This is a genomic window from Kitasatospora sp. NPDC094016, from assembly GCF_040304045.1.
GTDB lineage: Bacteria > Actinomycetota > Actinomycetes > Streptomycetales > Streptomycetaceae > Kitasatospora.
In genome coordinates this window covers 57282-114952 of record NZ_JBEOUK010000014.1, presented here as the reverse complement: position 1 = coordinate 114952, position 57671 = coordinate 57282, and the positions used below count along the sequence as shown (strand labels likewise).

44 protein-coding genes and 1 tRNA gene (2 of these 45 cut by a window edge) are annotated in these 57671 nt (G+C 73.0%); 28 read left to right on the top strand and 17 right to left on the bottom strand.

Annotation, left to right across the window (positions count from 1 at the left end):
* The 3 genes in view from ABT015_RS16055 to ABT015_RS16045 are tightly spaced (at most 41 nt apart) and all read right to left on the bottom strand, a layout consistent with a single transcriptional unit that may run on beyond the window.
* Nucleotides 1–686: the 5' portion of an amino acid ABC transporter ATP-binding protein gene (locus ABT015_RS16055; RefSeq protein WP_502897329.1), read on the bottom strand. The gene continues 67 nt to the left of window position 1, outside the view; 686 of the gene's 753 nt are visible here — the first part of the coding sequence; the start codon lies at nt 684–686; the stop codon falls past the left edge of the window.
* Nucleotides 687–727: 41 nt separating this feature from the next.
* On the bottom strand, nt 728–1702 hold the full coding sequence (locus tag ABT015_RS16050) for an amino acid ABC transporter permease (RefSeq protein WP_350879646.1): 975 nt from the start codon (nt 1700–1702) through the stop codon (nt 728–730).
* A 37-nt stretch (nt 1703–1739) separates the two neighbouring features.
* Entirely contained in the window at nt 1740–2672 is a 933-nt protein-coding gene (locus ABT015_RS16045; protein ID WP_350879645.1) for an ABC transporter substrate-binding protein, read from the bottom strand.
* Between the two features lie 1007 nt (nt 2673–3679).
* On the opposite strand from ABT015_RS16045, the gene ABT015_RS16040 reads away from it, so the two are divergent.
* Both ABT015_RS16040 and ABT015_RS16035 read left to right on the top strand, forming a co-directional pair.
* Nucleotides 3680–4873: an NAD(P)-dependent malic enzyme gene (locus ABT015_RS16040; RefSeq protein ID WP_350879644.1), complete on the top strand. Its 1194-nt coding sequence runs from the start codon at nt 3680–3682 to the stop codon at nt 4871–4873.
* A 125-nt stretch (nt 4874–4998) separates the two neighbouring features.
* Nucleotides 4999–5961 carry a zinc-binding dehydrogenase gene (locus ABT015_RS16035; protein WP_350879643.1) on the top strand — a complete coding sequence of 321 codons (963 nt, stop codon included), beginning with the start codon at nt 4999–5001 and terminating at the stop codon, nt 5959–5961.
* Nucleotides 5962–6113: 152 nt separating this feature from the next.
* On the opposite strand, the gene ABT015_RS16030 is transcribed toward ABT015_RS16035, so the two are convergent.
* From ABT015_RS16030 to ABT015_RS16005, 6 genes are all read right to left on the bottom strand, one after another.
* Nucleotides 6114–7145 carry a PadR family transcriptional regulator gene (locus ABT015_RS16030; RefSeq protein WP_350879642.1) on the bottom strand — a complete coding sequence of 344 codons (1032 nt, stop codon included), beginning with the start codon at nt 7143–7145 and terminating at the stop codon, nt 6114–6116.
* A 1-nt stretch (nt 7146) separates the two neighbouring features.
* Complete coding sequence (locus ABT015_RS16025) at nt 7147–8055, bottom strand: DUF4097 family beta strand repeat-containing protein (RefSeq protein ID WP_350879641.1); 909 nt, start codon at nt 8053–8055, stop codon at nt 7147–7149.
* 214 nt (nt 8056–8269) lie between these two features.
* Nucleotides 8270–8449, bottom strand: coding sequence for a DUF6104 family protein (locus tag ABT015_RS16020; RefSeq protein WP_063347844.1), 180 nt, complete (start codon nt 8447–8449; stop codon nt 8270–8272).
* 126 nt (nt 8450–8575) lie between these two features.
* Nucleotides 8576–12337 (bottom strand): multifunctional oxoglutarate decarboxylase/oxoglutarate dehydrogenase thiamine pyrophosphate-binding subunit/dihydrolipoyllysine-residue succinyltransferase subunit, encoded by a 3762-nt coding sequence (locus tag ABT015_RS16015; protein ID WP_350879640.1) that lies wholly within the window; start codon nt 12335–12337, stop codon nt 8576–8578.
* A 282-nt stretch (nt 12338–12619) separates the two neighbouring features.
* Entirely contained in the window at nt 12620–13750 is a 1131-nt protein-coding gene (locus tag ABT015_RS16010) for a sensor histidine kinase (RefSeq protein ID WP_063347842.1), read from the bottom strand.
* Between the two features lie 92 nt (nt 13751–13842).
* Nucleotides 13843–14580 (bottom strand): response regulator transcription factor, encoded by a 738-nt coding sequence (locus ABT015_RS16005; protein WP_063351140.1) that lies wholly within the window; start codon nt 14578–14580, stop codon nt 13843–13845.
* Between the two features lie 563 nt (nt 14581–15143).
* Between ABT015_RS16005 and ABT015_RS16000 the strand changes: the two genes are divergently transcribed.
* The 4 genes from ABT015_RS16000 (at nt 15144) to ABT015_RS15985 (ending at nt 20377) form a co-directional block, all read left to right on the top strand.
* Nucleotides 15144–15941 carry a rhomboid-like protein gene (locus tag ABT015_RS16000; protein ID WP_350879639.1) on the top strand — a complete coding sequence of 266 codons (798 nt, stop codon included), beginning with the start codon at nt 15144–15146 and terminating at the stop codon, nt 15939–15941.
* 167 nt (nt 15942–16108) lie between these two features.
* Nucleotides 16109–18505: an endopeptidase La gene (gene lon, locus ABT015_RS15995; RefSeq protein WP_350879638.1), complete on the top strand. Its 2397-nt coding sequence runs from the start codon at nt 16109–16111 to the stop codon at nt 18503–18505.
* A gap of 90 nt (nt 18506–18595) precedes the next feature.
* Nucleotides 18596–19138 (top strand): GtrA family protein, encoded by a 543-nt coding sequence (locus ABT015_RS15990; RefSeq protein ID WP_350879637.1) that lies wholly within the window; start codon nt 18596–18598, stop codon nt 19136–19138.
* Nucleotides 19139–19156: 18 nt separating this feature from the next.
* Complete coding sequence (locus ABT015_RS15985; protein WP_350879636.1) at nt 19157–20377, top strand: ROK family protein; 1221 nt, start codon at nt 19157–19159, stop codon at nt 20375–20377.
* Nucleotides 20378–20447: 70 nt separating this feature from the next.
* Here the strand turns inward: ABT015_RS15985 and ABT015_RS15980 are convergent, their stop codons facing one another.
* Nucleotides 20448–21500 (bottom strand): ABC transporter permease, encoded by a 1053-nt coding sequence (locus tag ABT015_RS15980; protein WP_350879635.1) that lies wholly within the window; start codon nt 21498–21500, stop codon nt 20448–20450.
* A 112-nt stretch (nt 21501–21612) separates the two neighbouring features.
* On the opposite strand from ABT015_RS15980, the gene ABT015_RS15975 reads away from it, so the two are divergent.
* Together ABT015_RS15975 and ABT015_RS15970 are read left to right on the top strand one after the other, a co-directional pair.
* Entirely contained in the window at nt 21613–22062 is a 450-nt protein-coding gene (locus ABT015_RS15975; protein ID WP_350879634.1) for a MarR family winged helix-turn-helix transcriptional regulator, read from the top strand.
* A gap of 249 nt (nt 22063–22311) precedes the next feature.
* Nucleotides 22312–23808 carry an MDR family MFS transporter gene (locus tag ABT015_RS15970; protein WP_502897328.1) on the top strand — a complete coding sequence of 499 codons (1497 nt, stop codon included), beginning with the start codon at nt 22312–22314 and terminating at the stop codon, nt 23806–23808.
* A gap of 101 nt (nt 23809–23909) precedes the next feature.
* Here the strand turns inward: ABT015_RS15970 and ABT015_RS15965 are convergent, their stop codons facing one another.
* Together ABT015_RS15965 and ABT015_RS15960 are read right to left on the bottom strand one after the other, a co-directional pair.
* Nucleotides 23910–24158 carry a hypothetical protein gene (locus tag ABT015_RS15965; RefSeq protein ID WP_063347835.1) on the bottom strand — a complete coding sequence of 83 codons (249 nt, stop codon included), beginning with the start codon at nt 24156–24158 and terminating at the stop codon, nt 23910–23912.
* Nucleotides 24159–24184: 26 nt separating this feature from the next.
* Complete coding sequence (locus ABT015_RS15960; protein ID WP_350879632.1) at nt 24185–25369, bottom strand: inorganic phosphate transporter; 1185 nt, start codon at nt 25367–25369, stop codon at nt 24185–24187.
* Between the two features lie 333 nt (nt 25370–25702).
* On the opposite strand from ABT015_RS15960, the gene ABT015_RS15955 reads away from it, so the two are divergent.
* Nucleotides 25703–27316, top strand: a complete 1614-nt coding sequence (locus ABT015_RS15955; RefSeq protein WP_350879631.1) for a C40 family peptidase — start codon at nt 25703–25705, stop codon at nt 27314–27316.
* A gap of 53 nt (nt 27317–27369) precedes the next feature.
* Here the strand turns inward: ABT015_RS15955 and ABT015_RS15950 are convergent, their stop codons facing one another.
* The 3 genes from ABT015_RS15950 to ABT015_RS15940 form a co-directional block, all read right to left on the bottom strand.
* Nucleotides 27370–29655 carry an FdhF/YdeP family oxidoreductase gene (locus ABT015_RS15950; protein ID WP_350879630.1) on the bottom strand — a complete coding sequence of 762 codons (2286 nt, stop codon included), beginning with the start codon at nt 29653–29655 and terminating at the stop codon, nt 27370–27372.
* A gap of 176 nt (nt 29656–29831) precedes the next feature.
* On the bottom strand, nt 29832–31883 hold the full coding sequence (locus ABT015_RS15945) for an FAD/NAD(P)-binding protein (RefSeq protein ID WP_350879629.1): 2052 nt from the start codon (nt 31881–31883) through the stop codon (nt 29832–29834).
* The gene (locus ABT015_RS15940; RefSeq protein ID WP_350879628.1) at nt 31880–32863 is read right to left on the bottom strand and encodes an amino acid ABC transporter permease; all 984 of its coding nucleotides are present in this window, start codon (nt 32861–32863) and stop codon (nt 31880–31882) included. Before ABT015_RS15940 ends, ABT015_RS15945 begins: the two co-directional genes overlap by 4 nt.
* Nucleotides 32864–33522: 659 nt before the next feature.
* Between ABT015_RS15940 and ABT015_RS15935 the strand changes: the two genes are divergently transcribed.
* From ABT015_RS15935 to ABT015_RS15900, 8 genes are all read left to right on the top strand, one after another.
* Complete coding sequence (locus tag ABT015_RS15935) at nt 33523–34680, top strand: LLM class flavin-dependent oxidoreductase (protein WP_350879627.1); 1158 nt, start codon at nt 33523–33525, stop codon at nt 34678–34680.
* Nucleotides 34677–35225, top strand: a complete 549-nt coding sequence (locus ABT015_RS15930; RefSeq protein WP_502897326.1) for a GNAT family N-acetyltransferase — start codon at nt 34677–34679, stop codon at nt 35223–35225. The genes ABT015_RS15935 and ABT015_RS15930 overlap by 4 nt, the downstream gene beginning before the upstream one ends.
* A gap of 10 nt (nt 35226–35235) precedes the next feature.
* Nucleotides 35236–36186 (top strand): ABC transporter substrate-binding protein, encoded by a 951-nt coding sequence (locus tag ABT015_RS15925; RefSeq protein ID WP_350879626.1) that lies wholly within the window; start codon nt 35236–35238, stop codon nt 36184–36186.
* Between the two features lie 28 nt (nt 36187–36214).
* Nucleotides 36215–37327, top strand: a complete 1113-nt coding sequence (locus ABT015_RS15920) for an amino acid ABC transporter permease (protein WP_350879625.1) — start codon at nt 36215–36217, stop codon at nt 37325–37327.
* Nucleotides 37324–38115: an amino acid ABC transporter ATP-binding protein gene (locus tag ABT015_RS15915; RefSeq protein WP_350879624.1), complete on the top strand. Its 792-nt coding sequence runs from the start codon at nt 37324–37326 to the stop codon at nt 38113–38115. Before ABT015_RS15920 ends, ABT015_RS15915 begins: the two co-directional genes overlap by 4 nt.
* Nucleotides 38116–38222: 107 nt before the next feature.
* Entirely contained in the window at nt 38223–39206 is a 984-nt protein-coding gene (locus tag ABT015_RS15910; protein ID WP_350879623.1) for an ABC transporter substrate-binding protein, read from the top strand.
* Nucleotides 39207–39299: 93 nt separating this feature from the next.
* A complete protein-coding gene (locus ABT015_RS15905) occupies nt 39300–40508 on the top strand; it encodes a serine/threonine-protein kinase (RefSeq protein WP_350879622.1) in 1209 nt (402 codons plus the stop codon).
* Between the two features lie 208 nt (nt 40509–40716).
* Entirely contained in the window at nt 40717–41568 is an 852-nt protein-coding gene (locus ABT015_RS15900; protein ID WP_350879621.1) for a fumarylacetoacetate hydrolase family protein, read from the top strand.
* A 51-nt stretch (nt 41569–41619) separates the two neighbouring features.
* On the opposite strand, the gene ABT015_RS15895 is transcribed toward ABT015_RS15900, so the two are convergent.
* Nucleotides 41620–42375, bottom strand: a complete 756-nt coding sequence (locus tag ABT015_RS15895; RefSeq protein WP_350879620.1) for a TetR/AcrR family transcriptional regulator — start codon at nt 42373–42375, stop codon at nt 41620–41622.
* Nucleotides 42376–42536: 161 nt separating this feature from the next.
* On the opposite strand from ABT015_RS15895, the gene ABT015_RS15890 reads away from it, so the two are divergent.
* From ABT015_RS15890 to ABT015_RS15875, 4 genes are all read left to right on the top strand, one after another.
* Nucleotides 42537–44243 (top strand): DUF885 domain-containing protein, encoded by a 1707-nt coding sequence (locus ABT015_RS15890; protein WP_350879619.1) that lies wholly within the window; start codon nt 42537–42539, stop codon nt 44241–44243.
* A 179-nt stretch (nt 44244–44422) separates the two neighbouring features.
* The gene (locus tag ABT015_RS15885; protein ID WP_350879618.1) at nt 44423–45949 is read left to right on the top strand and encodes an MFS transporter; all 1527 of its coding nucleotides are present in this window, start codon (nt 44423–44425) and stop codon (nt 45947–45949) included.
* Between the two features lie 80 nt (nt 45950–46029).
* On the top strand, nt 46030–46947 hold the full coding sequence (locus ABT015_RS15880) for a carbohydrate kinase family protein (protein WP_502897324.1): 918 nt from the start codon (nt 46030–46032) through the stop codon (nt 46945–46947).
* 116 nt (nt 46948–47063) lie between these two features.
* The gene (locus ABT015_RS15875; protein WP_350879617.1) at nt 47064–48104 is read left to right on the top strand and encodes a trypsin-like serine peptidase; all 1041 of its coding nucleotides are present in this window, start codon (nt 47064–47066) and stop codon (nt 48102–48104) included.
* Nucleotides 48105–48213: 109 nt separating this feature from the next.
* Here the strand turns inward: ABT015_RS15875 and ABT015_RS15870 are convergent.
* Nucleotides 48214–48285: transfer RNA gene (locus ABT015_RS15870), tRNA-Arg, on the bottom strand.
* 196 nt (nt 48286–48481) lie between these two features.
* Between ABT015_RS15870 and ABT015_RS15865 the strand changes: the two genes are divergently transcribed.
* The 7 genes from ABT015_RS15865 to rho form a co-directional block, all read left to right on the top strand.
* On the top strand, nt 48482–48901 hold the full coding sequence (locus ABT015_RS15865; RefSeq protein ID WP_350879712.1) for a response regulator: 420 nt from the start codon (nt 48482–48484) through the stop codon (nt 48899–48901).
* An 84-nt stretch (nt 48902–48985) separates the two neighbouring features.
* On the top strand, nt 48986–50647 hold the full coding sequence (gene argS, locus ABT015_RS15860; RefSeq protein WP_350879616.1) for an arginine--tRNA ligase: 1662 nt from the start codon (nt 48986–48988) through the stop codon (nt 50645–50647).
* A gap of 87 nt (nt 50648–50734) precedes the next feature.
* On the top strand, nt 50735–52126 hold the full coding sequence (gene lysA / locus ABT015_RS15855; protein WP_350879615.1) for a diaminopimelate decarboxylase: 1392 nt from the start codon (nt 50735–50737) through the stop codon (nt 52124–52126).
* 138 nt (nt 52127–52264) lie between these two features.
* On the top strand, nt 52265–53557 hold the full coding sequence (locus ABT015_RS15850; RefSeq protein ID WP_350879614.1) for a homoserine dehydrogenase: 1293 nt from the start codon (nt 52265–52267) through the stop codon (nt 53555–53557).
* Nucleotides 53558–53566: 9 nt separating this feature from the next.
* Nucleotides 53567–54664: a threonine synthase gene (gene thrC / locus ABT015_RS15845; protein ID WP_350879613.1), complete on the top strand. Its 1098-nt coding sequence runs from the start codon at nt 53567–53569 to the stop codon at nt 54662–54664.
* A gap of 369 nt (nt 54665–55033) precedes the next feature.
* Nucleotides 55034–55972, top strand: a complete 939-nt coding sequence (gene thrB, locus ABT015_RS15840) for a homoserine kinase (RefSeq protein ID WP_350879612.1) — start codon at nt 55034–55036, stop codon at nt 55970–55972.
* A 597-nt stretch (nt 55973–56569) separates the two neighbouring features.
* Nucleotides 56570–57671: the 5' portion of a transcription termination factor Rho gene (rho, locus tag ABT015_RS15835; protein ID WP_350879611.1), read on the top strand. Its footprint extends 1010 nt past the window's final position; only the first 1102 of its 2112 coding nucleotides appear in the window; its start codon is at nt 56570–56572; its stop codon lies beyond the right edge, outside the window.

Here is a 57671-nt window from a genome sequence, read left to right as displayed (position 1 = left end):
TTGCCGGACTCGACCACCACGCCGCCGTCCATGAACACCAGCGCGTCGCCGACCTCGCGGGCGAAGCCCATCTCGTGGGTGACGACCACCATGGTCATGCCCTCCTCGGCGAGGCCGCGCATGACGTCGAGGACGTCGCCGACCAGTTCGGGGTCGAGCGCCGAGGTGGGCTCGTCGAACAGCATCAGCTTGGGCTTCATGGCCAGCGCCCGGGCGATCGCGACGCGCTGCTGCTGGCCGCCGGAGAGCTGGGAGGGGTAGTTCTTCGCCTTGTCGGCGAGGCCGACCCGCTCCAGCAGGACCATCGCCCGCTCCCGGGCGGCGGCCTTGCTCTCGCCCTTGACCTGGACCGGGGCCTCCATGACGTTCTCGACGGCCGTCATGTGCGGGAACAGGTTGAAGCGCTGGAAGACCATGCCGATGTCGCGCCGCTTGACGGCGACCTCGCGGTCCTTGAGCTCGTAGAGCTTGTCGCCCTTCTGCTGGTAGCCGACCAGTTCGCCGTCCACCCAGAGGCGTCCGCCGTTGATCTTCTCCAGGTGGTTGATGCACCGCAGGAAGGTCGACTTGCCGGAGCCGGAGGGGCCGATCAGGCAGAACACCTCGCCCTGCTTGACCTCCAGGTCGATGCCCTTGAGCACGTGCACGGAGCCGTAGGACTTGTGGACGCCCTCGGCGCGCACCATCGGCTGTCCGGTGGCGGCGGCCGGGGTCCTGCTCAGGTCGGTCATACGTGACCACCTCCCTCGAGCCCCGGGACGACGTCGGCGCCGGTCTTCGGGGCGGGCTTCCCGGCGAACAGGCCCCGCAGCCGCTGCAACGGGGTGGGCGGGAGGGTCCGGTTGGAGCCGCGGGCGTAGTAGCGCTCGATGTAGTACTGGCCGATGGTCAGCAGCGAGGTGAAGAACAGGTACCAGAGGCTGACGACGATCAGCAGCGGGATGTTCTGGTAGTTCCGGGAGTAGATGACCTGACCGGCCCGGAAGATCTCCTCCAGGGAGATCACGCTGACCAGCGAGGTGGTCTTGAGCATCGAGATGGTCTCGTTGCCGGTCGGCGGGATGATCACCCGCATGGCCTGGGGCAGGACGATCCGGCGCATGGTCTGGAACCGGCTCATGCCGAGCGCGTGGGCGGCCTCGGTCTGGCCCTCGTCCACCGACTGGATGCCGCCGCGGACGATCTCCGCCATGTAGGCGGCCTCGTTGAGGCCGAGGCCCAGCAGGGCGGCGACGAAGGTCGGGATCAGGACGTTGGTGTCCGCGGACCAGAACTCCGGCCCCCACGGGACGCCGATCGACAGCTTGGCCCAGATCAGGCCGAGGAAGTTCCAGAACACCAGCTGCACCAGCACCGGGGTGCCGCGGAAGACCCAGATGTACATCCAGGCGGTGCCGGAGAGCAGGGGGTTCGGGGACAGGCGCATCACGGCGAGGACGATGCCGCCGATCACGCCCATCAGCATGGAGAGGACGGTCAGTTCCAGCGTGACGACCATGCCGTGCACGATGCTGTCGTGGAACAGGTACTGCCCGACGATGTCCCACTTGAAAGCGGGGTTGGTGAAGAGGGCGCTCAGCAGCATCGCCGCGAGCAGGGCGATGACGACGGCGCCCACCCAGCGTCCGGGGTGGCGGACCGGGACGGCCTTGATGGTCTCAGGCCGTCCCTCCTCCGCCTTCCCCTTGTCCAGAGAGTTCACGGTGTGGCCTCGGGGGAGAGATGGAGCAGGCGGACGGTCAGTTCACGGCGCCGTTGACGGTCGACTTGTCGAGGGCGCCGGACTCGACGCCCCACTTGGTGAGGATCTGCTTGTAGGTGCCGTCGTCGATCAGCGACTGGACGGCGCCCTGGATCGCGGGGGTGAGCTTGGAGCCCTTGGCGACGGCGACGCCGTAGGGGGCCACGCCGTAGGTGGAGCCGAGCTTCTCCAGCTGGCCGCCGGCCTGCTTGATCGCGTAGTCGACGACCTGGGAGTCGGCCATCATCGCCTGGTCGCGGCCGGAGACGACGGCGTTGGTGACGTCCGTCTGGAGGTCGAACTTGTCGCCGTCGTTCTGGATGCCCGGCTTCCCGGCCTTGGCGCAGTCCGGGTTGCGGGTGTCCTTGATCTCGTCGGCCTGGGTGGTGCCGGTCTGGACGGCGACCTTCTTGCCGCACAGGTCGGCGGGGTCGACCTTGTCGGGGTTGCCCTTCTTGACCGCGATGGCGCTGCCGGAGTTGAAGTAGGTCACCATGTCGACGATCTGCTCGCGCTCCTTGTTGTCCGTGAAGGACGACATGCCGAGCTGGAACTTGTTCGACTGGATGCCGGGGATGATCGCGGTGAAGCCGGAGTCCTGGACGTCGGCCTTCAGGCCGAGCTTGGCCGCGATGGCGTTGGCCAGGTCCACGTCCATGCCGATGACCTTGCCGCTGTCGTCCTTGAACTCGTCCGGCGCGTACGAGGCGTCCGCGCCGACCACGAGCTTGCCGGAGGACTTGACGTCGGCGGGGACGAGGGCGGCGAGCTTGTCGTCGGCCTTGACCGCGTTGACGGTCGTGGAGGCGTTGGGCGCGCCGCTGCCACCGTCGCTCTTGCTGCTGCTGCTGCAGCCGGTCAGGACGAGGGTGACGGAGGCGGCGACCGCGCCGGCCGCGAGAAGCCGGGTGCGCTGGGTACGCGGGGTCATGAGGGGGATCTCCTCCTGAGGGAGAGGGCGGGCGGAGCGCGCCGCGGGGGGCGGCACACCGGGCTGGCAGGGCCGTGCGGCGCTGTACGGGTGTATTTCGCTGTACGTCGTCGTACGTGCAGGGCCGGGTGGTGCGATGCCTGCGCGGCGGGGCCGCCCAGGTTGCTACGGGGTACTGCTTCCGCCACCCTCCGCCGAGGTGGACGTCGAGCGAACCGCCTCGACCAGTGGCCGGCTCGATCCGAGATGGGGGGAATCCTGCCATCTGTGGACGGTCAGATGGCCCTCATCCAGATCAAAATCGGATAACGAGGGCCCGGGCTGTCCGCTATTCGGACTTATTCCGTGTTCCTGTCACCCCGTGCATAAGTATGCAGATCCCCCCGCCCGGTCCCCGGAGGCCCGCCGCCCGGTTCGGACGCCGCCGTCGACCGCGGTGCGGGGACGTCCGGGCGCCACGGTGACGCGCGGGTGTACGCGAAACGGCGGACGCGAGATCCGGCCATCCCGCCCTGCCGGGCCGGGCGGCGGGTGTGTCAGAATTCGGTACCGGGTGACCCCCGAACGCTCGAACCAGACCGCCGAGTCCCGACAGGCTCGGGGTGTCCGGGAACGGAAGTCATCACGTGGCTCCGTATCCGGGACGCCGACTCCCCAGCGCGTCTGCGTTCACTCCTGCGGGTGCGCGTGCCGCCATCACCGTTGCCGCCGCCGGAGCCCGGCGCTTCCGACGCCGGGCCCCAGTGACGCGACAGCTCGGCGATGAACTGCACGTGACGAGGACGAAAAGGCATAGGTGCGATGCCTTGGTCCGTCCTACGCTCGGCCCGGAAGCACTACGCGGACCAACAAGACCCATAAAACCCTCATCCGAGGGCGCCGCCCGACGGCAGCGCCCCGACCCAGCCCCCCGGGTCCGCTTCGGCGTACCCGGTTTCCGGTTTCCGGACGGGTCGTCCTGTCCGTCGGTCGCGCACCCTCGCCAGATCAATGACGAAGAGGTCATCGTGGCAGCGGAGATCATCAGCAGCACCCAGGACACCGTCGATCCGGTCGACGCCGTTTTCGCGCTCCACCGCGGCGGCAAGATGGAGATCCGGGCGACCGTCCCGGTGCGCGACGCGGACGACCTGTCCCTCGCCTACACGCCCGGTGTCGCCCGCGTCTGCACGGCCATCGCCGAGCAGCCGGAGCTGGTCAACGACTACACCTGGAAGTCCAACACCGTCGCCGTGGTCACCGACGGCACCGCCGTGCTGGGCCTCGGCGACATCGGCCCGGAGGCCTCCCTGCCCGTGATGGAGGGCAAGGCCATCCTGTTCAAGCAGTTCGGCGGCGTGGACGCGGTGCCGATCGCGCTCGCCTGCACCGAGGTCGACGAGATCGTCGAGACCGTGGTGCGGCTGGCGCCCTCCTTCGGCGGCGTCAACCTGGAGGACATCTCCGCCCCCCGCTGCTTCGAGATCGAGCGCCGGCTCCAGGAGGCCGTGGACATCCCGGTCTTCCACGACGACCAGCACGGCACCGCGATCGTCACCACCGCCGCCCTGTGGAACGCGGCCGAGGTGACCGGCCGTGAGATCGGCTCGCTGCGGGCCGTCATCTCCGGCGCCGGCGCGGCCGGCATCGCCATCGCCAAGATGCTGGTGGCGGCGGGCATCGGCGACGTCGCGGTCTGCGACCGCAGGGGCGTGGTGTACGACGGCCGCGGCGACCTCACCGACGTCAAGGCCGAGATCGCCGAACTGACCAACCGCACCGGCCTCAAGGGCACCCTGGCCGACGCGCTGGCCGGCGCCGACGTGTTCATCGGCGTCTCCGGCGGCACCGTGCCGGAGGAGGTCGTCGCGACCATGGCCGCGGGCGCGTTCATCTTCGCGATGGCCAACCCCACCCCGGAGATCCACCCCGAGGTCGCGCACAAGTACGCGGCGGTCGTCGCCACCGGGCGCAGCGACTTCCCGAACCAGATCAACAACGTGCTGGCCTTCCCCGGCATCTTCGCCGGCGCCCTCCAGGTGCGGGCCAGCCGGATCACCGAGGGCATGAAGCTGGCCGCCGCCAAGGCGCTGGCCGGTGTCGTCGCCGACGAGCTGACGCCGCAGAAGGTCATCCCCTCGCCGTTCGACGAGCGGGTCGCCCCGGCGGTCACCAAGGCCGTCGCCGAGGCCGCCCGGGCCGAGGGCGTGGCCCGGATCTGACGATCCGGTCGCCGCTGCCGGACGGGACCCGGCGGGAGCGGCGCCGCCGACACGGCCGGGGCCGGGACACGCGTCACACCCGCGCGTGGTTCCCGGCCCCGGCCGGCGCGGCTATCGTCCGCAGCATGTTTGCTGCCTACGCCGCACGTATCGACGCCGACGACCCGCTCAGCGGACTGGAGTTGGGTGAACTCCCCGAGCCGCAGGCCCGCCCCGGATGGAGCGTGGTCACGGTCAGGGCCGCCAGCCTCAACCACCACGACCTGTGGTCGCTGCGCGGGGTCGGCCTGCCCGCCGGACGGCTACCGATGATCCTCGGCTGCGACGCCGCCGGTGTCGACGAGCACGGCAACGAGGTCGTCCTCCACTCGGTGATCGGCCAGAGCGGCCACGGGGTCGGCCCGGACGAACCCCGGTCCATCCTGACCGAGCGCTACCAGGGCACCTTCGCCCAGCAGGTGGCCGTGCCCACCTGGAACCTGCTGCCCAAGCCCGCCGAACTCAGCTTCGAGGAGGCCGCCTGCCTGCCCACGGCCTGGCTGACGGCCTACCGGATGCTGTTCACCAACGCCGGGGTCAAGCCCGGTGACACCGTCCTGGTGCAGGGCGCGGGCGGCGGCGTGGCGACCGCGCTGATCGTCCTCGGCAAGGCCGCCGGGCTGCGGGTCTGGGTCACCGGCCGGGACGAGGCCAAGCGCCGCCGGGCGGTCGAACTCGGAGCCGACGCCGCCTTCGAGAGCGGTGCCCGGCTGCCGGCCCGGGTGGACGCGGTGATGGAGACGGTCGGCGCCGCGACCTGGGCGCACTCGGTGAAGGCGCTGCGCCCGGGCGGCACCGTCGTCATCTCCGGGGCCACCTCCGGCCCCAACCCGAGTGCCACCGAGCTGAACCGGATCTTCTTTCTGGAACTCAAGGTGGTCGGCTCGACGATGGGCACCAAGGAGGAACTGGCCGGGCTGCTCTCGCTGTGCGAGACCAGCGGCGTCCGGCCGGTGATCGACTCGGTGCTGCCGCTGGCCGAGGCCCGGGACGGCTTCGCGCGGCTCGCCAAGGGCGACGTCTTCGGCAAGATCGTGCTGACGCCGTGACGCCGTGACGCCGTGACGCCGTGACGCCGTGACGCCGTGACGCCGTGACGCCGTGTGGCCGTGACGCCGTGTGGCCCTGACGCGGACCGGCCCGGCACGCTCCGCGGAGCGTGCCGGGCCGGTGGTGGTCCGGCGGTCTGCCGGTCTGCCGGTCAGCCGAGCAGGCGCTTCAGCCGCTCGCCGGCCGAGCCCAGCACCGAGCGGGCCTCGGCCAGCTTGTCGCCGCTCACGCCGCCGTCCCGGGCCGCGTCGCGGACCTGGTCGCGGAAGCGGTCGAGCAGCCGCTCCAGTTCGCGGGCCGGGTCGCCGGCCGGGTCGGTCCGCGCCCACGGCGGCAGGTCGGCCGGGGCGGTCGGGGCGGTCGGCTCGTCCTTGTCCAGGTCGATCCGGGTGACGGTGACCTCCTCGGCCGGCCCGTCGGCCGGCTGGCCCCAGCGGGCCGCGTCGGCCAGCCCGGACAGGCCCTTGGTCAGCTCGGCCAGGCCCTCGGCCAGGCCGGTCGGCCAGTCGCCCTTGGCGGCGTGCTCGCGCACCTGCTGCTCGACCCGGCGCTTGATCCGCAGCGCCTCCTGCTGCGCGGCCGTCCGCGAGGCCTTGGCCTGCTCGCGCAGCCGGCGGGCCTCCTCCTCGGCGGCCTTCGCCTTGGCCTTGGCGGCCTTCTCCTGCTCCCGGGCGCGCTTGGCCTGGTCCTTGGCCTGCCGTTTGAACTGGGCGAACTCCTCCTTGGCACGCTGCCAGGACTCGTTGTCGCCCCACGGGCCGGACCACGGGTCCCCGCTCTCGGCGCGGTCCGGCCGGGGGGCCTGCCGGGCGGCCTGCCACAGCTCCTCGCGCAGGTCCTTGGCGCTGTCCCGGACGTCCTCGCGGATCGCCCCGGCCAACTGCGCCACGGAGTCGTGGATCTCCACTTCCAGGTCGTCCAACTCGCCCTGTCGGGCTTCCAGTTCGGTGCGCCCGGCGTCGGTCAGCCGGTAGACCTTGCGGCCGCCCTCGGTGCTGTGGGTGACCAGGCCCTCCTGCTCCAGCTTGGCGAGCCGGGGGTAGACCGTCCCGGCGGAGGGCGCGTACAGGCCCTGGAAGCGCTCCTCCAGCAGGCGGATCACCTCGTAGCCGTGCCGCGGGGCCTCGTCGAGCAGCTTCAGCAGGTAGAGCCGGAGCCGGCCGTGGCCGAACACGGGCGTCATCTCACGCCTCCTTGGTGAGGTCGGGCTTGCCGAGTCCGGCCGGGAGCTCCTTGACGACCACCGGCGCCTCGTCCTCGGGGTCGGGGCGGCGCAGCACGGTGACGCCGCCGGAGACGGTGGTCACGGCGAGGCTGCCCCGGCCGTCGCCGAGCTGGCCGGACAGGCGCTTGGCGCCCCAGCTGCCGCTGAGCTTGAGGCCGTCGAAGGTGCTGGAGATGTCGCCGCTGGTGGAGCCGGCCTCGACCTTGGCGTCGGCCAGCGAGGGGATCCGGATGACGACCGGGCCGCTGACGGTGGTGACCTTGATGTCGGCCGGGTTGGCGACGTCGAGGTCCAGGGTGACGGCGCCGGTGACGGCGTTGGCCTGGATCCGGTCGGCGGTGCCGGCGACGACGGTGAGCTGGCCGGAGACGGTGTTGACCTTGAGCTGGCCGGCCACCGACTGGGCGTCGACGTCGCCGGTGACGGTGTTGGCCTCGGTACGGCCGGTCAGGCCGACCAGGGTGGCGTCGCCGCTGGCGCTCTGCACCGAGACGTGCCCGGTGATCCCGGAGACGGTGGCGCCGGCCGAGACGGTGCCGACCTTGACCTCGGCGTCGGCCGGGACGGTCAGGGTGACGCCGGCGACGCGCTTGCGCTTGAAGGAGCCGAAGAAGCCCTTGACCGCGTCGACCGACTTGAGCCGGTCGCCGAACTCGCCCCAGCTGTTGATGTCCTTGTAGGTGACCGTCAGGACGCCGTCCACCAGGGTCACGTGCAGCGGCTCGCCCCGGAGCTCGGTGACCTCCAGGCGGGCCGGGCCCTCGGCCGCCACCACGTTCACCGTGCCGTCGATGATCCGCACGTGCAGCGCCCGGACCGGCTCGTCGATGGTGATCCTCTCGGGACCCTCGACCGTCCACTGGCTCATCTCTGCCGCCTCCCGTTGCCGATCGCGATGTATCGCGTTCTCTTTTAAAGACGATATATCGCGTGACGCGCAAGTCAAGCGCGCCGCCCGGGATCCCGCCCCTGAGCCGCCCCCGAGGCGCCCCCTACGGGCGGGCGCGGGTACGCGAGGGGCCCGGTAGGCGATCGCCTGCCGGGCCCCTCGTCAGCGGTTCAGTGCGACGGCGCCGCACCGGTCACTCGTCGTCCTCGTCGTCGAGCCGGGCCAGCCAGGTGGCCAGCCGCTCGACCGGGATCTCGAAGTCCGGGTTGAGGTCGACGAACTCGCGCAGTCGCTCGGCCAGCCACTCGAAGGTGACCTCCTCGTCGCCGCGCCGGTTCTGCAGCTCCTCGATGCCGCGGTCGGTGAAGTACACGGGTTCACTCCGGTCCGGTGGGGATTGACCTGGTCAGGATAGTCGGGGACGCCCGCGGCCCCCGTCTCCCAGGGGAGGACGGGGGCCGCGGGCGTCGGTGCTCCAGCGCCTCGGGGCGTCAGGGCCTCAGAGCGAGTAGACCTCTTCGATCAGCGCCTGCTGCTCGGCGGCGTGCCGCTTGGCCGAGCCGACCGCCGGGGACGAGGCCGTCGTGCGGGCGACGCGGCGCAGCCGCGAGCCGTTGGCGCTGCGGCCGACGACGACCTGGAGGTGGTCGACCAGGTTCATCGCGATGAACGGCCAGGCGCCCTGGTTGTCCGGCTCCTCCTGCGCCCAGACGAACTGGACGTCGTCGCCGTAGCGGGCGAGCTCCTCCTGGAGCTCGGCCACCGGCAGCGGGTAGAGCCGCTCGACCCGGACGATCGCGGTGTCGGTGACGCCGCGCTCGGTGCGGGCCGCCGCCAGGTCGTAGTAGAACTTGCCGGCGGTGATGACGACCTTGCGCACCTGCGCCGGGTCGACGGTGTTGTCACCGATGACCGGGCGGAAGGAACCGGACAGGAACTCCTCGGTCGCACTCGCCGCGGCCTTGAGACGCAGCATCGACTTCGGGGTGAAGACGACCAGCGGCTTGTGGTGCGGGTTGTGCGCCTGCCAGCGCAGCAGGTGGAAGTAGTTCGACGGCAGGGTCGGCATGGCGACCGTCATGTTGTTCTGCGCGCACAGCTGCAGGAAGCGCTCCGGGCGGGCGGACGAGTGGTCCGGGCCCTGGCCCTCGTAGCCGTGCGGCAGCAGCAGGGTGACGCCCGAGTGCTGGCCCCACTTCTGCTCGGCGGAGGCGATGTACTCGTCCACCACGGTCTGCGCGCCGTTGACGAAGTCGCCGAACTGCGCCTCCCACATGACCAGCGAGTTCGGGCGGGTCAGCGAGTAGCCGTACTCGAAGCCCATCGCCGCGTACTCCGACAGCAGGCTGTCGTAGACGGTGTAGCGGGCCTGGTCCTCGGTGAGGTACTGCAGCGGGGTGTAGTCCTCGCCGGTGTTGCGGTCGATCAGGACGGCGTGCCGCTGGCCGAAGGTGCCGCGGCGGCTGTCCTGGCCGGCCAGGCGGACCGGGTGGCCCTCCATGAGCAGCGAGCCGATGGCGAGGGTCTCGCCCGTCGCCCAGTCGATGGTGTTGTCCTCGACGGAGGCGGCGCGGCGCTGGAGCTGCGGCAGCAGGCGCGGGTGGACGGTCAGCCAGTCCGGCAGGTTGACCTGCGAGGCGGCGATCCGCTTGACCATCTCCTGGGAGATGCCGGTCTGGATGTTGACCGGGAAGTCGGCGACCGGCTTGCCGGCGGTGGCCGGGGCCGGGGTCTGGGCGGCGTCGCGGACCTCGGCGAAGACCTTCTCCAGCTGGCCCTGGAAGTCCTGGAGCGCCTGCTCCGCCTCTTCCATGGTGATGTCGCCGCGACCGATCAGGCCCTCGGTGTACAGCTTGCGCACCGAGCGCTTCTTGTCGATCAGGTCGTACATCAGCGGCTGGGTGAACGACGGGTTGTCGGCCTCGTTGTGACCGCGGCGGCGGTAGCAGATGAGGTCGATCACGACGTCCTTGTGGAACGCCTGGCGGAACTCGAAGGCGAGCCGCGCGACGCGGACCACGGCCTCCGGGTCGTCGCCGTTGACGTGGAAGATCGGGGCCTCGATCATCCGGGCCACGTCGGTGCAGTACATCGAGGAGCGCGAGGACGCCGGCGCGGCGGTGAAGCCGACCTGGTTGTTGACCACCAGGTGGATCGTGCCGCCGGTGCGGTAGCCGCGCAGCTGCGACATGTTCAGGGTCTCCGCGACGACGCCCTGGCCGGCGAAGGCCGCGTCGCCGTGGATCTGGATCGGCAGCACCGGGAAGGTGGTGCCGCCCTGGTCCAGGATGTCCTGCTTGGCGCGGGCGATGCCCTCGACGACCGGGTCGACCGTCTCCAGGTGGGAGGGGTTCGCGGCGAGCGAGACCTTGATGGTCTCGCCGTCGAGGCCGGTGAAGGTGCCCTCGGAGCCGAGGTGGTACTTCACGTCGCCGGAGCCGTGCATCGACTTCGGGTCGAGGTTGCCCTCGAACTCGCCGAAGATCTTGCCGTACGGCTTGCCGACGATGTTGGCCAGCACGTTCAGGCGGCCGCGGTGGGCCATGCCGATGACGGCCTCGTCGAGGCGGTGCTCGGCGGCGGCGTCGATGGTCGCGTCCAGCAGCGGGATGAGCGACTCGCCGCCCTCCAGCGAGAAGCGCTTCTGCCCGACGTACTTGGTCTGCAGGAAGGTCTCGAAGGCCTCGGCCGAGTTCAGCCGGCGCAGGATGCGCAGCTGCTCCTCGCGCTCGGGCTTGGAGTACGGCTTCTCCAGGCGCTCCTGCAGCCACCTGCGCTGCTTCGGGTCCTGGATGTGCATGTACTCGACGCCGACGGTGCGGCAGTACGTGTTGCGCAGCAGGCCGAGGATGTCGCGGAGCTTCATCATCTTCTGGCCGCCGAAACCACCGACCGCGAACTCGCGCTCCAGGTCCCACAGGGTGAGGCCGTGGGTGGTGACGTCCAGGTCGGGGTGCTTGCGCTGCTTGTACTCCAGCGGGTCCGTGTCGGCCATCAGGTGGCCGCGCACGCGGTACGCGTGGATCAGCTCCATGACGCGGGCGGTCTTGTTGACCTCGTCGTCGTGGGTGGTGGCGACGTCGGTGGCCCAGCGGACCGGCTCGTACGGGATCCGCAGCGACTCGAAGATCTCGTCGTAGAACCCCTTCTCGCCGAGGAGGAGGCGGTGGATCTCGCGCAGGAACTCGCCGGACGCCGCGCCCTGGATGACGCGGTGGTCGTAGGTCGAGGTCAGCGTCATGATCTTGGAGACGCCCAGGCGGGACAGGGTCTCCGGGGCGGAGCCCTGGAACTCGGCCGGGTACTCCATGGCGCCGACGCCGACGATGGTGCCCTGGTTCTGCATCAGGCGCGGCACGGAGTGCACGGTGCCGATGCCGCCGGGGTTGGTCAGCGAGACCGTGACGCCGGTGAAGTCGTCCATGGTCAGCTTGTTGGCGCGGGCCCGGCGGACGATGTCCTCGTAGGCCTGCCAGAAGCCGAAGAAGTCGAGGGTCTCGGCCTTCTTGATGGCCGCAACGACGAGCTGGCGGTCGCCGTTCGGCTTGACCAGGTCGATGGCCAGGCCGAGGTTGACGTGCTCGGGCTTGACCAGGAAGGCCTTGCCGTTCTCCACCTTGTAGCTGTAGTTCATGCCCGGGGCGGCCTTGACGGCCTGGACCAGGGCGTAGCCGATCAGGTGGGTGAAGGAGACCTTGCCGCCGCGGGCGCGCTGCAGGTGGTTGTTGATGACGATGCGGTTGTCGATCAACAGCTTCGCGGGCACCGCGCGGACCGAGGTCGCGGTCGGCACCTCCAGCGAGGCGTCCATGTTGGTGGCGACGGCCTTGGCCGGGCCGCGCAGCTGGATCAGCTCGGGGCCGGCGGGCGCGTCCGCCGCGGCGGCGGCCGGAGCGGCCGGAGCGGCGGCCTTGGGGGCCGGGGCCGGGGGCGCGACGGGGGCTGCGGCGAGCGGCGCGGGGGCCGGCGCCGGAGCGGCCGGGGCGGCCGGTGCGGCGGGGGCGGTCGCGGCCGGAGCAGCAGCAGCGGGCGCGGGGGCAGCGGCAGGGGTCGGCGTGGGGCCGGCCTGGGTCGCGGCCTGGGTCACTGGGGTCACCTCGGTACCGGGCTTGTAGTCGGCGAAAAAGTCCCACCAGGCTCGGTCGACCGAGTTCGGGTCCTGGAGGTACTGCTGGTAGATCTCATCGACGAGCCACTCATTGGGACCGAAGCCAGTGGAGCTAGCCGAGCTATTGGGGGTTTCAGGGGACTGTGGCGACACGGCGGCAACCGCCCTCTTCCGCTTCCTTTTGGGATGTTTGGACAGCGGGGATTAAGGCTACGCCCCTGACCAGTGATCGCGCAGTCCCCGGGCCCCAGGCGTCGCCCAGATCACAGTCCTGACCTGCAGTTTGGCTGAAAATGTGCGTTAGAAAGCCGTATCTGAGGGGAACCGATCGCCTCCACCCATAGGGCATATCCGGACAAAAACGGACAAAGCCCCATGTAGATCATCCAATGATCTTCGTGTACGTCTGTGTCGCTTCTGTGACGCATCCGACCCTCAGCGCTGCCCCGGCAGCCGGACCTCGATCCGGCAGCCGCGCGGCGACTCGGCGACCGCGATCCGACCGCCGTGCAGGTCCACCGCCCAGCGGGCGATGGCCAGGCCGAGGCCGGTGCCGCCGTCCGAGCCGGGCCCCTGGGCGGTCGCGGTGCCGCTGCGGCTGAACCGCTCGAACACCCGGCCGCGGTCGGCCGGCGGGATGCCCGGACCCTCGTCCTCGACCTCCAGCAGCAGGCCGCCGGGCCCGCCGTCGGGCCGCGCGCGCACCGTCACGGTGCCGCCGGGCGGGGAGTGCTTGCAGGCGTTGTCGACCAGGTTGGCGACCACCTGGTGGAGCCGTTCCGGGTCCGCCACGCCGGTCAAGCCGGTCGGGCTGACCTCCAGCGCCAGTCGGACGTCGCCGCGCCGGGAGAACGCCCCGCCGGCCGTCGCGCCGTCCACGGTGACCCCGCGCAGCACGCCGTCCAGGAACTCGCGCACCTCGAAGGGGCGGGCGTCCAGGTCGACCACGCCGTCGTCGATCTTGGAGAGGTCCAGCAGGTGGGTGACCAGGCGGCCGAGCCGCTCGGTCTGCTCCAGGGCGGCCCCCAGGGTCGCCGGATTGGGCTGGACGACGCCGTCCACCACGTTCTCCAGCACGGCGCGCAGCGCGGCGATGGGCGTGCGCAGCTCGTGCGAGACGTTGGCGACCAGCTCGCGGCGGTGCCGGTCGGCGGCCCCCAGGTCGGCGGCCATCTGGTTGAAGGTGGTCGCCAGCTCGCCGATCTCGTCGCGCGAGTTCACCTCGACCCGGCGGCTGTAGTCGCCGGAGGCCATCGCGCGGGCGGCGGCCGTCATCTCGCGCAGGGGGGCGGTCAGCCCGTGCGCGAGGAACTGCATGAAGAGCAGCGAGGCGATCATGGAGAAGACCATGATGATCCGGATCTGGGTCTCGGACCGGATCGCCACGACCACCATGCCGGTGGCCAGGAAGACGGAGACGATCACCAGCAGGGCGAGCTTGCCCTTGATCGAGCGGACCGGGTCGAGCGGCCTGATGTCGGCCCAGACCCGGCGGGCGGCGCGGGCGGCCAGTGTCTGCGACCGCGTGCCGCCGGTGTCCCCGTTGCGTTGCTGTGGAAAGGTCATTGGTCCCCTGTGATCCCCGCGTACATCCCCCGCGTGGTGCGCGGCAGTTCGGGACACGGGCCCCCCGGAGGCCCGTCGCCCGAGGCTCGCCGCTAGGAGAGCGGGGCCTCCAGCGCGTACCCGACACCGTGGACGGTGCGGATCCAGCTCGCGCCGATCTTGCGGCGCAGCGCCTTGACGTGGCTGTCCACGGTGCGGGTGCCGGACGCGTCGGTCCAGTCCCAGACCTCGGCCAGCAACTGCTCGCGGGTCAGCACGGCGCGCGGCTGCGCGGCCAGGCAGGCGAGCAGGTCGAACTCGGTGGGCGTCAGGTGGACGTCGCCCGAGGCGAGCCGGACCCGGCGCTGCACGTGGTCGATCTCCAGCTCGCCGAAGCGCAGCGAGCCGAGCGCGGGCGTGCGGGCCGCCTGCTGGGCGCGCTCGACGCGGCGCAGCAGCACGTTGACCCGGGCGGCCAGTTCGCGCATCGAGAACGGTTTGGTCATGTAGTCGTCGGCGCCCACGCCGAGGCCGACCAGCAGGTCCGTCTCGTCGTCGCGCGCGGTCAGCATCAGCACCGGCACCGGGCGCTGAGCCTGGATCCGGCGGCACACCTCCAGGCCGTCGAAGCCGGGCAGCATGATGTCGAGGACCACCAGGTCCGGCTGCCAGGTGTGGAAGCCGTCGACCGCGCCCGGCCCGTCGTGGGCCACGGCGACCTTGAAGCCCTCCGCGCCCAGCCGGGCCGCGATCGACTCCGCGATCGTCGGCTCGTCCTCCACCACCAGTACTCTGCGTTGGCTGCTCACCGTGCCGCCGCTGTGGTTGTTGTCCTGCTGAAGTTCTGTCACGGTCACGCCACCGCCCCCAGGGCTGCGGGCCGGCCACCTGTGGGGATGGCGGGGCTCCGCTCGTAGTCTTGTTCCGTCGTGGACTGTGCCGGGTCCGCCGTCCCGTCGTGCGTGCGGGTCGGCGGGCGGATTGCCTCCCGCCCACTTCTCCCGCGCACTTCGCAGCGTACGGACAGCGGATGCCTCCCGGCAGGTGGACCGGACGTTTCCGGCCCGTGGGCCGGCTGTCGGGCCGCCCTCGGAGCCCACTGCACGAGTGGGCACGGGCCGATACCTTACCCGGCGATTTTTCTCTGCGTAACGGTACGTATGCAGTCGAGTTGACGCCAAGTCGCCGGTCAGAGCCCCTGCCGGTGCGCTCGCCGGAAGAAGGTCTGGACCAATATCAGGAATCCGGGCGACCGGTTTCCCGGTGGTCTTCACCGCCTTTTCTCAGATGCCTCTCAGAACCTCGACGTAACGTGGCCACGACAACGCCCGCGGGGCGGGATCCGCGGCGCGCGCCGGTACGTTGGGCACCTGGGTGAGGGGCCGGTGGCTGCCGGCGTGGAGCGGAGGGCGGCATGGCTGGACTGCGGCGAGGTGCCGGACGGGTCGGGGCGTCGCCCGCCGGCCCGCCGTACGGGATGCTCCGGCACGGTCTGCGCACCGGCGTCGTCGAGTGGCTGCTGGCGCGGGTGCCGACACCCCGGCGAAACCCCTTCACCCTCGGCTATCTCGCCGTGGTGGGCGCCACCACGACCTTCGCCAAACTCGCCGACCCGGAACTCGTGCAACGGCTGCAGGAGGCCTCCAGCTCCGACGGCCACAACCTCCTGCAGCACCCCCTGCGCGCGCTGGTGCTCAGCGGCTTCTGGGTGGCCGGCGAGGTGTGGATGCCGTACCTGTGGGGATTCGCCGTCACCCTCGCGCCGCTGGAGCGCCGGATCGGCCCCGCCCGGGCGGCGGCGGTCTTCGCGATCGGGCACGTCACGGCCACGCTGCTGTCCCAGGGCGTGGTGATCACCGCGGTGGAGACCGGGCGGATGGAGACCGCGGCGCTGGACTACCTGGACATCGGCGTCAGCTACGGCGTGCTCACCTGCCTGGGCGCGGTGGCCGGGCTGCTGCCGTGGCGCGGGCGGCTGGTCGCGCTCGGCGGCGCCGGGCTGCTGATCGCCGAGCAGATCCTCACCGAGCGGGACCTGGTCACCGCCGTGGGGCACCCGGCCGCGGTGCTCACCGGGGTGGCGCTGTGGCGCTGGCTGCGCCGGGCCCAGGCCCGCCGGCCGCGGCCGAAGCCGCGGACGCGCCGGGTCGAGGCGCCGGCCGCGGGCTCCTCGCCCGCGCCGGGCGGCGCTCCGGTCCTGGACGTGCGCTGACCCTTCCGGGTGCCGCCCCGCGCGCTTTTGACGGCACGTCCCGCGCCCTCCCCCCGCTCGCTCCACACCCTCCTCCTGTTCGCTCATGGCGAACACCGCCCCGGGAACATCCGGCGCACGCCAGGCCTTAGTCAGGTCGACTCAACTTCACTGACTGGGGAGAGATCATGGCATCGACGTCCACACCGCTCACCCTGCCCGTGCTGCCGCTCGACGACGAGGTCGTCCTGCCGGGCATGGTCGTCCCGCTGGACCTCAAGGACACCGAGGTGCGCGCCGCGGTCGAGGCCGCCCGCGCGGCGGCCACCGGCACCGGCAAGCCGCAGGTCCTGCTGGTCCCGCGGGTGGACGGCTCGTACGCGGCGGTCGGCACCCTGGCCACCGTCGAGCAGGTCGGCCGGCTGGCCGACGGGGAGCCGGCCGCGCTGGTGCGCGCCGTGCGCCGGGTCCGCATCGGGGCCGGCACCACCGGCCCCGGCGCCGCCCTCTGGGTGGAGACCACGCCCTTCCGGGAGTCCTCGGTGGAGACCCCGGTGGCCGGCCGGGCCGCCGAGCTGGTCAAGGAGTACAAGGCGCTCTCCACCCAGTGGCTGCGCAGGCGCGGCGCCTGGCAGATCGTCGACCGGGTGGCCCAGATCGAGGGCGTCGGCGAGCTCGCCGACAACATCGGCTACGCGCCCTTCGCCACCGCCGAGCAGAAGCTCAAGGTGCTGCTGGAGGCCGACCAGGTCGCCCGCCTGGAGTACGCGCTGACCCTGCTGCGCGACCACCTCGCCGAGGAGGAGGTCAACGACACCATCCGCAAGGACGTCGAGGAGGGCGTGGCCAAGCAGCAGAAGGAGTTCCTGCTCCGCCGCCAGCTGGAGGCCGTCCGCAAGGAACTGGCCGAGCTCAACGGCGACCCGGCCGACGAGGAGGGCGACTACCGCGCCCGGGTCGAGGCCGCCGACCTGCCCGAGAAGGTCCGCGACGCGGCCCTCAAGGAGGTCGACAAGCTGGAGCGGGCCTCCGAGCAGTCCCCCGAGGGGCCCTGGATCCGCACCTGGCTGGACACCGTCCTGGAGCTGCCCTGGAACGAGCGCACCGAGGACGCGTACGACATCGCCGGCGCCCGCGCGGTGCTGGACGCCGACCACGCCGGCCTGGCCGACGTGAAGGACCGCATCGTCGAGTACCTCGCGGTGCGCAAGCGCCGGGCCGACCAGGGGCTCGGGCTGGTCGGCGGCCGGCGCGGCGGCGCGGTGCTGGCGCTGGTCGGTCCGCCCGGCGTCGGCAAGACCTCGCTCGGCGAGAGCGTGGCCCGCGCCATGGGCCGCACCTTCGTCCGGGTCGCGCTCGGCGGCGTCCGGGACGAGGCCGAGATCCGCGGCCACCGGCGCACCTACGTCGGCGCGCAGCCCGGCCGGCTCGTGCGGGCGATCAAGGAGGCCGGCTCGATGAACCCGGTCGTCCTGCTCGACGAGATCGACAAGGTCGGCTCCGACTACCGGGGCGACCCGGCCGCCGCCCTGCTGGAGGTGCTGGACCCGGCGCAGAACCACACCTTCCGGGACCACTACCTGGAGGTCGAACTCGACCTCTCGGACGTCGTCTTCCTCGCCACCGCCAACGTGCTGGAGGCCATCCCCGAGCCGCTGCTCGACCGGATGGAGCTCGTCCGCCTCGACGGCTACACCGAGGACGAGAAGGTCGTCATCGCCCGCGACCACCTGCTCCCGCGCCAGCGCGAGAAGGCCGGACTGGGCGGCGACCAGGTCAGCGTCGACGACGCGGCACTGCGCCGACTGGCCGGGGAGTACACCCGGGAGGCCGGCGTGCGGAACCTGGAGCGCTCGATCGCCCGGGTGCTGCGCAGGATCGCCGCCCAGGCCGAACTCGGCGAGCGCGAACTGCCCGCCGCGATCGGCCCGGACGAGCTGCGCGCCCTGATCGGCCGGCCCCACCACGTGCCGGAGGCCGCCCAGGCGCCGGCCGAGCGGCGCACCGCGGTCCCCGGCGTGGCCACCGGCCTCGCCGTGACCGGCGCCGGCGGCGACGTCCTCTACATCGAGGCCTCGCTCGCCGACGCCGAGACCGGCGGCACCGGACTCACCCTCACCGGGCAGCTGGGCGACGTGATGAAGGAGTCCGCGCACATCGCGCTCTCCTACCTGCGCTCGCGCGGCGCCGAACTGGAGCTGCCGGTCACCTCGCTGCGCGACCGCGGCGTGCACCTGCACGTCCCCGCCGGGGCCGTCCCCAAGGACGGGCCGAGCGCCGGCATCACCATGACCACGGCGCTCGCCTCGCTGCTGTCCGGCCGCAAGGTGCGCACCGACCTGGCGATGACCGGCGAGGTGTCGCTGACCGGGCGGGTGCTGCCGATCGGCGGGGTGAAGCAGAAGCTGCTCGCCGCCGACCGGGCCGGCGTCACCACGGTGATCATCCCCAAGCGCAACGAGGCGGACCTGGACGACGTCCCGGCCGAGGTGCTGGAGCGGCTCACCGTCCACCCGGTGGCGGACGTGCGGGAGGTGCTGGAGCTGGCCCTGGAGCCGGCCAAGGTCCTGGCCGCGGCGGCCTGACCCGGCCGCGCCGGGTCGGCGGGAGGACCGGCGGGAGGACCGGCGGAGGAGCGACGGGAGGACGGCGTCTGCGCGTGCCACACTGCGGAGATGCCGTCCCCCACGCAGCGCGCCCTGGCCCGGGTGCCGGCCCGGCTGCGTCCGTTCCTGGTGCGGCACCGCAGGCTGGTGAAGTTCCTGCTGGTCGGCGGTGCCTGCTTCACCCTCACCCTGGTGATCGACTTCGAGCTGAAGTTCACCGTGCTGGAGCACAAGCCGGTGGTCGCGCTGACGATCGCGACCGTGCTCTCGACCGTCGTCTCCTACGTGCTCAACCGCCGCTGGGCCTTCCGGACGGCCGGGCACCCGCGCGAGGCACTGCTGTTCTTCCTGGTCAGCGCCATGGCGATCGCCGTCAACGACCTGCCGCTGGCACTCTCCCGCTACGCCCTGGACCTGCGCGAGCCGTACGTCGGCCCGTTCGTCCAGGAGACCGCGGACTTCCTCAGCGGGATGGTCGTCGGCACCTTCGCCGCGATGCTGTTCCGCTTCTGGGCGATGCAGCGGTGGGTCTTCACCCGGCCCGCCGAACGGGCGCACCCGGGGTACGAACCCGGTTACGCTGCACCCGAGATGCCACGGGATGCGCCATGAGGCCGTGAGGTGAGGGTGATGCGCGGGGAACCGGACGCGGTTCGGAGCGGGCCCGCCAGCCAGCAGGGGATGCGCCGGGCCAACCTGGCCCTGGTGCTCGGGGTGATCGCGCGCGCCCCGCGCTCCCGGGCCGAGGTGGCCGCCGAGACCGGGCTGACCAGGGCCGCCGTCTCCTCGCTCGCCGAGCAGCTGATCGCCGGCGGCCTGGTCGTCGAGGAGGGCCCGGCCGCGCCCAGCGGCAAGGTGGGCCGCCCCGGCACCGCGCTCGGGCTCAACCCGCTCGGGCCCGGCGGCCTCGGCGCCGAGATCGGCGTGGAGCACCTCGGCGCCTGCGTGGTCGACCTGAGCGGCGAGGTCCGGACCTGGCGCCGCCGCGAGGTCCGCAACCGGGGCCGCCGGCCCGCCGCGGTCATGGCCGACCTCGCCGAACTGCTGCACGCGGCCGTCGCCGAGTCGGGCCTGCGCCCGGCCGGGCTGACCCTGGCCGTCCCCGGGCTGGTCGGCACCTCCGGCGGGGTGCTCCAGCGGGCCGCCAACCTGGGCTGGCGGGACGTCCCGCTGGCGGCCGAACTGCGCCCGGCGCTGCGCGCGGCCGGCGCGGCCGAACTGGCCGAGCTGCCGGTCGAGGCGGACAACGAGGCCAACCTGGGCGGGCTGGCCGAACGGTGGCTGGGCGGCGGGCCGGAGGACTTCCTGTACGTCTCGGCCGAGGCCGGCGTCGGCGCGGCGATCGTGGTCGGCGGGCGGCTGCTGCGCGGGGCGCGCGGCTACGCGGGCGAGTTCGGCCACGTACCCGTCCACCCGGACGGCCACCGCTGCGCCTGCGGCGCGCACGGCTGCCTGGAGCAGTACGCGGGGGAGGCGGCCGTGCTGCGGGCGGCCGGGCCGGCGGGCGCGCGGGGCGACTGGGTGACGCTGCTCGCCGGGCGGGCCGGGGCCGGGGACGAGCCGGCCCTCGCGGTGCTGGCCGGGGCCGGTTCGGCGCTGGGCATCGCGGCCGCCGGGGCGGTCAACCTGCTGGACCCGGCCGAGGTGGTGCTGGGCGGCGGCTACGCCCGGCTGGCGCCCTGGCTGCTGCCGGCGATGCGGGCCGAGCTGGCCGCCCGGGTGACGGTGCGGCCGTGGTCGGACGAGCGGCTGACGGTGTCCCGGCTGGGCCGGCGCGGGCCGCTGCTGGGCGCCGCGGTGGGCGTGGTGCGGGCGGTCGTCGCGGACCCGGGCCGGCTCGCCTGCGGCTGACCTCCCGGCCCCGGACGCACCCGAGCCCCCGGCCGGGCGGCCGGGGGCTCGGGGTGGGGAACGCGGGGGATCAGGCCTCGGCGGACGCCTCGGCGGCGACGATCTCGCGGCCGCCGGAGCGCGGGCCGCGCAGCACGGCCAGGTAGGCGACGCCGATGCCGATCAGCGCCCAGACCACCAGGACCACGATCGGCATGCCCAGGTTGGTGGAGCCGAAGTAGGCGATCGACTTGGTGGCACTGGTCCCGGCGCCGTTCGGGATCAGCGAGCCGATGGCCCGCCAGAACGGCGGCATCATCGGTGCCGGGTAGACGCCGCCGGCGCTCGGGTTGCCCAGCACCACGAAGATCAGCACCGCGACGCCGATGCCGATGACGTCGAACAGGCACTGCAGTGCCATGGTGAACGCGCCGACCGTGAACACCACCAGGGCGCCGATGCCGGTCAGGGCCAGGATCGAGCCGGGCAGCGCGTCCAGCACCGGCCCGGCGATGATCGTGCCGCCGAGGCCGGCGCCGACCGAGTACAGCGCCAGCACGCCGAGGCGGATCAGCAGGCGGTGGACGTTGGCGGGCTTGGAGCCGGCGCTGATGCCGAGGATCGAGGCGACCAGGTAGCCGCCGACGCACCAGCCGATGACCAGGTAGAACGCGGAGAGGCCGTTGGTGTCGCCCTTGGCGAGCGGCACGACGTCCTCGACCTTGACGGTGCGGCCCTGGGACTTGTCCAGCGCGGTGGTGATGGACTCGGCGGCCTTGGCGGCGGAGGTGCCGCGGGCGCCGCCGACCAGCAGGGTGTCCTCGGTGCCGGTCGGGTTCACGACCAGCGCCGCGTAGATCTTCTGGTCCTTGATCTGCTGGGTGGCCGTCTCGGCGTCCGGGGCGGTGACGGCCTTGACGGCGTCGTCCGGTACGGATTCCAGCCCCTGGACCAGCTTGGGGGCGACCTGCGGCGGGGCGACCACCGCGATCGACAGCTCGTGCGGGGCCGGGTGGTGCAGCGCCCCGACGTACGAGGTGATGAAGCCGAGCTGCAGCAGCAGCACGCCGATCACGAGCAGTGCCGCACGCGGTGTGACCGCGCCCTTCAGTTCAGCGACGAAACCCTGCCCCGGGGCGGCCATCCGCATCTCCTTGTGTATGGGGGGAAAACGGATACTTCATACCATGAACTAGTTGGCTTGTCGCACCCCGCGCGCCGGGTTCCGGCCAGTGCGGCTGCGGGATACTGGCGCGGTGAGTGACGAGGAATCCCTGCTGGCGGTGGAGCGCGAGGTCGCGCTGATGTTCCGGCGGGGCCGGGCCCGAGTGGCGGAGCTCTCACGCCGGGTGCATCCCGAGCTGGAGGGGATGGCCTACAGCATGCTCGGCTACATCGAGCAGGCCGGACGGGTGCGGGTGACGGACGTCGGCGTGCACTTCGCGGTCGGCAAGGCCACGGTGAGCCGGCAGATCCGGGCGCTGGAGGAGCTGGGCCTGGTGGCCCGGGAGACGGATCCGCTGGACCGCCGGGCCGCGCTGGTCTCGCTGACCGGGGACGGGCGGCGGCGCTACCTGGCGGCCCGGGACGTCCGGATGCGGCGGGTGCGGGAGCTGCTGGGCAACTGGTCGCCGGAGGACGTGGACCGCTTCGCGGTGCTGCTGCACCGCTTCAACGACGTGATCGGGGAGCCGCCGGCGGAGTGACCGGTGGCCGGATCCCGGGGCCGGGGCCGGTTCGTGGCGGTTGGAGCCGGGTCCGGGGCGGTGGCCGGGGCGAGGACTTTACTTGGGCTTGAAGAAAGTTGCCTTAGTCAACCATCGGGCCTATGGTTGCGTAAGGCAACGATTTTCCGTGCCCGCGCACCCCCGCCCCCCGCTCACTCCTCCCGCCGAAGGACCCAGATGACCGTCACAGCCGAGGCGACCGTCGGAGCCGCCGTCGACGATCAACCGATGACCCACCGGCAGGTGATGGAGGCGCTGTCCGGCCTGCTGCTCGGCCTCTTCGTGGCCGTGCTCTCGTCGACCGTCGTCTCCAACGCCCTGCCGCACATCCTCACCGACCTGCACGGCGGCCAGTCCGCCTACACCTGGGTGATCACCGCGGCCCTGCTGACCCTGACCGCCTCCACCCCGATCTGGGGCAAGCTCTCCGACCTCGTCAGCAAGAAGTTGCTGCTCCAGATAGCCCTGCTGATCTACATCGCCACCTCCGCCCTGGCCGGCCTCTCCCAGAACACCGCCGAGCTGATCGCCTGCCGCGCCCTCCAGGGCATCGGCGCCGGCGGTGTGGTCGCGCTGGGCCAGATCTGCCTGGCCGCGATGGTCCCGCCGCGCGAGCGCGGCCGTTACAGCGGCTACTTCGGCGCGGTCTTCGCGCTGGCCACCATCGGCGGCCCGCTGATCGGCGGCGTCATCGTGGACACCTCGTGGCTGGGCTGGCGCTGGTGCTTCTACGTCGGCATCCCGTTCGCGCTGGCCGCGATCCTGGTGGTGCAGCGCACCCTCAAGCTGCCGGTGGTCAAGCGCAAGGCGAAGATCGACTACCTGGGCGCGCTGGTCATCACCGGCGCCGTCAGCCTGCTGATGATCTGGATCACGCTGGCCGGCACGAACTACGACTGGCTGTCCTGGCAGACCGCCGCGATGGTCGGCGGCGGCCTGCTGCTGGGCGCCCTCGCCGTGGTGGTCGAGCGCCGCGCCGCCGAGCCGATCATCCCGCCGGACCTCTTCAAGTACCGCACCGTCACCCTGGCCGCGGTGGCCAGCGTGCTGGTCGGCGTCGGGATGTACGGCGCGACCACCTTCCTCAGCCAGTACTTCCAGCTGGCCCGCGCCAAGTCCCCGACCATGGCCGGCCTGATGACCCTGCCGATGATCCTCGGCCTGGCGCTCGCCTCCACCGTCGCCGGCCGACTGATCACCAAGTACGGCAAGTGGAAGGCCTACCTGGTCGCCGGCACGGCGCTGCTCGCGATCGGCTTCGGCCTGCTCGCCACCGCCCGCGTCGACACCGACTACAAGCTGCTCTGCGTCTACATGGCGATCACCGGCATCGGCCTCGGCCTGACCAGCCAGAACCTGGTGCTCGCGGTGCAGAACACGGTGCCGCGCCACGAGCTCGGCGCGGCCAGCTCCGTGGTGACCTTCTTCCGCACCATGGGCGGCGCGATGGGCGTCTCCGCGCTCGGCGCGCTGATGAACAGCAAGGTGACCCACTACCTCGCGGAGAACCTGGCCGCCGCGCACATCCCGGCCGCGAGCGCGGCCGGCGGCGGGGGCATCCCGGACCTGCACAAGCTGCCCGCCCCGATCGTCCCGCTGGTGACGGACGCGTTCGGGCACGGCGTCGGCACCGTCTTCCTGTGGGCCGCGCCGTTCGCGGCGCTGGCCTTCGTCACGGTGCTGTTCATCCGGGAGACCGCGCTGAGGACCAGCCAGCAGGGCTGACCCCGGGCGGGGACGCGCGAACGGGCCGGGGAGTGTGATCCACACTCCCCGGCCCGTCGGGTTCGTCCCGCGCGCGGACGGCGGGAACCGTCGGCCGCGCCCTACGGCGCGGCGATCAGGACCAGACCGTAGACGACGGCCGCGGCGCAGAGGCCGAAGCAGGCGTAGGCGCCGGCCAGGGCCAGCCGGCCGCCGCCCGGCTCCTGGGCGGCCTCGCCCTCGCGGGCGCTCAGCGCGGCCTCGCGCCGGGACAGGGCCAGGATGCCGAGTGCGAAGACGGAGACCACGGCGACGGTGATGCCGAAGCTGGCACCGGCGGTCTGGGCCAGGGCGTTCCACTTGATGTGCATGGCGGGTGCTCCTCAGCCTGCGGCGCTCAGGCCGCGACCGTGGTCGAGGCGGGGGTGGGGGCGTTCGCGGGGGCGGCGGTGGCGGGGACCTCCACCGGGGTGACGTCGTTGACGTCGTTGACGTTGTCCGCGCCGACCGGCTGGCGGCGGGAGATCAGCCACATCGCGCCGGAGCCGGCCACCAGCACGGCGCCCACCAGGACGATGCCCCAGGTGCCCTGGCGGACCAGCAGCGCGGCGCCGCCCGAGACCAGCGCGGCGGCCGGCAGGGTCAGCGCCCAGGTGTAGACCATGCGGCGCACCAGGCTCCAGCGCAGCTCGGCCTTCGGGCCGCCGAGGCCGGCGCCCATGATGCCGCCCGAGCAGACCTGGGTGGTGGAGAGGCCGAAGCCCATGTGCGAGGAGGTCAGGATGACGGTCGCGGCGGCCGACTCGGAGGCGAAGCCCTGCGGCGCCTTGATGTCGGCGAGGCCCTTGCCCATCGAGCGGATGATCCGCCAGCCGCCCATGTAGGTGCCGAGCGCGATCGCGGCGCCCGCGGAGATGATCACCCAGGTGGGCGGCAGCGCGCCGTGCGGCAGGGCGCCGACCGACACCAGGGTCAGGGTGATGATGCCCATCGTCTTCTGGGCGTCGTTGGTGCCGTGCGCGAGCGAGATCAGCGAGGACGAGAAGATCTGGCCGGTCTTGAAGCCCTTGGTGGCGGTGGTCTCGTTGCCCTTGCGGGTGATCGCGTAGGCCAGCTTGGTGGCGCCCCAGGAGGCGAGGCCGGCGACCAGCGGGGAGGCGATCGCCGGGATCAGGATCTTGGAGAGGACGGTGTCGAAGTTGACGCCGTTCATGCCGACGCCGACGACGGTGGCGCCGATCAGGCCGCCGTACAGCGCGTGCGAGGAACTGGACGGCAGGCCGCGCAGCCAGGTCAGCAGGTTCCAGAGGATCGCGCCCGCCAGTGCGGCGAAGATGATCTCGGGGTGGATGCCGCTCTTCTCGTTGACGATGCCGCCGGAGATGGTGGTGGCGACCTTCACGGACAGGAACGCGCCCGCGAAGTTGAGGACGGCCGCGATGGTGACCGCGACCTTCGGCCGGAGGGCTCCCGTCGCGATGGAGGTGGCCATCGCGTTGGCGGTGTCGTGGAACCCGTTGGTGAAGTCGAAGGCGAGCGCCGTGATGATCACAACGGCTACCAGGAACGAGATGTGTTCCATACCCAAACAATCGTCGTAGTTGTCGCACGGACGTTGGTGTCGTCGCGACCGTAGGTCTGTTTGGTAAACGGAAGGTGAACTGAGCCGGGAATCGTGGTTCCGCTGGTGTCCCGGTGGTGTCCGGAGGCTTTCGAAAGGGTGTCGGCGGTCGCGCTGAGCTGGACATTAGCGAAGTTCGCCCCGGTTCGCTCCGGTTTGCTGAGAGCTGTCTCACAGATCAACCGAGAATTAACCTCCCAGTCCGGATGCGCCCTGTTTCCGGTGAGTAACCCGTGGGAGGATCTGCGGGATCCGGGGACGCCGGTGACAGGCTGGGGCGGGGAGGACCAACCCATGGGCGGGGCTGCACAGCGCACTGAAACGGCAGTCGTACGGCCCTGGCTGCGGGCGGCACTGCGCTGCGGAGCCGCCCTCGCGGCCGCCGCGCTCGCCCTCCCGCTCGCCGCGCAGGCCGCGTACGCCGCCCCCGATCCGGGCGCGTCGATCACCGCGGCCAGCCCGGGCGACGACCCGCTCGCCGCCGCCAAGGCCACCCTCGGCCCGCTGCTCGACCAGCTGCACACGCTCTACCAGAGCGCCGAGACCGCCACCGAGCAGTACAACGGCGCCGTCGCCAAGGTCGCCGAGCAGCAGGCCGCGCTCACCGACCTCCAGGGCCGGCTGGACCGCCAGCAGAAGCAGGTCGACGCCGGCACCGACATCGCCTCCCAGCTCGCCGCCGCCCAGTACCGCAACGGCGCCGCCTCCGCCTACGCCGAACTGCTGCTCTCCAAGGACCCGTACGAGGCCGTCACCATCGCGGAACTGCTCACCGCCGCCAGCCGCTCGCAGTCCGAGTTCCTGGACCGGCTGAAGACCGACCGCGAGGCCCTCGCCGGCCTGACGAAGCAGACCGAGGACGCGCTCAAGACCTCGCAGGCTCTGGTCACCGAGCAGGACGCCGCCAAGGCCAAGGTCGCCACCGACCTCGCCTCCGTCGAGCAGCTGGTCTCCTCGCTCACCGGCGCCCAGCGCACCGAACTGGAGAAGCTGGAGAAGGCCAAGGCCGACGAGGCCCAGCTCGCCTTCCTCGCCTCCGGCGCCCTCGGCAAGGGCGAGCGCACCCCGTCGGCGGCCGGCCGCACCGCCGTCGCCTTCGCGCTCGCCCAGCTCAACAAGCCGTACCTGTGGGGCGGCGCGGGGCCGGACTCCTTCGACTGCTCGGGCCTCACCTCGCAGGCCTGGCTGCACGCCGGGCTGCCGATCCCGCGCACCAGCCAGGAGCAGTGGGCCCAGCTCCCGCACATCGCGCTGAACCAGCTCCGCCCCGGCGACCTGGTCATCTACTTCGAGGGCGCCACGCACGTCGCGATGTACATCGGCGGCGGGCTGGTCGTCCAGGCGCCCCGGCCGGGCGCCGTCATCAAGGTGTCGCCGATCGGCTCGATGCCGATCCTCGGGGCGGTGCGGCCCGACCCGTCCGGCGCGGCGGACGAGGCCGGCGGCAGCTGGAAGGTGCCCGACCTGCCCGCCGGCTGGGACACCGTCACCCCGATCGCGCCCAGCCCGGCCAACCAGGTCCCGACCGCCCCGGCCCCCGGCACGCCCGCCAACCCGCCGGCCACCCCGGGCGCGCCGTCCACCACCCCGGGCACGCCCGCGGACACCGGCACCGGCACGCCGTCCGGCACCGGAACGCCCGCCGACCCGGGGACGCCGTCCGGCACCGGCACCACCGCCCCCGGCACGCCCACGCCGACGCCGACCCCGACCCCGACCGGGACCGGCACCGGGACGGGCACCCCGGCGACGCCCACCCCGACCGGCACGGGCCCGGCGACGCCCACCCCGACCGGCACCGGAACCCCGGGTTCCACCGGCACCGCCGCCTCCACCACCACCACCGGTTCGGCGAGCGCCGGGGCCCCGGGCAGCGCCACCGCGACACTGCCGCTCGGCACCAACTGAGTCACGGCGAAGGCCGCCCGGCGTCCACGGACACCGGGCGGCCTTCGCGCGCGTCACGCCGGGGCGCCGGTGTCCGGCTCGAAGCGGACGACCACGGCCTTGGAGGTCGGCGTGTTGCTGATGTCGGCGGTGGAGTCCAGCGGGACGAGCACGTTGGTCTCCGGGTAGTAGGCCGCCGCGCCGCCGCGGGCCACCGGGTAGTGGACCACCCGGAAGTGCGGGGCGCGCCGCTCGACGCCGTCCCGCCACTCGCTCACCAGGTCGACGAAGTCGCCCTCGGCCAGGCCGAGTTCGGCGGCGTCGGCCGGGTTGACCAGGACCACCCGGCGGCCGCCCTTGATGCCCCGGTAGCGGTCGTCCAGGCCGTAGACGGTGGTGTTGTACTGGTCGTGCGAGCGCAGCGTCTGCAGCAGCAGGCGGCCCGGCGGGACCTCGGGGGCGGTGAGCGGGTTGACGGTGAAGTTGGCCTTGCCGGTCGCGGTGGGGAAGGTCCGGGAGTCGCGCGGGCCGTGCGGCAGGGTGAAGCCGCCGGGGCGGCGGACCTTCTCGTTGTAGTCCTCGAAGCCGGGGACGACCCGGGCGATCCGGTCCCGCAGGGTGTCGTAGTCGGTGGCGAAGTCCTCCCACGGCACGGTGTCCCCGGGGCCGAGGGCGGCGCGGGCCAGCCGGCAGACGATCGCGGTCTCGGAGAGCAGGCCCGGGGCGGGCGGGCGCAGGCCGCCGCGCGAGGAGTGCACCTGGCCCATCGAGTCCTCGACGCTGACGAACTGGGCGCCGGCGCCGGTGACGTCCCGGTCGGTGCGGCCCAGGGTGGGCAGGATCAGTGCGCGGGCGCCGGTGACCACGTGCGAGCGGTTGAGCTTGGTGGAGACGTGCACGGTCAGCCGGCAGCGGCGCATCGCCGCCTCGGTGACGTCGGTGTCCGGGGTGGCCGCGACGAAGTTGCCGCCCATCGCGAAGAACACCCCGACCCGGCCGTCGCGCATCGCCCGGATGGTGTCCACCGAGTCGAGGCCGTGCGCGCGCGGCGGCTCGAAGCCGAACTCCTCGCCGAGCGCGTCCAGGAAGGCCGTCGAGGGCCGCTCGAAGATGCCCATCGTCCGGTCGCCCTGGACGTTGCTGTGCCCGCGCACCGGGCAGACCCCGGCACCCGGACGGCCGACGTTGCCGCGCAGCAGCAGGAAGTTGACCACCTCGCGGATGGTCGGGACGGCGTGCTTGTGCTGGGTGAGGCCCATCGCCCAGCAGACGATGATCTTCCGGGAGCCCAGCACCAGCCGGCCGAGCTCCTCGATCTGCTCCCATGGCAGGCCGGTCGCGGCGAGCACCTCGGCGCGGTCGGTCGTGCCCGCCTGCGCCTCGAACTCCTCGAAGCCGTGGCAGTGTTCGGTGACGAAGGCGTGGTCGACGCCGTCCTGCTCCAGGATCATCCGGTTGAGCGCGCGGAACAGCGCCAGGTCCCCGCCGAGGCGGATCTGCAGGAACAGGTCGGTCAGCTTGGTGCCGTGGCCGACCAGGCCGCGCGCGTGCTGCGGGTTCTTGAAGCGCTCCAGGCCGGCCTCCGGCAGCGGGTTCACGCTGACGATGGTGGCGCCGGCCCGCTTGGCGCGCTCCAGCGCGGAGAGCATCCGGGGGTGGTTGGTGCCCGGGTTCTGACCGGCCACGATGATCAGGTCGGCCTGGTAGAGGTCCTTGAGGCTGACGCTGCCCTTGCCGACGCCGAGCGTCTCGGTGAGCGCCGAGCCGGACGACTCGTGGCACATGTTGGAGCAGTCCGGCAGGTTGTTGGTGCCCAGCCGGCGGGCGAACAGCTGGTACGCGAAGGCGGCCTCGTTGCTGGTCCGCCCGGAGGTGTAGAAGGCGGCGCCGTCCGGGGTGTCCAGGGCGCGCAGCTCCTCGGCGATCAGCGCGAAGGCGTCGTCCCAGGAGACCGGCGTGTAGTGGGTGGCGCCCTCGTCGAGCAGCATCGGCTGGGTGAGCCGGCCCTGCTGGCCCAGCCAGTAGCCGGAGCGCTCGGCCAGCTCGGCGACCGGGTGGGCGGCGAAGAACTCGGCGCGGATCCGGCGCTCGGTGGCCTCCTCGGCGACGGCCTTGGCACCGTTCTCGCAGAACTCCGCGGTGTGCGTCCTGCCCGGCTCCGGCCAGGCGCAGCCGGGGCAGTCGAAGCCGTCCGGCTGGTTGACCTTGCGCAGCGTGGCGAGGGTGCGGAGGGTGCCCATCTGCTCGGCGGCCATCCGCAGGCTGTGGCCGACCGCGGGCAGCCCGGCCGCCGCGTGCTGGGGCGCGGACACCTCGGGGGCGTCCTGCGCCGGGTCGCTCTGCGGGGCCTGCTTGGCCATGACCGCTTCTCCTCGGCTCTGCTCGTCCGGCGGCCGCGACACCGGGGCCGCCGGGCCCGCCGCTTCGGCACGGGGGCGCGGGGCCCATCCTTCCACCCGGGTGCGGACGGGGGGAGGGGGGTCGAACGGGTCTTCGGTCCCTGAACCCGCGGCCGGGCCGCCCCGGGGGCCCGCCTTCAGGCCCCCCTCGTCCGGCCGGAGGGCGGGCGCGGCGGTGGCGGGGTGCGCTGACCGCACGGCGGCGCGGGCGCGGCGACCGCCGACAGCGCGGCGAGGCGGGTGCCCTGGCGGCGGCGGGCGGGCGGCGGATCGGCGACGGGCCCCGGGGCGGTGGTCGGGAGCGCGGCCAGCGCCCGCAGCAGCGCGCGGGCGGCGGCGTCGTTCTGCCGGAATCCCGGGGAGTCGGTGCGGGGCCGGGCGAAGGCGGCGGCCGCGCGCAGGCTGGTGTGCGGGCCGAGTGCGGTGCGCCGCGGGTGCGGGGCGCCGCCCAGGGCCGGGTCGAGCAGTCGGCTGTCGCCGGGGGCGATGGTGACCAGGCCGGAGCGGTGGGTGTACTCCTCGTCGGCGACCACCTCCTCCACGAGCCGCCCGGCGCGGTGCAGTTCGCGCAGCACCGGGTCGAGGGTTCGGGTCAGCTGGTGCTTGGGCAGGTACGCCTCGACCAGGGCGGTGGCGGCGACGGTGCGGCCCGGCACGGTGTCGCCGCCGGCCCGCCAGGTGCCGGTGGCCTCGTCCCGTTCGACCCGGACGCCCGCGCCCAGGAAGTGCACGATCCCGGCCTCGGAGAGGGCGAGCAACTGGCGCAGCCGGAAGCCGGGCGGGCCGGAGGCCAGGTAGCTGAAGTAGCCGAAGAACCACCCGTCCACCTCCTCGGCGACCGAGCGGGCGGTGAGCCGGCCGGTCGCGAGGATGCGCGGGAGCTGGCCGAACAGCGAGAGCAGGGCGAGGAAGGCGCCGAGGTCGGCGCTGTGCGCGGGGTCGGCACGGCGGTCGGCGTCGGCGGTGACGTAGGCGCGCAGGTGCCGCTGGAGCTCCTCGGCGGAGCCGAGTTCGAGGCCGGCCAGCGGGTGGTCGAGCCGTTCGAAGTCGATCCGGTCGGCCGGGTCGGGTACGGCCTCGGCGACCAGGGCGGCCAGGTCGGGGGAGTACCAGTCGTGCCGGTCGAACCGGGCCAGGAACTCCGGCCAGGGCAGCGCGGTGCGCTCGGGGTGGGCGTGGAACAGCTCGTGGTAGTGCCCGAAGGCGGTCTCCTTGGCCATCAACGGCCAGAAGTCGCGCCGGAGTTCGAGCGGCCCGTCGGTGGCGAGGACGGCGTCCACGGCGGCCGCGTCGAAGTACCGGGGGAGCGGGGCGGGCGGCCCCTGGAGGCGGTAGCCGGTCTTGGAGTGGTACGGGACGCCGCGCCGGGAGCCGAGGTGCAGCACCGGTTCGCGGCCGGACGGGCGGTAGCGCAGCCCGCCCCCGGTGGGCTCGAAGCGGCCGCCGCGCCCTTCGGTGAGCAGGGCGACCAGGTCGACGGAGGCCAGGCCGAGGCCGCGCAGCACGACGTGCTCGCCGGGGGCGATGCCGTCCAGGTCGGCGTCGGCGGAGTAGGCGGGCGGGAGGTGGAAGCGGCCGTGCCGGGTGGCGAAGTCGGCGTCGGCGGCGTACCGGGGGTGCGGGGTGGAGTCGAGGTGGCCGAGGGTGAGGGCGACGTGGTCGGCGGTGAGCGTCCGGCCGGTGAGGTGGACGGTCTGCGGGCCGTCGGGCGGGCCGTCGATCCGCCGGACGGTGTCCCGGTGCACGGTGACCGTGACGTGCGGGGGCAGGTCGGCGACGGCGCGGCGGAACACCCAGTCCAGGTAGGCGCTCTGGGCCCGGCGGGTGGGGAAGTCGGTGGGCGCGAGGGTGTCCAGCTCGGCCCGGACGGCCGGGTCGGCGACCTCCCGGTAGGGCGCGAACTCCCGCCGCCGGAGCGCCCATTGGGCCAGTGAGGGGCCCGGGCGGACCGGCCCGTCGATGGTCGAGCGCTCGTCGGTGAACATGGTGACGTCCTCGGCCATCGAGTTCATCCGCAGCAGCGGGGACTGTTCGTGGCGCCAGATCCGGCCCGCGCCGGGCGGGTGCGGGTCGACCAGGTGGACGTGCAACGGCCGTTCGGCGGGCAGGAGTTCGGCCGCGTTGGCGGCGATCCGCTCCAGCAGCCCGGTGCCCCGCGGGCCCGCGCCGACGATCACCAGAAGACTCATGCCGCCACCTCGCGCAGCCGCCGCAGGGCGGCCCGGGCCCGCTGGAGCGGGGTGGGCGGCAGGCCGTCCCGGGTGGCGCCCTTGGCGTAGTGGCGCTCGACGTAGTACTGGCCGACGGACAGCAGGGTGGTGACCACCAGGTACCAGATGGTGGCGACCACCAGCATCGGGATGACCCGGTACGACTGCAGGTAGACCAGCTGCACCGAGTAGAGCAGGTCGGAGACGGCCAGCACGCTGACGATGCTGGTGCCCTTGAGCGCGCTGATCAGCATGTTCCCGGCGGTCGGCACGATCGAGCGCATCGCCTGCGGGACGACGATCCGGCGCAGCACCCGCCACCGGCCGAGGCCGAGCGCCGAGGCGGCCTCCAGCTGGCCCCGGTCGACGGACAGGATGCCGCCGCGGATCACCTCGGCGGCGTACGCGGTCTCCAGCAACGTGAGGCCGATGACGGCGGTGAGGGTGGGGCCGATCAGGTTGACGGTCCTGACGGTGACGAACTCGGGGCCGAACGGGATGCCCAGGCCGAGGGTCGGGTAGAGCGCGCCGATGTTGAAGAAGAACAGCAGCTGCACCAGCGGCGGGGTGGAGCGGAAGATCCAGATGTAGCCCCAACCCAGGGTGCGCAGCACCGGGTTGCCGGACATCCGCATGACGGCGAGGCCGGTGCCGAGGACGAAGCCGAGGGCGAGGGTGACGGCGGTGAGCCAGAGCGTCAGGGTGAGGCCGTTGAGCACCGACCCGGCGGTGAACCAGTCGGCGACCACGTCCCACTGGAAGGCCCTGTTGCGCACCACGGAGTTGACGGCCATCGCGGCCAGCAGCAGCGCGATCCCGGCGCAGACCCACTGCCCGGGCCGGCGGCGGGCGACGATCCGGGCGCCGGGGTCGGGCGGCGGGGCGGGGCGGTCGGGGGCGGGGGCGCCCGAGGGGGCTGCAGTGGAGCGGGCGGGGAGGAGGTCCTGCGGGGTGGCCATGGCGGCGGCTCCTGGCGGAGGTGCGGGCGGGCGGGAGGTACGGGTGTGGTCACGTACGGCCGTCGCACCGGCCCGCGTCCCTCAACGCGGCCGGCGCTGTGCACTGCACTCCGCCGTGATCGTACGCATGCGCGATCGACGGCTGTCAAGGGTGGTCCGGGCCCCGACCGGGGCCCGGCGCGGACCGGTCGCAGGGCGACAGGAGATCGCAACAGAGCGGCAATGATGGGTGGTTGACGGACCACTTGGCAGGCTGTTCAACTTGAGGCCATGTACGCCGAGCAGCCCCTGGTCACCCGCGACCACATCGACTTCGGTCGGGTGTGGTCCGCGGCGTGTCGCGGCTGACCCGGCAGCGGGCCGCCCGTCCGGCCCTGATCTCCCGCGGGGAGCCCTCCCTCGGTCTGCCCCGCCGCGGGCCGGGACCAGCCGTCCACAGCTGACGGCGTCCCAGGCGCACGCTGCCGTCCGACGACCTCGCACTGAACTCCGGCAGTACCCCCTCGTCCACGCCTGCCTCCCACTCCTCCCGCCGCGCGCGCCGACCCCACCGTCGGCGCGGCCGCCGCGCACCCGTGTCCACGGCCGCCCCGCCCCGGCCGGCTCCGGCCTGCCCACCCGCAGTCCACCGGACTCCGCTCACCCCGAAAGGTTCCGCCATGCCCGTCGAATTCCTCGGTATCGCCGCCACCGGCGACGGCTCGGAGACCACCCCCCGCTCCACCGCGGCCTTCGACCGCGACTACACCCTGCGGCTGGCCCGGGCCCACGAGGACCACGGCTGGGACCGGGTGCTCTTCGCGTACGGCGCCGGCTCCCCGGAACCCGCGGCCGCGGCGGCCTTCCTCGCCTCGCACCTGGACCGGCTGCAGATCCTGCTGGCGCACCGGCCGAACGTCTCCTACCCGACCTTCGCCGCCAAGACCTTCGCGACCCTGGACCAGATCAGCGACGGGCGGCTGACCGTCCACTTCATCACCGGCGGCAGCGACCACGAGCAGCAGCGCGAGGGCGACTTCCTGTCCAAGGACGAGCGCTACGAGCGCACCCGCGAGTACATCGGCATCGTCAAGAAGGCGTGGACCAGCCGGGAGCCCTTCGACCACGAGGGCGCCCACTACCGCTTCAACGACTTCGTCTCCGACGTCTTCCCCGTCCAGCAGCCGCGCCCCGGGGTCTCCTTCGGCGGCTCCTCGGACGCCGCCTACGCGGCCGGCGGCGCCGAGGCGGACGTCTACTGCCTGTGGGGCGAGCCGCTGGCCCGCACCGCCGAGCAGATCGAGCGGGTGAAGGAGGCGGCCCGGGCCGCCGGGCGCACCGACGTGCCGCGGATCCAGGTGGCGTTCCGGCCGATCATCGCGCCGACCGAGGAACTGGCCTGGGAGAAGGCGCACCGGACGGTGGCCGCGATCAAGGCCCGCCGGGAGTCCGGGGAGCTCGTCCGCCGGGGCCGCCCGCTCGGCGCCGCAGCGCCCGAGAACACCGGCTCCCAGCGGCTGATCGAGATCGCCGAGGCCGGCGAGCGCTACGACCGCGCGTTGTGGACCCCGACCGCCGCGGCCACCGGCGGGGCCGGCAACTCCAACGCCCTGGTCGGCACCCCGGAGACGGTCGCCGAGGCGCTGCTCGACTACTACGACCTCGGCGTGGACATCCTCTCCGCCCGCGGCTACCACCTGCTCGACGACGCGATCGACTTCGGCCGCCACGTCATCCCGATCGTCCGCGAGGAGGTCGCCAAGCGGGACGCCGCCAAGACCGCGGCGGCCGAGCGGACCGAGCGGGACCGGCACCAGCTGATCGCGGTGCAGGCGTGAGCGCTCCGGACCGGTGGGCCGGCCCGGCGGCGGCCGAGTTCCGGCGGGTCACCATCGACGACCCGCTGGTCGAGCCGCTGTTGCGCGAGCTCACCCACGAGTACGTCAGCCGCTACGGCCCCGAGGCGCACCAGGAGATGACCCGCTACCCCCGGGACGCCTTCGCCGAGCCGCACGGCGTCCTGCTGCTCCTGCTGGAGGACGGCGAGCCGGTCGCCGGCGGCGGGTACAAGCGGTACGACGAGCGCACCGCCGAGCTGAAGCGGATGTGGACGCACTCCGCGCACCGCCGCCGCGGCCTGGCCCGCCGGGTGCTGGCCGAGCTGGAGCGGACGGCGGCCGCCGCCGGCTACGCCCGGATCTACCTCACCACCGGTCCGCGCCAGCCCGAGGCCAAGGGCCTCTACCTGGCGTCCGGCTACACCCCGCTGTTCGACGTCGCCGCCGATCCTCCCTCCTTGCCCGCCGACGGGCAGCAGGGGCCCACGCCGATCGGCCCGCTCCCCTTCGAGAAGCACCTGCCGGTGCTGGCTCCGACCCCCTGAAAGGCCCCCCGTGAGAAGCACCACCGTCCGCCGCCGCCTGCTCGCGGCCACCGCCCTGCTGCCGGTGCTGGCGCTGGCCGCGTGCGGCTCGGACCCGAAGATCGCGGGCCCGGCGGGGGCGAGCGGGCCCGCCGCCACCGCCGTCTCCCAGGACGTCGTCTCCGGCCTCGCGAAGTCGGACGCCGCCGCCGCGCTGCTGCCCGAGGAGGTCCGCAAGGCCGGCACGCTGACCTTCGGCACGTCCTTCGGCTCGCCGCCCACCGCCTTCTACGCCGACCAGGCCACCAAGAAGCCGGCCGGGATCGACGTGGACTTCACCGATGCGGTGGCCAGGCTGCTCGGCCTGACCGTGCAGCGCCAGGAGGCCGCCTTCGAGACCATCCTGCCCGCCCTGGACAGCGGCAAGTTCGACGTCGGCACCGGCAACTTCGGGGTCACCACGGCCCGGTTGAAGACCATCGACTTCGTCACCTACATCGACGACGGCCAGGGCTTCGCGGTCCGCAAGGACAACCAGGCCGTCCAGCCGGTCACCGACCTGCTCCAGCTCTGCGGGCTGACCATCGGCACCGGTGCCGGCACCACCTTCGAGACCACGCTGAACGCGAAGCGCACCGCCTGCACCGACGCCGGGAAGAAGCCGTACGAGGTCAGGGCGTTCAGCGACCCCGGGGCCGTGCTCACCGGCCTCCAGCAGGGCCGGGTCGACGTCCTGATGTCCACCATCAACGGCCTGCGCTACCAGGCCGCGCAGGAGGCCTCCGGGACGCGCTTCCTCGGCGAGTTCCACCGGCTGGACGTCGGCTTCGCGTTCAAGAAGGGCTCGAAGCTCACCCCGGCCTTCCAGGCGGCGGTCAACCAGCTGATCAAGGACGGGACGTACGAGCGGATCCTCAGGAAGTGGGGGGTCGCCGAATCGGCGATCAAGGAGTCCCTGATCAGCCCGCCCGAACACCAGTGATCCCCGGGTCTGCCGAAGGAGCCCCCCGATGACCGCCAGCACCACCGCGACGTCCCAGGCCCAGGCCCAAGCCCAGGCCCAGGCCCCGACCCCGGCCCCGGCCCCGGCCGAGCGGGCACCGGCGTCCGGACCCGATCCCGGTCCGGGCACCGGCCCCCGCCTGGACCTCGACGAACTGGCCGGTCTGCGGGCCGTCCCCGCCCGGCACCCCTGGCGCTGGGGGATCGGGGTCGCCGCCCTCGTCGTGCTCGCCCAGTTCGCCCACGGCCTGGCCACCAACCCCGGCTGGGACTGGGCCACCTTCCGGGTCTACTTCACCGCCGACACGATCGTCCAGGCGGTCGGCCGCACCCTCGAACTCACCGCCTACGGCACCGGGCTGGGCTTCCTGCTGGGCGCCGTGGTGGCCGCGATGCGGCTGTCCCGCAGCGCGATCCTCCAGTCCATCGCCTGGGCGTACGTGTGGGTGTTCCGCTCGATCCCGCTGATCGTCCAGCTGGTGTTCTGGTTCAACCTGTCGTACCTCTACAAGCGGTTCGGGATCGGCATCCCGTTCGGCCCGACCTTCGGGGACTTCGAGACGGTCGGCGTGCTGAGCGCGCTCGGCGCCGCCGTGCTCGGCCTCGGGCTGCACCAGGCCGCGTTCGCCGCCGAGATCATCCGCGGCGGCGTCATCGCGGTGGACGCCGGCCAGCGGGAGGCCGCCACCGCGCTCGGCATCCCGCGCTGGCGCCAGGGCTGGCGGATCGTGCTGCCGCAGGCGATGCGCGGCATCCTGCCGTCCGCCGCCAACGAGGTGATCTCGCTGCTCAAGGGCACCTCGGTGGTCTACGTGATGGCCATCGGCGAGCTCTTCTACCAGGCCCAGGTGGTGTACGGCCGGACCGGCCGGGTGGTGCCGCTGCTGATGGTCGCCACCGTCTGGTACGTGCTGCTGACCACCGTGCTGTCCATCGGCCAGTACTACGTCGAGCGCTACTTCGCCCGCGGCGCGCAGCGCACCCCGCCGCCCACCCCGCTCCAGCGCGTCCGGGCCTTCGTCCGGAGCCTGCCCGCCCGCACGCCGACCGCCCGTACGCCGACCGCCCGCACGCCGGCCACCCGCGCCGCGACCGCGCACACCACCGGAGGACGTCGATGACCACGCTCACCAGGACCGAACCGGCCGCCGCGCCGATGGTGCAGGTCCGCGGCCTGCACAAGAGCTTCGGGCCACTGGAGGTGCTGCGCGGCGTCGACCTGGACGTCCCGGCCGGCTCGGTCACCGTGGTGCTCGGCCCGTCCGGCTCCGGCAAGTCCACGCTGCTGCGCGCGATCAACCACCTGGAGAAGCTCGACGGCGGCTACGTCGCCATCGACGGCGAGCTGATCGGCTACCGGCGCTCCGGCGACCGGCTGTACGAGCTCAAGGAGCGCGAGGTGCTGCGCCAGCGCACCCACATCGGCTTCGTGTTCCAGAACTTCAATCTGTTCCCGCACCTCACCGTGCTGGAGAACCTGGTCGAGGCGCCGATCGCCGCGCTGCGCCGCCCCCGGGCCGAGGCCAGGGCGACGGCGCTGGCGCTGCTGGAGCGGGTCGGGCTGGCCGACAAGGCCGCCGCGTACCCCCGGCAGCTCTCCGGCGGCCAGCAGCAGCGGGTGGCGATCGCCCGGGCGCTGGCCCTGGAGCCGAAGGTGCTGCTGTTCGACGAGCCCACCTCGGCGCTCGACCCGGAGCTGGTCGGCGAGGTGCTGGACGTCATCAAGGACCTCGCCCGGACCGGCACCACCATGATCGTGGTCACCCACGAGATCGGCTTCGCCCGCGAGGTCGCCGACACCGTCGTCTTCATGGACGGCGGTGTGGTGGTCGAGCAGGGCCCGCCGGCCGAGGTCCTGGACCGCCCCCGGCACGAACGCACCCGGGCCTTCCTCGCCAAGGTGCTCTGAGCCGAGCTGCTCTGAGCTGAGCTGCTCTGAGCCGAGCTGCCCCGAGCCGAGCTGCCCCAGCCCTACCCGCCGCACCGCAACCCCCTTCACCGAGCAGGAGTTCCGCCATGCCCCTACCCCGTCGCGCCCTGGTGACCGCCGCCGGCGCCCTCGCCGCCGCCCTCGCCCTGACCGCCTGCGGCGGCGCGTCCTCGGGAGCCACGGCGGAACTCGCCCCGGCCAGGGGCAGCACCGCGCCGAACGGCGCCGTGGTGAACCTGACGGCCGACCAGAACCGGGTGACCACGGCCAAGGTCGACGCGATCGCGGCACTCGTCCCGGAGGAGATCAGGAGGAGAGGGACACTGGCCGTCGTCGACTCCCTCGGCACCACCCCGCCGCTGGACTTCTACGCCAACGACGACAGGACCGTCATCGGCGTCGAGCCGGACATCGCCACCCTGGTCGGCAACGTGCTCGGCCTCAAGGTCGAGTTCAACCCGGTCTCCTGGGAGAACATCTTCGTCGGCCTGGACAGCGGCAAGTACGACGTCGGCCTCTCGAACATCACCGTCACCGAGGCGCGCAAGGAGAAGTACGACTTCGCCACCTACCGGCTGGACGTCCTCGGCTTCGAGGCCAGGAAGGGCAGCGGCCTCAAGGTGACCGGAGCCAAGGACCTGGCGGGCAGGACGGTCGGCGTCTCCTCCGGCACCAACCAGGAGAAGCTGCTGATCTCCTGGAGCGAGGAGAACACCAGGAACGGCCTCAAGCCGATCGACATCAAGTACTTCCAGGGCACCGAGTTCTACCTGGCGCTCTCCTCCGGCCGGATCGACGCCTACGTCGGCCCCGATCCCAGCCTGGCCTTCCACGTCGCGCAGACCGGCGAGACCGAGATCGTCGGCACCTACTCGGGCGGCGGCGCGGACGTCCTCGGCAAGATCGCCGCGACCACCCGCAAGGGCAACGGACTGGTCCAGGCGCTCAACGGGGCGCTGAACGAGGTGATCAGGAACGGCAGCTACGGCCAGGTGCTCAAGCGCTGGGGCCTGGACAACGAGGCGGTGCCGACCTCCGAGGTCAACCCGCCCGGGTTGCCCAAGCCGTAGGGCCCGTCCGTTCACCCGTTCGCCGCCCCCCGCCGCTATGGTGACCCCTCCGGCGGCGAACACCGCCCGGACACGGCGGACTTGGGGGAGGACATGCAGCAGGGGGAGGTGCTCGACGGCCGGTACCGGCTGGACGAGTGGCTGGGCAGGGGCGGCTTCGGCGTGGTCTGGAAGGCGACCGACCAGCGGCTCGACCGCGAGGTCGCGGTCAAGCTGCTGCTGGCGGAGCACGCCGCCGACCGGGAGGCCGTCGGGCGGTTCGTCCGCGAGGCCCGCACGGCCGGCGGCCTCTCCAATCCGCACATCGTGACCGTGTACGACTACGGCCTGGTCACGACCGCCGCCGGGGGGACCCACTACCTGGTGCTGGAACTGGTTCGCGGCCGGGCCCTGTCCGACATCCTCAAGGACGGCGTCCCGGACCAGGAGGCCGCGCTGAGGTGGATGCGCCAGGTCTGCAAGGCCCTGGACGCCGCGCACCGCTCGGGCGTCGTCCACCGCGACATCAAGCCCGAGAACGTGATGGTCGACGCGGGCGGCAAGGCCAAGGTGCTGGACTTCGGCATCGCCCGGCTGCTCACCCAGTCCGCGGTGCTCACCTCCACCGGCAGCGTGGTCGGCACCGTCCCGTACCTGGCGCCCGAGTGCTGGTCCGGCGCCGCCGTGGACGGCCGGGCCGACCTCTACGCGCTCGGCGTCATGCTGTACGAACTCTGCACCGGGCGGCGCCCGTTCCGCGCCTCCTCGGCCGCCGAGTACATGTACAAGCACCTGGAGGGGACCCCGCCCCGGGTGCGCAGCACCGATCCGGCGCTGGCCGACCTGGTCGCCGGGCTGCTCGCCAAGCGGCCCGCGGACCGGCCGGCCACCGCCGTCGAGGTGCTGGAACGGCTGCGCCGGGTCCGGCCGGGGGTGCTCCGCCCGGACGACCCCAGCCCGGAGCAACTGCGCCGCCGGGCCGACCAGGCCTGGCGGCGCGGCGCGCAGGGCGCCCCCGGGGAGGCCGTCGAGATGCTCACCGGGCTCATCCCCGACCTCGCCCGGATCTGCGGCCCGGCCGACCCGCGCACCCTGCGCACCTGCCACGACCTGGCCCTGTGGCTGGCCCGGGACGGCAGCCCGGGCACCGCCGTCGCGCTGCTGCGCGAGCTGGCCGCGGAGCCGGCCGCCGAACCGGACGTCCGGGCCGACGTGCTGCGCGACCTGGACCGCTGGCACCGGGAGGCCGCCCGGAGCGGGCCGGGCCGGCCGCGGGCGCTGAGCCTGGCCGGTCTGCTCGGCGGCGACCCGCAGGGCGGCTGAGGGCCCGCGGCGGAGTGCGGGCGGGAGGCTGTCAACCGTGCGGGCCGCTGATTCGGCGTCTGTGGCGACTGTGGGAATTGATAGGAATCCGCCCACCGGGACTGTCTGGTCCACCGACCGGTGGCGTTGATATACCTCGTTGCCGGAGTCGGGTGCGGTGTCTTCGGCCGCCCCGGCGAGCTGCGACGAAAAGGCTGGTGACGGATCGATGAAGCTCCTCCGCGTCGGACCCCCGGGCGCCGAGCGCCCGGTCGTGCTGGGCCAGGACGGCATCGGGTACGACCTCTCCGGGCGTGCCCGGGACATCGACGGGGCCTTCCTGGCCGGGCTGGACACCGCCGCCCTGGCGCGGGACGTGGCCGCCGGGGCGCTGCCCCGGGTGGACCTCGCCGGGCAGCGGGTGGGCGCGCCGGTCGCCCGCCCGGGCAAGGTGGTCGGCATCGGGCTCAACTACCGCGACCACGCCGCCGAGGCCGGGGTCGCGGCCCCGGACGAGCCGGTGATCTTCCTCAAACCGAGCTGTACCGTGGTCGGCCCGTACGACGAGGTGCTGGTGCCGCGCGGCGGCGAGAAGACCGACTACGAGGCCGAGCTGGCCGTCGTGATCGGCCGCACCGCCCGCTACCTGGCCGGGCACGAGGAGGCCGCGGCGGTGATCGCCGGCTACACGATCGCCAACGACGTCACCGAACGGGCCTTCCAGTTCGAGCGCGGCGGCCAGTGGGACAAGGGCAAGTCGGCGGAGACCTTCACCCCGCTGGGGCCCTGGCTGGTCACCGCGGACGAGGTGGCCGACCCGCAGCAGCTGCCGCTGCGGCTGTGGGTCAACGGCGGGCTGCGGCAGGACGGCAACACCGGCAAGATGATCTTCCCGGTGCTCGAACTGGTCCGCTACGTCAGCCAGTTCATGGTCCTGGAGCCGGGCGACGTGATCGTCACCGGCACCCCGGCCGGCGTCACCCTGGGCCACCCCGGCACGCCGTTCCTGGCCCCGGGCGACATCGTCGAGATCGAGATCGAGGGCCTCGGCCGCCAGCGGCAGGTGCTCGGCAGGGCGTAACGCCCCGCCGGCGCGGCACCGGCCGCCCCGACCCCGGGCACGGGGGTCGGGTCACCGGGCCGCCAGCACCTCGCGCAGCCGCTCGGCCCGCGACGCCTGCGGCCCCTCCAGCGCGAGCAGCACGGCCAGCACCTGCGCGGTCTGCGGGTCGTGCAGCGCGGTCGCCGCCGCCATCGCCGTGAACTGGTCCACCAGCCAGTCGCGCAGCTCGCCCACCGGCAGCGTGCGCCCCTCGTCCAGCCAGGTCAGCGACGCGCCCTCGACCACCGCGATCCACGAGCGCACCAGCAGCGTCAGCCGGGGCCCGGCCTCCCGCACGCCGAGGTGCCGCAGGGTCCGCTTGAGCGCCGCCCGCCGGACGTCGTCGACGATCGCCGAGGTGCGGGCCGTCTCCACCACCGAACCGCCGCGCAGCAGCGCCGAGTAGCCGGCGTCGTGCTCGGCCACGAAGGCGAAGTAGCCGTCCAGGACGGCCGCCAGCTGCTCGGACGGGGTCCCGGCCAGCGGGACGGCGAAGCGGCTGGTCAGCTCGTCGGCGGCGCTGCGCAGCGCCGCCTCGTACAACTGCTGCTTGCCGCCCGCGAAGTAGCGGTAGACCAGCGGGCGGGAGGCGCCGGCGGCCTCGGCGACGTCGTCCAGGCCCACCTCCTCGGGCGGCCGGGCGGCGAACAGTTCCAGGGCGACCGCGATCAGCTGTTCGCGGCGCTGCTGCACCGGCAGCCGCCGGTAGCCGGTGCGGCGCGGGCGGGGGCCGGGTGCGGCCGGGGCGGGCACCTGGCCGGTTGCCGTGGTGGGGCGGGCTTCCATGGCGGTCAGCGTAATGGGCGTGGGCCCGATCGGATCCTGTCGCGCGCGGCGGTTTCCCGAACGTGTGTTTGTGCGGGCCCGCCCGATGGGTTCGGCCGGTGCATGTCACTGATCGCCCGGTAAAGGCTTGCATTCGGCCCTCGCCACGCCATGATGTCCGAATGGTTGAAGAACTGATCACCTCCGACGCCACCACCCCGCGCCGCGTCGCCGACGGTTACGTCCGGGCCCTGGCCGAACTCGACCCGCTGACCGCGGTCTACCTGGGGTTCAGCCCCGAGGACGACCGGCTGCCCGACCTCTCGCCGGCCGGTGCCGAGGCGATCGCCGACCTCGGCCGCCGCACCCTGGCGGCCCTCGCCGAGGCCGAACGCTCCGACGCCGCGCAGGACGAGGCGGAGCGCCGCTGCGCCCGGCTGCTGCGCGAGCGGCTGACCGCCTCCCTCGCCGTCCACGAGGCCGGGGAGAACTTCCGCGCGGTGCGCAACCTGGGCTCCCCGGTGCACGAAGTCCGGGACGTCTTCACCCTGATGGGGACGGACACCGAGGCCGAGTGGCAGGTGGTCGGCCGCCGGCTGGCCCGAGTCCCGCTCGCGCTGGCGCAGTACCGGGAGACGCTGGCCGCCGGCATCGAGCGCGGCCTGCTGTCCGGCCCGCGCCAGGTGGACACCGTGGTCGGGCAGCTCGGCGAGTGGCTGGAGGGGAACGTCCCCGGCGGCTGGTTCGGCGAGTTCGTCCAGGGCGCGCCGGAGGGCCTGCGCGCCGAGCTGTCCGGGCCCGCGCTGGCCGCCGGTGAGGCGCTGGCCGCCCTGCGCGACTGGCTGCGCGACGTCTACGGCCCGGCCGCCGCCGGCACCTCCGACACCACCGGCCGGGAGCGCTACCGCCGCTTCGTCCGCTTCTGGACCGGCTCCGACCTGGACCTGGACGAGGCCTACGGGTGGGCCTGGAGCGAGTTCCACGACCTGCTCGCGCAGATGGAGGCCGAGGCCGAGAAGGTCCGCCCGGGCGCCGGCCCGATGGCGGCGATGAAGTGGCTGGAGTCGGACGGCCCGGCCGTGCAGGGCGCCGAGGCCACCCGGGTGTACCTCCAGGAGCTGATGGACCGGGCGGTCCGGGACCTCCAGGGCACCCACTTCGACCTGGCCGAGCCGATCACCCGGGTCGAGTCGAGGATCGCCCCGGCCGGCAGTGCGGCCGCGCCGTACTACAGCGCGCCCTCGCTGGACTTCAGCCGCCCCGGGCGGACCTGGCTGCCGGCGCTCGGCCGGGAGCGCTTCCCGGTCTGGGACCTGGTCTCCACCTGGTACCACGAGGGCGTCCCGGGCCACCACCTGCAGCTCGCGCAGTGGAACTACGTCGCGGACCGGCTCTCCACCTACCAGGTCAGCCTGGGCGGGGTGAGCGCCAACCTGGAGGGCTGGGCGCTGTACGCCGAGCGCCTGATGGACGAGCTCGGCTACCTCACCGACCCGGGTCACCGCCTCGGCTACCTCAACGCGCAGATGATGCGCGCGCTGCGGGTGATCGTCGACATCGGCATGCACGCGGGCCTGGACTTCCCGGCCGACTCCCCGTACCTGCCGGGCGAGCCGGTCAGCCCGGAGGCGGCCCGGGAGTTCTTCGGCCGGTACTGCGGCCTGACCCCCGACTACCTGGACAGCGAACTGGTCCGCTACCTGGGCATGCCCGGCCAGGCCATCGGCTACAAGCTGGGCGAGCGCGCCTGGCTGCGCGGCCGGGCGGCGGCGCGGGCGGCGCACGAGGCGCGTGGCGAGGAGTTCGACCTCAAGGCCTGGCACATGGCGGCGCTCTCGCAGGGCTCGCTGGGGCTGGACGACCTGGTCGACGAGCTGTCCGCGCTGTAGGGCGGCAGCCGGCCCCGGGCCTCGTCCGCGAGTCCCGGGGCCGCTGGTCCTTTGGTCCGAAAAGGTCGATTTGGTGAGGTTTTTCCTTGCCATCCGACCGTGCGAGAGCTTCGCTTGAAGGCGACTGCGTGACATCCCCGACTGCGTGACCCCTCCGTACCCCTCCGGAAGGCTGACCAGTGTCTGCGCGAACCGCCACCGGTCATGAGAACGCGGACAGCCGCCGCTGGTGGGCGCTGGCGGTCATCGCCGTCGCCCAGCTCATGATCGTCCTCGACGTCACCATCGTGAACATCGCGCTGCCGTCGGCCCAGCGGGACCTGGGCATCTCCGACGCCGACCGGCAGTGGGTGATCACCGCCTACACGCTCGCCTTCGGCGGCCTGCTGCTGCTCGGCGGGCGGCTGGGCGACCTCTTCGGCCGCAAGCGCGTCTTCACCGTCGGCCTACTGGGCTTCGCCGCCGCCTCCGCCCTCGGCGGCTCGGCGGACGGCTCGGCCATGCTCTTCGGCGCCCGCGCCCTCCAGGGCGGGTTCAGCGCCCTGCTCGCCCCCTCGGCCCTGGGACTGCTCTCCACCACATTCACGGACCCCAGGGAGCGCAGTACGGCCTTCGGCGTCTTCGGCGCGATCGCCGCCGGCGGCTCCGCACTCGGCCTGATCCTGGGCGGGCTGCTGACCGAGTACCTGGACTGGCGCTGGTGCCTGTTCGTCAACGTCCCGATCGCCGCCGCCGCGGCCCTCGCGGCCACCGGCCTCCTGGAGCGCGACAGCGCCGCCGGGGGGCGCCGGGTCCGGCTCGACCTGCCCGGCGCGCTGCTCGGCTGCGGCGGCCTGCTGGCGATCGTCTTCGGCACCTCCGAGGCCGTCACCCGGACCTGGGGCGACGGGCTGGTGCTCGGTTCGCTGGCCGCCGGTCTGGCGCTGCTCGCGGTGTTCGTCCTGGTCGAGAGGCGCACCGCGCACCCGCTGCTGCCGCTGCACATCGTTGCCGACCGCAACCGCGGCGGCGCCGCCCTCTCGGTCGGCCTGGCCATGATCGGCATGTTCGGCCTGTTCCTCTTCCTCACCTACTACCTCCAGGTCATCAAGCACTTCTCGCCGGTGCTGTCGGGCGTCTCCTTCCTGCCCATGACGGCCGCCATCGTGCTCAGTTCGACCGGCTTCGCGGCCCGGCTGATGACCAGGGTGCCGACCCGGAACCTGGTCTGCCCCGGGCTGCTGCTCGCCGCGGCCGGCATGGCCTGGCTGACCCGGATGACGGTGGACAGCCCGTGGGCCGGCACGGTGCTGCCCGCCGAACTGCTGCTCGGCTCGGGCATGGGCCTGGTCTTCATGCCGTCGATGAACCTGGCCACCCTCGGGGTCTCCCCGCGCGAGGCGGGCGCGGCCTCGGCGACCATCAACTCGGCCCAGCAGGTGGGCGGTTCGTTCGGCACGGCGCTGCTGAACACGGTCGCGGCCAGTGCCACCGCGTCGTTCCTGGCCACCCGGATCGCCTCGTCGCCGGTGGTGCGGGCCCAGGCCACGGTGCACGGCTACGTGGTCGCGAACTGGGTGTCGACGGGCGTCCTGCTGCTGGCCGCGCTGATCGCCTTCCGGGTGATCGACCACCGGCCGGCGCGCGCTGTGGCGACCGTCGTCCCGGGCAAGGCGCAGGCGGGGGCCCACGCGGCCGTCCCGGCAGAGCCCCGACGAGAACCCTGAAATTTTCAGCAAGACCTTGCAGCCACCTCCGGCGCCTGCTTGACTCCTGGCCACCGTCCAGGGACCGAGGAGGCGCCGCCGTGCTGCCCGAGTTCGACCTGCTCGTCGTCGGCGGCTCCGGCGTCGACACCATCGTCCGGGTGGACCGGCTGGAGGTCCCGCCCGGCGACTCGCTGTTCGTCGGACCCGTCCGCGACTACGTCGGCCACACCGGCAACGGCGTCGCCCTCGGCGCCCACCACCTCGGCCTGCGCACCGCCTTCCTCGACTTCCTCGGCGACGACCCGCAGGGCGCCCTGGTCCGCGCCTCCTACGAGCGCCACGGCCTGCACTTCGCGCACCTGGTGAGCCCGCACGGCACCCCGCGCGGGGTCAACCTGGTGGACGCCGCCGGCCGCCGGTTCTCCTTCTTCGACGGCCGCCACCCCGCCGACCTGCGGCTGCCGCCCGAGTTCTACCTGCCGTACGCGCGGCGCAGCCGGCACGTCCACCTCTCCATCACCGGCGTCAACCGGGACATGTACGCCGACCTCCACCGGCCCGGCCGCACCACCTCCACCGACCTGCACGACTGGGACGGCGGCAACCCGCACCACCGCGACTACGCGCTCGGCTCGGACCTGGTGTTCCTCTCGGTGGCCGGCTGCCGCGGCCGGCACGAGCAGGTGATGCGCGCGATCCTCGCCGAGGGCCGCGCCGGTGTCGTCACCGCCACCGCGGGCGCCGACGGCTGCTACCTGCTCACCCGGGACGACGACGAGGTGCGCCACCTCCCGGCCGTCGACCCGGGCCGCCCGGTGGTGGACACCAACGGCGCCGGGAACGCCTTCGTCGCGGGCTTCCTCGCCGCCTGGTTCCGGGGCCGCCCGCCGCTGGAGTGCGCCCGGGCCGGCTCGGTCGCGGGTGCCTTCACCTGCACCGTCGCCGGGACGCACACCGCCTTCATCGGGGCCGAGGAGCTGGGGAGCGCGCTGGACCGCTCACGCGCCGACGGGTGAGCTTTTTCTCATGGATATCCCAGCCACCGGTAACGACCTTTCCAGGCTGAAACGGCATAGTCGTTGATCGCACGCAGCCCCCGGGAAACCGTCGATCACTGGCAGGAGAGACAGACATGGGTCAGCACAGCCGCCCGACGTCGCGCCGCCGCCGCAGCCTGCTGGGGCCGACCCTGTTCACCGCGCTCTCGGCGGTGGTGGTGGCCGCCGTGGTCACCGGCACGCACGGGCTGAGCCTGTCCGACGCGACGGCCGCCGGGAAGGCGGCCCGCAGCTCCCGGGCCGCCGTCGCGCCGGCCGCGACCGGGCCCGCGTCCGAGGCGCCCGCCGCACCCGCACCGGTCGACGCCGCCGCTCCGACCGACAGCCCCTCCGCCGCCCCGACCGACAGCCCGACCGACGGCGCGACCGGCAGTGCGACCGACGGCGTGAGCGCCGACCCCGGCAGCGCCCCGGCGGCCGCCCCGACGCCCTCCGCGCCGGCCACCCCCGACACCCGCGGCGTCGTCCTCGGCACCACCGCGACCGCCGCCGCCACCCCCGAAGCCGCCACCGTGGGCGCGCTGTTCAGCGGCAGCGTGGCGGCCGGCAACCACTTCTGCACCGCCAGCGTGCTGCACAGCCCCGGCGGCAACCTGCTGCTGACCGCCGCGCACTGCCTCAGCAGCGCCTCCGGCGTCACCTTCGTCCCCGGCTACCGCGACGGCTCCGCCCCGTACGGCAGCTGGCAGGTCACCGCGGTCCACACCACCACCGGCTGGTCCCAGAAGGGCGACCAGGACGAGGACTTCGCCATCCTGGAGACGGCCCCGAGCAACGGCCGGAAGGTCGAGGACGTGGTCGGCGGCAACCGGCTCGGCGCCGACGAGCCCTTCGGCGCCACCGTCCGCCTCTACGGCTACCCCGGCGACGCCGAGGAGCCCCTCCTGTGCACCAACACCACGGGCCGGCAGAGCACCTACCAGCGCGTCATCGACTGCCCCGCCTACCCGTCCGGCACCAGCGGCGGCCCCTGGATCAACGTCGCCACCGGCGACGTGGTCGGCGCCATCGGTGGCTACCAGCAGGGCGGCGACACCGACGACGTGTCCTACAGCGCCTACTTCGACCACACCATCGCCGGGTTGGTCTCCCAGGTCGAGGGCACCTCGTCCTGAGCCCGGTCGGGCCCGCCCCGCGCGCCGCCAACCGGGCCCGGACATGACGAAGGCCCAGATCCGTGGATCAACTCCACTGATCTGGGCCTCAGTCGCACTCCTTGCGAAGTGCCCCCGGTAGGATTCGAACCTACGCACCCGCCTCCGGAGGGCGGTGCTCTATCCCCTGAGCTACGGGGGCCTGCTCTGTCGTCGGCGTTTCGGCCTCCGACGTGAAGAACACTACCAGGCTCGGGGCGCGGTCCGTGCACGGGTTTGCGGCGGGGGTGCCGGAGCGGGTGCGGGGTGCGCCGGCGGCCGGTGGCGAGGGGCGGCGGAAGTGCCCAAAGGCCGGACGGGGCGGCGGGGGCGCCGATACCCTCGGTGAGGTGTCGGGAGTGTCCGGGCGGGTCCTCGTGGTGGACGACAGCGAGGTGATCCGCCAGCTGATCAGGGTCAACCTGGAGCTCGAGGGCTTCGAGGTGGTGACCGCCGCCGACGGCGCCGAGTGCCTGGAGGTGGTCCGCCGGGTGAAGCCGGACGTGGTGACGCTGGACGTGATGATGCCGCGCCTGGACGGCCTGCGGACGGCGGCCCGGCTGCGCGCGAACCCGGGGACCAGCCGGCTGCCGATCGCGATCGTGAGCGCCTGCACCCCGGCCGATCTGGACCTGGGGGAGGCCGTCGGGGTGGACGGCTACCTCGGCAAGCCCTTCGACCCGGCCGATCTGGTGGCGCTGGTGCGGCGGCTGATGACCCTGGGAGGACAGCCGAGCGGGTTTCGCCCTGAGCGAACAGAGCGGACCGATCGAGGCTGACACCGCTGACGGGAGGGCTCGCGGGCGTCCCGACCGGCAAACCGGGTGGCGGGCGGGCACCCCGTCTCGCCTACGCTTGGCGTCGTGACACCCGCAGAGCTTTCCCAGGCAGTCCAGGCCGCAGTGAGCGCCGCCGTCGAGGCGGGCGAGCTGACCGTCGCCGTGCCCGAGCACGTGACGGTCGAGCGACCCAAGAACAGGGACCACGGCGACTACGCGATCAACGTGGCCCTCCAGCTCGCCAAGGCGGCCGGCCGCCCGCCGCGAGCCGTGGCGGAACTGCTGGCCGACCGCCTGCGAGGGATCACCGGCGTCGCCAAGGTCGACATCGCCGGGCCGGGCTTCCTGAACGTCACCATGGACGCCGCGACCCAGGGCGCGCTGGCGCGCACCATCGTCGAGACCGGCGAGGCCTACGGGCGCAACGAGGTGCTCAAGGGCCTGAAGATCAACCTGGAGTTCGTCTCCGCCAACCCGACCGGCCCGATCCACATCGGCGGCGTCCGCTGGGCCGCCGTCGGCGACTCGCTGGCGCGCGTGCTGCGGGCCAGCGGCGCCGACGTCACCACCGAGTACTACCTGAACGACGCCGGCGTGCAGATCTCCAAGTTCGCCGGCTCGCTGAAGGCGGCCGCGAACGGCCAGCCCGTTCCCGCCGACGGCTACGTGGGCGAGTACATCGGCGACATCGCCAAGGCGATCACCGACGGCGTCCCGGGCGTGCTCGACCTGCCCGACGCCGAGCAGCTGGAGGCCTTCCGCACCGAGGGCCTCAAGCTCATGGTGGCCGAGATCCAGCGCTCGATGCAGGAGTTCGGCACCCACTTCGACGTCTGGTTCTCCGAGAAGACGCTGCACGAGTCCGGCGCGGTCGAGAAGGCCATGGACCGGCTGCGCGAGCAGGGCCACGTCTTCGAGCAGGACGGCGCGGTCTTCCTGCGCACCACCGACTTCGGCGACGACAAGGACCGCGTCCTGGTCAAGGCCGACGGCGAGACCACCTACTTCGCCGCCGACGCCGCGTACTACCTGTCGAAGCGGGACCGCGGTGCCGAGGTCTCCGTCTACATGCTGGGCGCCGACCACCACGGCTACGTCAACCGGCTGAAGGCCATCGTGGCCTGCGCGGGCGACGACATGAACCGCAACATCGAGGTCAAGATCGGCCAGTTCGTGAAGATGCTTCGCGACGGCGAAGAGGTCCGCATGTCCAAGCGGGCCGGCAACATCATCACGATCGACGACGTGATCGAGTGGATCGGCGTGGACGCCGCCCGCTACACCCTGACGCGGTCCCCCACGGACTCCACCATCACGCTCGACATCAACGTGCTGACCAGCCAGTCCAACGAGAACCCGGTCTACTACGTCCAGTACGCGCACACCCGGATGTGCGGCGTGGCCCGCAAGGCCGCGCAGCTCGGCGTGGACAAGGGCGCGGCGGAGGACTTCAAGCCCGAGCTGCTCGCCACCGTGTGGGAGAACGACATCCTCGGTGCCCTCGGCGAGTTCCCGCGGATCCTGGCCACGGCCGGCGAGCTGCGCGAGCCGCACCGGGTCGCCCGCTACCTGGAGGACCTCGCGGGCAAGTACCACCGCCTGTACGAGAACTGCATGTTCCTGCCCAAGGGCGACGAGGAGCTCACGGACACGCACCGCGCCCGGCTCTGGCTGGTCGAGGCCACGCGAACGGTGATGGCCAACGGCCTGATGCTCCTGGGCGTCACGGCGCCCGAGCGGATGTAGGCACCACCCCCAAGTGCGCAGCGGGGGCGGCTGACGGTCAACGGAGACCGTCGCCGCCCCTCGCCATAGGTCAAGGAAGCAGAGGACATGTCTCGCTCCGCACACCCCGCAGGCCCCCGTCACGGTGACGTACTGCCCGAGGGCCACTACGCCGCCCCGCCGGCCGACCTGAACGCGCTCGACCCCAAGGTCTGGTCGCGCACCGTCGCCCGCGACGCCGAGGGCGTGGCCACCGTCGGCGGGATCGACGTCAAGTCCCTGGCGGCCGAGTTCGGCACGCCGGCCTACGTGCTCGACGAGGACGACTTCCGGGCCCGGGCGCGGGCCTGGCGCGACGCCTTCGGCACCGAGGCGGACGTCTTCTACGCCGGCAAGGCGTTCCTCTCCAAGGCGATCGTGCGCTGGCTGCACGAGGAGGGCCTGAACCTCGACGTGTGCAGCTCCGGCGAGCTGACGGTGGCGCTGGCCGCCGGGATGCCGCCGCAGCGGATCGCGCTGCACGGCAACAACAAGACGGCGGACGAGCTCGAACACGCGGTGAAGACCGGCGTCGGGCGCATCGTGGTCGACTCCTACGAGGAGATCGAGCGGCTGGCCGCCGTCACCGCGCGCCAGGGCGTCCGCCAGCAGGTGCTGATCCGGATCACCGTCGGCGTCGAGGCGCACACCCACGAGTTCATCGCCACGGCGCACGAGGACCAGAAGTTCGGGCTCTCCCTGGGCAACGGCTCGGCCGCCGAGGCGGTGCGCCGGGTGCTCGGGCACGAGGGCCTGGAGCTGCGCGGCATCCACTCGCACATCGGCTCGCAGATCTTCGACACCGCCGGTTTCGAGGTGGCCGCCCGCCGGGTGGTCGGCCTGCTGGCCGAGATCCGCGACGAGCACGGCGTGGAGCTGCCCGAGATCGACCTGGGCGGCGGCCTGGGCATCGCGTACACCAGCGAGGACGACCCGCGCGAGCCGGCCGAGATCGCGGCCGCGCTGGCCGACATCGTGCGCCGCGAGTGCGCCGCCGCGAACCTGAACACCCCCCGGCTGAGCGTGGAGCCGGGCCGGGCGATCGTCGGCCCGACGGCGTTCACGCTGTACGAGGTCGGCACCGTCAAGCCGCTGGAGGGCCTGCGCACCTACGTCAGCGTGGACGGCGGGATGTCCGACAACATCCGGACCGCGCTGTACGACGCCGAGTACTCGGTGGCCCTGGTGTCGCGCCGCAGCGACGCCGAGCCGATGCTGGCGCGGGTGGTCGGCAAGCACTGCGAGTCCGGCGACATCGTGGTCCGGGACGCCTTCCTGCCGGCCGACCTGGCCCCGGGCGACCTGATCGCGGTGCCCGCCACCGGCGCGTACTGCCGCTCGATGGCGAGCAACTACAACCACGCCCTGAAGCCTCCCGTGCTGGCCGTCAAGGACGGCGCCGCGCGGGTGATCGTCCGGCGCGAGACGGAGGAGGATCTCCTGCGTCTCGATATCGGATGACGAAATCCTTGTCTCAGATCATGGAACGACCGTAGATCCGTGCGGGAAGTCCCCGAGACTGGTACGGACCGAAGTTCCCGGCGGCCCCCAGAATCCCGCCGGAATTACCGAAGCACGAAGAATGCAGAGCGGAGTCGGATGATGCGTACGCGCCCGCTGAAGGTGGCGTTGCTGGGTTGTGGTGTGGTGGGCTCCGAGGTGGCGCGCATCATGACGACGACGGCCGACGACCTCGCCGCGCGCATCGGTGCCCCGGTCGAGCTCGCGGGGATCGCGGTCCGCCGGGCCGGCCGGGTGCGCCCGGGCGTGCCCGAGCACCTGATCACCACCGACGCCGAGGCCCTGGTCAACCGCGGCGACATCGACGTGGTGGTCGAGGTCGTGGGCGGCATCGAGCCGTCCAAACACCTCATCCTGTCGGCGTTCCGGCGGGGCGCCTCGGTGGTCAGCGCCAACAAGGCGCTGCTCGCCAAGGACGGCACCGAGCTGCACGCCGCGGCCGCCGGGGCCGGGGTGGACCTGTACTACGAGGCCGCGGTGGCGGGCGCGATCCCGCTGCTGCGCCCGCTGCGCGAGTCCCTCGCGGGGGACAAGGTCAACCGGGTGCTGGGCATCGTCAACGGCACCACCAACTTCATCCTCGACAAGATGGACACCACCGGCGCCGGCTACTCGGAGGCGCTGGAGGAGGCCACCGCGCTGGGCTACGCCGAGGCCGACCCGACGGCCGACGTCGAGGGCTTCGACGCCGCCGCCAAGGCCGCGATCCTGGCCGGCATCGCCTTCCACACCAAGGTCACCGCGGCGGACGTCTACCGCGAGGGCATCACCGAGGTGACGGCCGCCGACATCGCCTCCGCCAAGGAGATGGGCTGCGTGGTCAAGCTGCTCGCGATCTGCGAGCGGGCGGCGGACGGCGAGTCCGTCACCGCGCGGGTCCACCCGGCGATGATCCCGCTGTCGCACCCGCTGGCCTCCGTCCGCGAGGCGTACAACGCGGTGTTCGTCGAGGCCGAGGCGGCCGGCCGGCTGATGTTCTACGGCCCGGGCGCGGGCGGCTCGCCGACCGCCTCCGCGGTGCTCGGCGACCTGGTCGCGGTCTGTCGCAACAAGCTGGCCGGTGCCACCGGTCCCGGTGACTCGGTGTACACGCAGCTGCCCGCCAAGCCGATGGACGAGGTGGTCACCCGCTACCACGTCAGCCTGGACGTGGACGACCGTGCGGGTGTCCTCGCCCAGGTCGCGTCCGTCTTCGCGGAGCACGGCGTCTCCATCGACACCGTGCGCCAGCAGGGCCGCGACGGCGACGCCTCGCTCGTCGTGGTCACTCACCGTGCCACCGACGCCGCGCTGTCGGCGACGGTCGACAAGCTCCGCGCGCTGGACAGCGTGCGGGACGTGGCCAGCATCATGCGGGTCGAAGGGGAGTAAGGAACAGCCATGAACGCCGTTGCCGAGAACGTCGTCCGAGGCGCGCACACCCACCAGTGGCGCGGCCTGATCGAGGAGTACCGGGACCGCCTGCCGGTCACCGCGGCCACCCCGGTGGTCACCCTGCTGGAGGGCGGCACGCCGCTGGTCCCCGCCCAGGTGCTGTCCGAGCGCACCGGCTGCGAGGTCTACCTCAAGGTCGAGGGCGCCAACCCGACCGGCTCCTTCAAGGACCGCGGGATGACGATGGCCATCTCCAAGGCCAAGGAGGAGGGGGCACAGGCCGTCATCTGCGCCTCCACCGGCAACACCTCGGCCTCCGCCGCCGCGTACGCGGTGCGGGCCGGGATGGTCTGCGCGGTGCTCGTCCCGCAGGGCAAGATCGCCCTCGGCAAGATGGGCCAGGCGCTGGTGCACGGCGCCAGGATCCTCCAGGTGGACGGGAACTTCGACGACTGCCTCACCCTCGCGCGTGAACTGTCCGAGAAGTACCCGGTGGCGCTGGTCAACTCGGTGAACCCGGTGCGGATCGAGGGCCAGAAGACCGCGGCCTTCGAGATCGTCGACATGCTCGGCGACGCTCCGGACATCCACGTCCTGCCGGTCGGCAACGCGGGCAACATCACCGCGTACTGGAAGGGCTACCGCGAGTACTCCGCCGACGGCCTGGCCACGCGCACCCCGCGGATGTGGGGCTTCCAGGCCTCCGGCTCGGCCCCGATCGTGGACGGCGCGCCGGTGCTCAAGCCGCAGACCATCGCCACCGCGATCCGGATCGGCAACCCGGCCTCCTGGGACTTCGCGCTCGCCGCGCGGGACGAGTCGGGCGGCCTCATCGACAAGGTGACGGACCGTCAGATCCTGTCCGCCTACCGGCTGTTGGCCGCGCAGGAGGGCGTCTTCGTGGAGCCCGCCTCGGCCGCCTCGGTGGCCGGCCTGCTGGCCAAGGCGGAGGCCGGTCTGGTCGACCCGGGCCAGCGCATCGTCTGCACCGTGACCGGCAACGGCCTCAAGGACCCGGACTGGGCGGTGGCCGGCGCGCCGCAGCCGCAGATCGTCCCGATCGACCCGGAGGCGGCGGCGCAGCGCCTGGGCCTGCTGGACTGACCTGCCGTCGGGCCCCGCGGGCCCCGCGGGCGCCCGACGCCTCGACGGGCCGACCCTTTCGGGGGTCGGCCCGTCGATGTTCTCCGGTGACACTTTTGTGTCAATTACGCCGCGCATTCCGATCGGACTCCGGTACGCATTCCGGCCAGAAGCGGCAACACACCAGATCGGAGGACCACGGGGTGTACCACTGGGGAACCTCTCTTCGATACTCTGGGTTCGGCCGTGTGGCACATGCCCCGGGTCCGGCCTTCTCAGGCCGCGCCAACGACCGTGACCGCCCGCCCCGCCGGGGCCTGTGGTCCATTCCCCGCCTTCGCACCGACGACGCGATCCGCGCCGCCCGATTTCCCCAGGAGAGTCCACCGCATGGCCGGTCCCGCGTTCCGTGCCGCCGCCGTCCGGGTCCGGGTTCCCGCGACCAGTGCCAACCTCGGCCCGGGCTTCGACGCCTTCGGCCTCGCGCTGGGCCTGTACGACGACGTGGTCGTCCGGGTCGCCGACTCCGGGCTCTCCATCGACATCGCCGGCGAGGGCGCCGACACGCTGCCCCGCGACGAGCGCCACCTGCTGGTCCGCTCGATGCGCGCCGCCTTCGACCGCCTCGGCGGCCAGCCGCGCGGCCTCGAAGTGGTCTGTGCCAACCGGATACCGCACGGCCGCGGCCTCGGCTCCTCCTCGGCCGCGATCTGCGCCGGCATCGTGGCCGCCCGCGCGGTCACCATCGGCGGCCCGTCCGCGCTGGACGACGACGCGCTGCTGGCCCTCGCCTCCGAGCTGGAGGGCCACCCCGACAACGTCGCGGCCTGCCTGCGCGGCAACTTCACCATCGCCTGGACGGACGAGGAGTCGGCCAAGGCGGTCAGCCTGGAGCCCTCCGACCAGGTCGTCCCGGTGGTGTTCGTCCCCGCTGACGAGGTGCTCACCGAGACCGCGCGCGGCCTGCTGCCCAAGACCGTCCCGCTGACCGACGCCGCCGTCAACGCCGGCCGCGCCGCGCTGCTGGTCGAGGCGCTGACCAGGCGGCCCGAGCTGCTGCTCGCCGCCACCGAGGACCGCCTGCACCAGGACTACCGCTCCTCCGCCATGCCCGACAGTGCCGCCCTGGTGGGCGCGCTGCGCGCGGAGGGCGTCCCCGCGGTGATCTCCGGGGCCGGTCCGACCGTCCTCGCGCTCACCGACGAGGCGGGCGCCGACAAGGTGCTCTCCTTCGCCGGGCACCACGGCCACGGCGGCGATCCGGCGTTCGCCGCGCACCGCCTGGAGCTCGACCGGATCGGGGCCACCGTGCTCCCGCTGGACGGCTGAACGGCCCGTCCGGGCTGCTCGTCCGGCCCGGCCCGGCCACCTGCCGAGCCGGGCCGTCCGGACACGATTGGCAAGCGCAAGGCTGGGGAATGTCTGAGGGGGTCGGTAGTGTTAACCTCATTGCTGCACCAGGTGCCCTCCGGGGCTCGGTGCGCCGCGTCCCGATCCCAGCACTCCACTGCCGTGGAGTCGCGGCGATGCACGGGGCGACGATTCTCCGGGAGCCCACCGCAGCGCGTACGCAGCCTGCCTGCGCGACACGCGGCCGCATCCCGAAGCCGTGACGGCACCTGACTCCCACCCGCGGCCTCCCACCTTGAGGCCAGGACGGGCGGAGCGCGGTCCACCGTCACGCGACGGGGGCCCGGGATTCGCAGGCAAGCGTGGGGGTACGCCCGGTCGGCACTCGACCGACCGGCCCGCCGCGCCACTCAGCACCACCGTGCTTCACGCACCGCACCTCGCAGCTCTCCCTCGACCGGCTTCCGCCTTTCGGGGGATCACCGCCTCGGACCGACGCAGTCGAGCGTTGGTCAGGACAGCACAACCGGTCGCCGAGCCAGACAGGCCGACGTCCGCTCCAGGGAAGGACCCTTAGTGAGCGACTCCACCGATCTGATGGGCGCGCGCCAGGACGCCGAGGCGTCGGACGCAGCCGCCGCCCCCGCGGCCCCGGCGCGGCGCCGCCGTACCGCCGCCGCCGGCCTGGACGGCATGGTCCTGGCCGAGCTGCAGAAGCTCGCCGGGGACCTGGGCATCACCGGTACCGGACGCATGCGCAAGAGCCAGCTGATCGAGACCATCAAGGAGAAGAGCGGCGGAGACCCGCTGCTCGCCGCCGGTGGTGCTCCGGCCGCCGCCAAGCGCACCGCCGCCAAGGCGGACGCCGCCGAGGCGCCGGCCGAGAAGCCGGCCCGCCGCACCAAGGCCGCCGCCGCGGCCGCCGCGGCCCCGGCCGCCGCCGCCGAGTCGCAGGCCCAGATCGAGATCCCGGTCCAGGCCGCCGCCGAGACCGCCGCGCCCGCTCGTGCCGAGCGCACCCGCCGCCGCGCCACCTCGGCCGCCGGTGCCCCGACCGCCGACGCCACGGCCGACGCCGCCGTCGCGGTGGCCGAGCCCAAGCAGGCCGAGACCCGCCAGGCCGAGACCCGCGCCTTCGAGGGCCGCGAGGAGGGCCGCACCGAGACCCGTCGCGACCGCCGGGACCGCCGGGACCGCGGCGACCGTCCGGAGCGGGCGGAGCGCCCCGAGCGCGCCGAGCGTCAGGACGGCGGCGAGGCCCAGGACGGCGACTCCCGCGAGTCGCGCCGCGACCGCCGCAACCGCCGCGAGCGCACCGACCGCCAGCCCCAGCAGGGCGGCGGCCAGCAGCAGGCCGGTCAGGGCGACGGCCAGCAGGCCCGCCAGGGTGGCCAGCAGACCCAGCAGCCGCAGGTCCAGCAGGGCGGCTACGACGACGACGAGTTCGGTGACGGCCGCCGCGGCCGCCGTGGCCGCTACCGCGACCGCCGTGGCCGTGGCGCCCGCCGCGAGGGCTTCGAGGCCGGCCCCGCCGAGCCGCAGGTCGGCGAGGACGACGTCCTGATCCCGGTCGCGGGCATCCTCGACATCCTCGACAACTACGCGTTCGTGCGCACCTCCGGCTACCTGCCGGGCCAGAACGACGTCTACGTCTCGCTCGCCCAGGTCCGCAAGAACG

Bases quoted from the DNA above. Each gene is read 5' to 3' on its own strand.
- ABT015_RS16045 (WP_350879645.1), bottom strand. From the start codon at position 2,672: ATGACCCCGCGTACCCAGCGCACCCGGCTTCTCGCGGCCGGCGCGGTC.
- ABT015_RS16035 (WP_350879643.1), top strand. From the start codon at position 4,999: ATGTTTGCTGCCTACGCCGCACGTATCGACGCCGACGACCCGCTCAGC.
- ABT015_RS16030 (WP_350879642.1), bottom strand. From the start codon at position 7,145: ATGACGCCCGTGTTCGGCCACGGCCGGCTCCGGCTCTACCTGCTGAAG.
- ABT015_RS16025 (WP_350879641.1), bottom strand. From the start codon at position 8,055: ATGAGCCAGTGGACGGTCGAGGGTCCCGAGAGGATCACCATCGACGAG.
- ABT015_RS16010 (WP_063347842.1), bottom strand. From the start codon at position 13,750: ATGACCTTTCCACAGCAACGCAACGGGGACACCGGCGGCACGCGGTCG.
- ABT015_RS16000 (WP_350879639.1), top strand. From the start codon at position 15,144: ATGGCTGGACTGCGGCGAGGTGCCGGACGGGTCGGGGCGTCGCCCGCC.
- lon (WP_350879638.1), top strand. From the start codon at position 16,109: ATGGCATCGACGTCCACACCGCTCACCCTGCCCGTGCTGCCGCTCGAC.
- ABT015_RS15990 (WP_350879637.1), top strand. From the start codon at position 18,596: ATGCCGTCCCCCACGCAGCGCGCCCTGGCCCGGGTGCCGGCCCGGCTG.
- ABT015_RS15985 (WP_350879636.1), top strand. From the start codon at position 19,157: ATGCGCGGGGAACCGGACGCGGTTCGGAGCGGGCCCGCCAGCCAGCAG.
- ABT015_RS15980 (WP_350879635.1), bottom strand. From the start codon at position 21,500: ATGGCCGCCCCGGGGCAGGGTTTCGTCGCTGAACTGAAGGGCGCGGTC.
- ABT015_RS15970 (WP_502897328.1), top strand. From the start codon at position 22,312: ATGACCCACCGGCAGGTGATGGAGGCGCTGTCCGGCCTGCTGCTCGGC.
- ABT015_RS15965 (WP_063347835.1), bottom strand. From the start codon at position 24,158: ATGCACATCAAGTGGAACGCCCTGGCCCAGACCGCCGGTGCCAGCTTC.
- ABT015_RS15960 (WP_350879632.1), bottom strand. From the start codon at position 25,369: ATGGAACACATCTCGTTCCTGGTAGCCGTTGTGATCATCACGGCGCTC.
- ABT015_RS15955 (WP_350879631.1), top strand. From the start codon at position 25,703: ATGGGCGGGGCTGCACAGCGCACTGAAACGGCAGTCGTACGGCCCTGG.
- ABT015_RS15950 (WP_350879630.1), bottom strand. From the start codon at position 29,655: ATGGCCAAGCAGGCCCCGCAGAGCGACCCGGCGCAGGACGCCCCCGAG.
- ABT015_RS15945 (WP_350879629.1), bottom strand. From the start codon at position 31,883: ATGAGTCTTCTGGTGATCGTCGGCGCGGGCCCGCGGGGCACCGGGCTG.
- ABT015_RS15940 (WP_350879628.1), bottom strand. From the start codon at position 32,863: ATGGCCACCCCGCAGGACCTCCTCCCCGCCCGCTCCACTGCAGCCCCC.
- ABT015_RS15935 (WP_350879627.1), top strand. From the start codon at position 33,523: ATGCCCGTCGAATTCCTCGGTATCGCCGCCACCGGCGACGGCTCGGAG.
- ABT015_RS15920 (WP_350879625.1), top strand. From the start codon at position 36,215: ATGACCGCCAGCACCACCGCGACGTCCCAGGCCCAGGCCCAAGCCCAG.
- ABT015_RS15915 (WP_350879624.1), top strand. From the start codon at position 37,324: ATGACCACGCTCACCAGGACCGAACCGGCCGCCGCGCCGATGGTGCAG.
- ABT015_RS15910 (WP_350879623.1), top strand. From the start codon at position 38,223: ATGCCCCTACCCCGTCGCGCCCTGGTGACCGCCGCCGGCGCCCTCGCC.
- ABT015_RS15905 (WP_350879622.1), top strand. From the start codon at position 39,300: ATGCAGCAGGGGGAGGTGCTCGACGGCCGGTACCGGCTGGACGAGTGG.
- ABT015_RS15900 (WP_350879621.1), top strand. From the start codon at position 40,717: ATGAAGCTCCTCCGCGTCGGACCCCCGGGCGCCGAGCGCCCGGTCGTG.
- ABT015_RS15895 (WP_350879620.1), bottom strand. From the start codon at position 42,375: ATGGAAGCCCGCCCCACCACGGCAACCGGCCAGGTGCCCGCCCCGGCC.
- ABT015_RS15890 (WP_350879619.1), top strand. From the start codon at position 42,537: ATGGTTGAAGAACTGATCACCTCCGACGCCACCACCCCGCGCCGCGTC.
- ABT015_RS15875 (WP_350879617.1), top strand. From the start codon at position 47,064: ATGGGTCAGCACAGCCGCCCGACGTCGCGCCGCCGCCGCAGCCTGCTG.
- lysA (WP_350879615.1), top strand. From the start codon at position 50,735: ATGTCTCGCTCCGCACACCCCGCAGGCCCCCGTCACGGTGACGTACTG.
- ABT015_RS15850 (WP_350879614.1), top strand. From the start codon at position 52,265: ATGATGCGTACGCGCCCGCTGAAGGTGGCGTTGCTGGGTTGTGGTGTG.
- thrC (WP_350879613.1), top strand. From the start codon at position 53,567: ATGAACGCCGTTGCCGAGAACGTCGTCCGAGGCGCGCACACCCACCAG.
- thrB (WP_350879612.1), top strand. From the start codon at position 55,034: ATGGCCGGTCCCGCGTTCCGTGCCGCCGCCGTCCGGGTCCGGGTTCCC.